Source organism: Streptomyces sp. NPDC004629, assembly GCF_042873595.1.
Classification (GTDB): Bacteria; Actinomycetota; Actinomycetes; order Streptomycetales; family Streptomycetaceae; genus Streptomyces.
This window is the reverse complement of sequence record NZ_JBIALO010000004.1, coordinates 174,555-229,055: the sequence shown is the minus strand read 5'-3', so window position 1 is coordinate 229,055 and position 54,501 is coordinate 174,555. Positions and strand designations below refer to the sequence as shown.

The window sequence follows — 54,501 nt, the reverse complement described above, 5'->3', positions numbered from 1 at the left end:
GCTGCTCCAGGCGGTCGGGGTCAGCCAGACCCGGCTCGTCGGACAGGGCGTGGGCCCGGTCGCGCTGGAGACCAGAATCCGCTATCTGCGCGAGCTGCTCGCCGGTGACGAGGTCGATGTGACCTGCGCGTTCGAGTGGAGCGGTGGCAAGACGTTCCGGATCCTGCAGACGATACGCAAGACCGACGGCACCGTGGCCGCCGAGATCAGCGCGGTCGGCGGGATCCTCGACCTGAAGCTGCGGAAGCTGGTCGCCGATCCACGGGAGGTCTTCAAGGAGCTGGCGACGGACCTCGGCCCACTCGGACTGTAGCGAACTCACGCCGCGCGGCGGGCCCGTGCGCGGCCTACGCGTCGAGCAGTTCCGGTCGGTGCTCGGCGTCGTAGGCCGCCCGCGCCTGCGCGATGTGGCCGCGGTGGCGCTCGGCCCAGTCCGTCAGCTGTTGCAGCGTCTCGTGCAACTCGCGGGCGACCGGCGTCAGTCGGTACTCCACCTTTGGCGGCACCGTCGGATGCACGGTCCGGGTGACCAGGCCGTCGCGCTCCAGGTTGCGCAGGGTGAGGGTGAGCATGCGGCGGCTGATGCCTTCGATGGAGCGTTCCAGTTCAGTGAACCGGATGGGCCCGTGCGCCGCCGCGACGAGGATCTGCACGCTCCATTTCCCGGCGACCCTGTCAAGAGCAGGACCGCGGCGACGCGGCCGCGTCGAGATGTCCGGGCGCGCGGGTTCGGCCGTGTACCCCGAGGACGGCTCGCCGCGTACCCGGCGGGCCTGCCGCTGCCGCTCCGCGAGCAGCCCGTCCGCCGGGTAGGCTGCCGCCGGGGTCCACGACGGCCGGCCGGGAGCCGTCCCTCCCGGCCGGCGCTTCGCCCGGTCAGCCCTGCGCGGCAAGCCGTGCCAGGCGCCGGGCCTCGGCCCGGGTGGACCGGGCGACGGCATCCTCGTCGACATGCAGCAGCCGCCCGTTCTGCACGATCTGCCGGCCGTTCACGAAGGAGGCGGTGACCGGGGCCGCCGCGCCGAAGACCAGCGCGGTCACCGGGTCGGCGATGGAGGCGTGGGCGAGGGTGTCCATCCTCCACAGCACCAGGTCGGCCAGCCTGCCCGGCTCCAGCGAGCCGATCTGGTCGGCGCGGCCCAGCACCTGGGCGCCGCCGTACGTACCGAGCCGCAGCGCCTGGCGGGCGTTCAGCGCGGCCTCGCGATGGACGCCGAGGCGGTTGATCAGCAGGGCGTTGCGCAGCTCGGTGTGGAGTTCGCCGGACTCGTTGGAGGCCGTACCGTCGACACCGAGGCCGACCGGGACGCCGGCGGCGAGCAGGTCGGGGACGCGGGCGATGCCGGCGGCGAGGCGGGCGTTGGAGGACGGGCAGTGCGCGACGCCGGTCCGTGTCCGGGCGAAGGCCGCGATGTCGGAGTCGTTCATGTGGACGCAGTGCGCCATCCACACGTCCTCGCCGAGCCAGCCCGTGGACTCCAGGTAGTCGGTCGGGCCCATGCCGAACTGTTCGTGGCAGAACTTCTCCTCCTCGACCGTCTCCGAGCCGTGGGTGTGCAGGCGCACGCCGAGCCGGCGGGCCAGTTCGGCGCCCTGCTTGAGGAGTTCGGTGGAGACGGAGAAGGGCGAGCAGGGCGCGACGGCGACCTGGGTCATGGCGTCGAAGGAGGCGTCGTGGTGCAGGCGGACGGTCTCCTCGGTCGCGGTGAGGGCGTCCTGGAGGGTCTCGACGGCGAAGTCCGGCGGCAGCCCGCCGTCCTTCTGGCCGCGGTCCATCGAGCCGCGGGCGAGGGTGAACCGGACGCCCGTCTCGCGGGCGGCACGGATGATCGCCCCGGACAGGTCGCCGGAGCCCTGCGGGTAGACGTAGTGGTGGTCCATCGCGGTGGTCACACCGCCGCGGGCCATCATCGCCAGCGAGCCCTGGGCCGCCGCGTACACCATCGGCTCGTCGATGCGCGCCCAGGTCGGGTACAGCGCGACCAGCCAGTCGAACAGGTTGTGGTCCGTGGCCAGGCCGCGGGTGATCCACTGGTAGAAGTGGTGGTGGGTGTTGACCAGGCCCGGGGTCACGAGGTGGCCGCCGGCGTCGATGCGGCGCACCACGTCCGGCAGGCCCTCGGGGGCCCGGCCCGCGCCGACCGCCTCGATACGGTGGCCGGCGATGACCACGTGCCCGTCCGCGTACTCGGTGTCGTGCGCGTCGACGGTCGCGATCGCGGCGTTCTCGATGACGATGCGCCCGGATGCCATGCTTCGTCCTCTCAGTCGCGTCACAGGTTGGTGAGGTCCACCGGGATCCGCGCCTCGCACCCGTCCCGCAGCACGGTGGCCTCGATCAGGCCGTACGGGCGGTCGGCGGCGAAGTAAACGGCTCCGTCGGCTCCGTCGGCGGTGTCGTTCTTCAGCCCGAACGGCTCCAGGTCGACCAGGAAGTGGTGCTTGTTGGGGAGCGAGAAGCGGACCTCGTCGATCTCGCCGCGGTGGTCGATGATGCGGGCGCCCATCTGGTACAGCGTCTGTTGCAGGGAGCGGGAGTAGGTCTCGGCGAAGGCCTGGAGCAGGTGTTTCCTCGTCTCCCGGTAGGAGGTCTCCCAGTCGGGCGTCTCCTGGTCGTCGTGGCTCCAGTTGAACCGCCAGCGCCCGCGGACCTCGGTGGCCAGGATGCGGTCGTAGGCCTCCGGGAGCGTCGTGTACTTGTCCTTGACGTAGCCCCAGAACTCGGAGTCGGTCGAGTTCATCACCGTCAGGTCCTTCAGACCGGAGACGACCTCCCAGCGGGAGCCGTCGTAGGTGATCTGGGTCAGCCGGGTCTCCTGGCCGGTGCGGACGAACGAGTGCGCGCCCTTCCCGGAGTGCTCGATGCGCTCCCAGGCGTACTCCTCGATGCGGACGCGGGCCCGGTGGATCGGCTCCTGCGAGGTCACGAAGTGCCGGGCGAGGCGGATGCCGAACTGCTCGGCGGAGTCGATGCCGTACTCCTTGGCGAACGCGTACACCGTGTTCTTGGTGGTGTCGGTCGGCAGGACGTTGGCGTTGGAGCCGGAGTAGTGGACCTCGTCCATGTCGCCGCTCAGCGACACCGACACGTTGAGGTCCTTGATGTGGTGCGTCGCGCCGTCCCGCGTGACGCGTACGACCCGGTTCTCGGCCTTGCCGTACTGGTTCTGTCCAAGGATGGGCATCTGTGCTAGCTCCCTCGGTAAACGGAGTAGCCGAACGGGGCGAGCAGCAGCGGTACGTGGTAGTGCTCCCCGGGCTGCACGGCGAAGGTGATCGCCACCTCCGGGAAGAACACACCGGCTCCGCCGTCCCGATTCGCGGGGGCGTCCTGCTGCGCATCGGCTTGCTTCTTCGCGCTGTTCGCGCTGTTCGCGCTGTTTTCGAAGTACGCCTCGACCTCGAAGTCGAGCCGTACATGGGTGGTTCCCTCCGGCAGCGCCGGCAGGTCCCTGCACCGGCCGGCCGCGTCGGTCACGGAGCCGCCGAGCGGCCGCCAGTCCGCGTGGCGTCCGGCGCGGGCGGCCAGCCGGACGGCGACGCCCTCGGCGGGGCGGCCGATGCCGGTGTCCAGAATGTGTGTGGACACCGGGCCTCGCGGTGCGGCGGCGGTGCTCGTGGTCATGCTCAGGCGTCCTCTTCGACGAGTCGGGACAGTCGGATGCGGTTGATCTTTCCCAGTTCGGTGCGGACGATCTCACGCTCCTGCTCGGGCGTGTTGCCGATCCGCTCCTTGACCGCGTCCCTCATCTGTTCGGCCGTCTTCCCCGTGGCGCAGATGAGGAACACATGGCCGAACCGGTCCTGGTAGGCCAGGTTCAGTTCGAACATCTCGGCCTTCAGTTCCGCGGCGGCGCCCGCCATGGCGCGCTGCTCCCGGACGGAGGTCGCATCGCCCGGCGTGGGCCGGCCGATCGGCGGGTGCCCGGCCATCGCCTCCGCCAGATCCCCGGCGCTCAGCGCGGCCGTGGCGGCGTCGCCGGCGGCGCGGAGGTCGTCGACGGTGGCGTAGGGCCGGTGGGCGAGCAGTTGTCCGACCCATGCCTCGCTGGCGCACACCTCGTGCAGGGCGGCGCGGGCCGTGCGCTCCTCCAGGATGTTGAACCGGGCCAGACCCGGGGGCGTGTCGGTCGACGTCACGGGAGCCTCCGTGGGCCGCGAGCGGCCTTCGTGCGGATCGGGCTGCGGCCAGCTAACGCCCTGCGCCACACCGCGTCAACACTTTGTTGAAAATTCGGAGGGACGAAGAGTCACCTCCCGATCACCGGACGGGGGCCGCCCCGCTTCCCGCGGCCGGAACCCGGCCCGCGGCCTGGATCAAGGCCCTGATCAGGTATTTTTCTCGCGATTGAGGTAGTTGTAGACGGTGAAGCGGCTGACGCCCAGGGCGCCGGCGACGGTCTCCACCCCGTGCCGCACCGAGAAGGCGCCGCGCGCCTCCAGTACCCGTACGACCTCCTGCTTGGCCTTGCGGTCCAGGTCGGCCAGCGGCCTGCCCTGCTTGCGTTCCATCGCGGCGAGAATGTGATCCAGGGAGTCGGCGAGCTGCGGCAGGCGTACGGCCACCACGTCCACGCCCTGCCAGGAGAGCACGACGTCGTCGGGACCCGCCAGGTCCGGCGGCACCATCTGCCCGCCCATGGCGTCGACCAGCGGCTTCACCGCCGCGACGAACGGGTCGTCCCCGGTCAATTGCCGCCCTCCCTCATCACGTTGACCTGGAGCGAGATCCGCGTGGCACCGGCGTCGAGCGACTTGCGCAGCAGGGCGTCCACGGCACCGAGCACGGCGTCGGCCGCACCCTCCGCCGTGTTGCCGAACGGGCCGACGTCCACCGCGTCCAGTTCGGCCGTCTCGATGACCTCGCGGGCCACGACCGCGTGCGCCGGGACCTCGTCGAGGTCGAAGGGTTCCGTCGTGAACTCGACTCGCAATCGCACTGTGCCCCCATGGCATCGCTCGCCCCGTCCCTGTGGGACGACCCTAACGGACACCCGGACCGACGGCCCCCGGCCTTGACAAGCACCCACCACGGGGAGCAGCCTTCCATAAAGAAGAAATAAACTTCCGCAATATGAAATCAAGGGAAGGTGGCGCGGCCCCGATGGGATTCGCAGACCAGCGCTTCACCGTCAACCTGTCGATCCTCTTCACGGACCTCCCGCTCCTGGAGCGTCCCACGGCCGCCGCCGCGGCCGGCTTCTGCGAGGTCGAGCTGTGGTGGCCCTGGGTCGACTCCGCCACCCCCGGGCCCGCCGCGCTCGACGGGCTGCGCAAGGCGATCGAGGACGCGGGTGTCCGGCTCACCGGCCTGAACTTCTACGCCGGCCGGCTCCCCGGACCCGACCGCGGCGCGCTGTCCGTCCCCGGCGAGGAGTCCGACAGGTTCCGCGCCAACATCGACGTGGCCGCCGGTTTCGCCGCGTCCCTGGGCTGCACGGCGCTCAACGCCCTGTACGGCAACCGGATCGCGGGCGTGGACCCGGCCGAGCAGGACGCACTGGCCCTGGAGAACCTGGCGCTCGCGGCCCGCGCGGCCGACCGGATCGGCGCGATCCTGCTGATCGAGGCGCTGAACCGGACCGAGTCGCCGCGGTATCCACTGGTCTCGGCGCCGGCCGCGGTCGACGTCGTCGACCGGGTCAACGCGGCGACGGGCCTCGGCAACGCCCGGTTCCTCATGGACCTGTACCACCTGTCCATGAACGGCGAGGACCTGCCCGCTGTCATCGAGCGCTACACGGCACGGACCGGCCATGTGCAGATCGCCGACAACCCGGGCCGCGGCGCCCCGGGCACCGGCTCGCTCCCCCTGGCGGACCTCCTCGACCAGCTGGGGAAGGCCGGCTACGAGGGCCGGGTCGGCCTGGAGTACAAGCCGGGCGACCGCCCGAGCGCCGAGGCGTTCGAGTGGCTCCCGCGCGCAGCGCGCTGAACCCCCGACACGCACCGCCGTCAGAGAGGCACCCTCACCATGAGCACCCTTGCGGATTCCGCCCCCGCCGCCCGTGCAGAGTCCACCCGTGCGGCCTCCGCCCGTCCGGCGGTCGCCTGGATCGGCCTCGGCATCATGGGGTCGCCCATGTCCGAGAACCTGCTCAAGGCGGGGTACCGGGTCACCGGCTACACGCTGGAGCCGGAGAAGCTGGACCGGCTCGCCGCCGCCGGCGGCACCGCGGCCCGCTCGGTCGCGGAGGCGGTGCGGGACGCGGACGTGGTCATCACGATGGTGCCCGCCTCCCCGCAGGTCGAGGCGGTCGCCTACGGCCCGGACGGCATCCTGGAGAACGCGCGGCCGGGCACACTCCTGATCGACATGTCCTCGATCACCCCGCAGACCTCGATCGACCTGGCGAAGGCGGCGCGGGACCGGGGCATCCGCGTCCTGGACGCCCCGGTCTCCGGCGGCGAGGCCGGCGCGGTCGAGGCCGTGCTGTCCATCATGGTCGGCGGCGAGCAGGCGGACTTCGAGGCCGCCAAGCCGGTCTTCGAAGCGCTGGGCCGGACCATCGTGCGGTGCGGCCCGCACGGCTCGGGCCAGACCGTGAAGGCCGCCAACCAGCTGATAGTCGCCGTGAACATCGAGGCGTGCGCCGAGGCCGTCGTCTTCCTGGAGAAGTCGGGCGTGGACCTCGGGGCCGCGCTGGACGTCCTGGGCGGCGGGCTCGCGGGCTCCACCGTGCTGGCACGCAAGAAGGACGCCTTCCTGAACCGCGACTTCAAGCCGGGCTTCCGCATCGATCTGCACCACAAGGACATGGGCATCGTCACGGACGCGGCCCGAGCCGTCGGCGCGGTCCTGCCGGTCGGCGCCGTGGTCGCCCAACTCGTCGCCGGCCTGCGCGCCCAGGGCGACGGCGGCCTGGACCACTCGGCCCTGCTGCGGGGCGTGGAGCGACTGTCGGGCGCCCGGCTCTGAGCCGGATCCCCGCCTCCGGGGGCGCCGCCGGCCCCTGTCCTGTCGCGTCCGGCCGCGCGCCGTCGGTGGGGCGGGGTGCTCGGGGGTGCGGATCCGGTCGGCGCGCAGGAGGCTGAAGTCATGACGCAACCACCGACCGAGCATCCGCGCATCGTGGTGCACCCTCCGGCGCTGGACGGCTCCCGGCGGGTCACCGAGGACGAGGTGACGCTGGGTGTCGCCTCGCACCTGGACGACGTGATCGAGATCCTGCGCATGGCCGACCTGGACCGGATCGAGGTCGAGGACAGCAACCTCGTCGAGTGGCTGGGCGGCGGACCGGAGGACTGGCCGGGGCTGTCGGAGCCCGAGCCGTAACCCGGCGGCACGCAGCACCCGGGACGGCGCGGCACCTACCGCCCCCGGCGTACCCGGGCTACGCCAACCTCAAATCAACCTCTGAACAGCGCCGCACGATGCTTCGACCACCCCCGCCTGCGGGCACCTTCCAGGCACGCGGGGCCCGCCGGCACGGGGGCGGCGGGCCCGCCCGCACGGGGGGTGCGATGGACAGGAACACCACGACGACGCCGGAGCCGCACGAGATCGCACGGATACGCGGCGGACGCCGAGCCGCCGTGACGGTCGCCGTGCTCGATCTGCATCTGCGGGGCGCGGTCGGCGCGGGCCGGGCCGGCACCATGCAGGCGTCGGGGACGGCCGACGGCCGGATCACGGTGCCGCTCACCAAAGCGGTGCACGCCGCGCTGTACCGGCCCGCGGGCATACGGCAGTTGCTGGACCGGCAGGGGGTGCGCACGGCCCTGACCGAGTTGGGCGGTGACCTCACCGCCGCCGGTCTCCTCCGGGCCTTCCCGCCCGGTCGCACCCGCGCCGCGCGCCGCCTGATGAAGGAGCTGCGCGCCCGGCACCCCCTGCCGACCCGCAGGTCGGGCCTGTCGGCCGAGGACAAGCTGCTGCTGGTCGCGGTGCACGGCGACGCGGCCCTGACCAAGCTGGCGCCCCGGTTCGCACGGGAGGCGGGCCTAGTCGGCCGTGCCGGCACCACAGAACGCGAGCTGCGCCAGTCCTGGGGCAGCGGCGGAGGCGGCTTCAGCTGCGGCTCAGCATGACCCCACAGCAGAAGCCCGCTGCGGCACGGGCAGTCGGGCCACCCCAAAGGGGCGCGGGGAACTGCGCGCCCAGCCACAACACACCCGCACCCGGCAACCGCCTACGACACAACGGTGAACAGCCGCCCCCGCCAAAGCCGCACGACGCCAAGGATTCAACGCGAGGACACCACCCCAAAGGGGCGCGGGGAACTGCGCGCCCAGCCACAACACACCCGCACCCGGCAACCGCCTACGACACAACGGTGAGTAGCCGCCCCCGCCGAAGCCGCACCGCGCCCGTCACACCTTCAGCGTCCGGATAGACGTAGGCGCATGCCCCGGCTCGGTAGCGATCTCCTCGAACTCGACGACGTCGCCGATGTCGTTGGTGACCGACATGGAGATGTTGGTGACGCGCTCCAGGATCGCCTCGACCACAACCGGCACCCGGTGCTCGGCGGCGAGCTTCTTGGCCGACTCGAACGCCGCACCCAGCTCGTTCGGGTCGGTGACCCGGATCGCCTTGCAGCCCAGGCCCTCGGCGACCTTGACGTGGTCGACGCCGTAGACTCCCAACTCGGGCGAGTTGATGTTCTCGAACTCCAGCCTGACCTCGAAGTCGATGTCGAACGCGCGCTGCGCCTGGCGGATCAGTCCCAGGTAGGAGTTGTTCACCAGGACATGAACGTACGGGATCTTGTGCTGGGCACCGACGGCCAGTTCCTCGATCATGAACTGGAAGTCATAGTCCCCGGAGAGGGCGACGACGCACGCCTCCGGGTCGGCCCGCGCGACGCCGAGCGCCGCCGGCACCGTCCAGCCCAGCGGGCCCGCCTGACCGCAGTTGATCCAGTGCCGCGGCCGGAACACATGCAGCATCTGGGCGCCGGCGATCTGCGAGAGGCCGATCGTGGAGACGTACCGGGTCTCCGGCCCGAAGGCCCTGTTCATCTCCTCGTAGACGCGCTGCGGTTTGATCGGGATGTCGTCGAAGTGCGTACGGCGCTGGAGCCTGGCCCGCCTCTCCTGCGCGGCGGCGGCCCAGTCGGAGCGGTCGGGCAGCCGGCCGGCCGCCTTCAGCTCCCCGGCGACCTCCACGAACAGGGTGAGGGCCGCCTTCGCGTCGGAGGCGATGCCGTAGTCCGGTGCGAAGATCCTGCCGAGCTGGGTGGGTTCGATGTCGACGTGGACGAACCTCCGCCCGGCCGTGTAGACGTCCAGCTTTCCGGTGTGACGGTTGGCCCACCGGTTGCCGATGCCGAGGACGAAGTCCGACTCCAGGAAGGTCGCGTTGCCGTAGCGGTGTGAGGTCTGGAGGCCGACCATGCCGGCGTTCAGCTCGTGGTCGTCGGGGATGACGCCCCAGCCCATGAGCGTGGGCACCACCGGGATGCCGGTCAACTCGGCGAATTCGACGAGGAGTTCGCAGGCGTCCGCGGTGATGACACCGCCGCCGGCGACGATCAGGGGCCGCTCGGACTCGTTGAGCAGCGCGAGGGCCCTCTCGATCTGGGCGCGGGTCGCGGCCGGTTTGTAGACCGGCAGCGGCTCGTACGTCTCCGGGTCGAACTCGATCTCGGTGAGCTGGACATCGACCGGCAGATCGATCAGGACCGGGCCGGGGCGGCCGGAACGCATCAGGTGGAAGGCCTGCTGGAAGACGCCCGGGACCTGGGCGGCCGCCGGCACCGTGACGGCCATCTTGGTGACCGGCCCGGCGATCGAGGCGATGTCGACGGCCTGGAAGTCCTCCTTGTGGATCACCGCGGTCGGGGCCTGGCCGGTGATGCACAGGATCGGGACCGAGTCGCCGATGGCCGAGTACAGGCCGGTGATCATGTCGGTGCCGGCCGGGCCCGAAGTGCCGATGCAGACACCGATGTTGCCGGCGTTGGTGCGGGTGTATCCCTCGGCCATGTGCGAGGCGCCCTCGACATGGCGGGCGAGGGTGTGGGCGATGCCGCCCGCGGACTTCAGCGCCGCGTAGAAGGGGTTGATCGCCGCGCCCGGCACGCCGAAGGCGTCGGTGACGCCCTCGCGCTTGAGGACCTCAACTGCCGCGCGGGCAGCGGTCATACGAGCCATCGAGTACTCCTGCTTCGGCTGTCGGATGCGTACTCCCGTCGCGCCCCCGGCGAGCGCACTCACTTTCTTCCGAATGACGGAAAATAAATTCTACGATCTGAAATCAATGTAGGCGGGGGGTCAAAGGTCGTCAAGCGACGGACAACGCGGGCCCGGCGGGAGCAGGATGGGACGGCTGCCTCGACACGACGCCTTGGAGAAGGTGGGAGAGGGTCATGCCCGAGAGCCTGCCGGTGCGCTGCCCGGCCTGCCGGCGCGAGCACATCTACGTCGCCCCGCCGTACCCCTGCACCTGTGGCGCCCCGGTCGCCCCCGCGCTGGATCCGGACGGCGCACCGACGGTGATCGCACACCGGGCCTGGGACGACGACTGGATCACCGTGCGCTGCCCGGCCTGCGGGCGCGCCAACCAGTGGCCGCAACCGGAACTGGGGTGCCCGTGCGGGGCGGTGCTGCGGATCCCGGCGGCGGGCGGTCCGGCGGCGGCCGGTCCCGGGCCCCGGGCGGCCTTCCGGGCCATGACCATCCGCACCGCGCGCGACGCGGTCACCAACGCCGTGCTCTATCTGCGCTGGCTGGGCTACCGGGACATCCGCCGCGCCGGCCAGCGACCGCCGTCGGGCATCGGGCTCACCGCACGCGGCCTGCTGGCCCAGGTCGACCCGACGGCCGGACCGGTCTCCCTGCGCGCCGTCGAGTGCCTGTGGCTGACCGCCATGGCGGAGTCGGCGGAGTGCGTCTACTTCTCCCTGACCGGCTACACCGCCGAGGCCCGCGACCGCGCCGACACCCTCGGCATCCCCCTGTTCGTCCTACCCCCCACAGGCACCCCCCACCCCGTCAACCCTTCCGCCACCAACCTGCCCCCAACAGACAACAGCTAGACCAGCGCCCCAAAGGGGCGCGGGGAACTGCGCGCCCAGCCCAAACGAACCCGCACCCGACAGACAACCCCACCACCCCGCCCCACAGCCCCAACGCACCCACAGGCAAACGACGACCCACCCGGCCTCACCCAGCGGAGCGCCACGCGCTGCCGAACATCTCCCGCAACTCAACCTTCCGCACCTTCCCCGACACCGTCATCGGAAAGGCATCGAGGATCTCCACCCGGCTCGGGATCTTGTAGTGCGCGAGCCGGCCCTCGCAGAAGGCCCGCAGATCCGCCAGGCTCGGCGGCCCGGCCGGGTCCCGCGGGACCACGCAGGCCAGCACCTCCTCGCCGTACTTCTCGTGCGGCACCCCGATGACCTGGACGTCCTTGATCTGCGGGTGGGCGTACAGGAACTCCTCGATCTCGCGCGGGTAGACGTTCTCGCCGCCCCGGATGATCATGTCCTTGATCCGCCCGACGATCTCGACGTACCCGTCCTCCCGCATCACCGCGAGATCCCCGGTGTGCATCCAGCGGCCCGCGTCGACGACCTCGGCGGTCCGCTCGGGTTCGTTCCAGTAGCCGAGCATCACGCTGTAGCCACGCGTGCACAGTTCGCCCGCCGCGCCGCGCGGCCGGGTCACGCCGGTCACCGGGTCCACGACCTTCACCTCCAGGTGCGGCAGCACCCGGCCGACCGTGCCCGTGCGGTGCTCCAGGTCGTCGTCGATCCGGGTCTGCAGGGAGACCGGGGAAGTCTCGGTCATGCCGTAGCAGATGGAGACCTCCGCCATGTGCATCTCGGAGACCACCCGCCGCATCACCTCGACCGGGCAGGGCGAGCCCGCCATGATGCCGGTGCGCAGCGTGGACAGGTCGTACCCGGCGAAGTCGGGCAGGTTCAGTTCCGCGATGAACATGGTCGGCACCCCGTACAGCGAGGTGCACCGCTCGTCCTGGACCGCGGTCAGCGTCGCCGCCGGGTCGAAGGACGGCGCCGGGATGACCATGCACGCCCCGTGCGAGGTGGCCGCCAGATTGCCCATCACCATGCCGAAGCAGTGGTAGTAGGGGACCGGGATGCAGATCCGGTCCTGCTCGTCGTAGGCGATCGACTCGCCCACGAAATAACCGTTGTTGAGGATGTTGTGGTGGGAGAGCGTGGCGCCCTTCGGAAAGCCCGTGGTGCCCGAGGTGTACTGGATGTTGATGGCGTCGTCGCAGGACAACTCGGCTGCACGGGCGGCCAGTTCGGCGCGCTGACCGGCTCCCGCGCGCGCGGTGAACGCCGCCCAGCTCGGGTCGCCGATGTAGACGGTCTCCCGCAGCTCGGGGCAGGCGCCGCGCACGTCCTCGACCATGGCCCGGTAGTCGCTGGTCTTGTGCCGCAGAGACGCGAACAGCAGGGAGACGCCGGCCTGTTGCAGCACGTACCCGACCTCGTGCGTGCGATAGGCGGGGTTGATGTTCACCATGATCGCGCCGATCCGGGCGGTGGCGTACTGGACCAGCACCCACTCGGCGCAGTTGACCGCCCAGATGCCCACCCGGTCGCCCTTGGCGACGCCGCTCGCCAGCAGCGCGCAGCCCAGTGCGTCGACGTCGGCGGCGAATTCGTTGTACGTCCAGCGGCGCCCGGACGGCACGTCGACCAGCGCCTCGCGGTCCCCGAACGCGGCGACCGCCCGGTCCAGATCAGCGCCGATGGTGTCGCCGAGCAGCGCGGTGCCGCTCGTGCCGTGCGCGTAGGACCACTCGCTCACCGGACGTCCTCCTCGCGGTACTCGTCGGCCGAGCCCGCGGGCGTGGCCTCGCGCGGTTCGATCCGGCGGACCGTGCCGGATACGGCCTTGGCCAGGTCGCCGAACTCCGCGCACACCCCGCACGGGCCTGGTGAAGCACGGCGTCAAGTGTGGCCCGAGGATCCCGGCCGTGTCGACCGAAGGCACCGTTTTCTTCCGGGACGGCGGGCCGCCAGAGGGGACGGCCCGCCGCACTCATGGGGTCAGCCGATTCATCACACCGGGTCGATCACCCAGCGGGATGCCGTTCCGATGGTGGGCTGGAAGACGACCTGGGCCCCGACCGTTCCGTTCGCGTCCAAGTACTTGCCGCTCTGGTTGTGCCTGATGGACTTCGGACTGCCGGACGTGGTCGTCCACTTCTGATACGCGCCACCGTTGCACGGGTATGTGTAGACATCCGCGCCGTTTCCGTCGAGGCAGTGGCCTGATGCCGGGTTCCTGAAGATGCCGCCGCTGATCTGCCACACCTGCTTCGCGCTCCGGTCACAGTTGCCGAGGACTAGGTTTCCCTTGCCTCCCGAGATGTTCACCTGGAGGCAGGAGTTGCTGCTGTTGCCGTTGATCACCTGGTAGTTCACCGGCGCCGCCTGCGCCGAGGTTGCGCCGCCGACCAGCAGCGTCGAGCCGAATGCGATTGCCGCGCCGGCACCGGCGAGTCGAACGAGGTTTCCCTTGAGTTCCATGCTTGATCCCCTTGGGTTCGGATGATTGGCGCGCAGCCTGTGGCGCCGCCCGGTCATTCAGGTTCTCGGATATGCGTTCGCCACTGCCTGCAACGGCGACCGAGGCGCGTGGGAAGACGTGAGCATTTCTCCTTCGATAGCCGGGACGTGCTGCGGCATTGGTGCCCCCGTCTACGTTGAGGGGTGGCGCCGCTCGGGTGCGGCGGTCTCGGAGGAGCCCGGATCCGCTGGGCTCCCCCGCTGGATGGGCTACGTTTCTGGACTCCGAAGTCCGGACGATTCCAGAGAGCGAGACGAGGGAAAGCGGGGTGTATGGGGTCGAGGAAAGCGGGGTATATGGGGTCGAGTTCACCACAAAGCTGGTTCGTCAGCCGGTTGCAGCGCTTGCGCATGTCCTCGGGATCACCCACCCAGGCGCAGCTGCTGGCCTACGACGAGAACAAGGTCCTCACTCGGTCGTCGCTGTCGGACCTGCTGGCAGGCAAGTTCACAAAACCGCCCCCCATGACCACAGTGGTGGCGGACCGGATCGCTGAGCATCTGGGTGACCTGCCGCTGGCGCTGGAGCAGGCGGCCGGGTACATGGACTACAACCACACTGCGCCTGAGGAGTACCTGGCTCTGCTGACGTCGCGGCTGGAGGACATGATCGCGCTGGGCGAGCCGGCGGACCGGCCGGCGGTAGTGGTCGCGACCCTGTGGCAGCTCAGCGTGCGAAAGCTGGAGACCGAGCGGCCGCAAGCGATGCGGCTACTGGAGCTGTGTGCCCTGCTGGCGCCGGAACCGATCCCGCTGGACCTGTTCCGTGGCAGCACGGAGACACTGATTGCGGCCGCGGCCGACCCGGTGGCGTTGTCCTGTCTGCCGGCGGACAGTCCCGCCATCGCCACGGACTTGGCCACCCTGGCGCGCATCCGACACCTCCTCGGTGATCATGCGGCTGCGGCGCCCTTGGCCGAGCGGGCGCTGCGGATCCGCGAGGCCAGTTACGCGCCGGATCACCTGTACATCGGGTATGCCCTGCCTTCGCTCTGGCCAACTGTCTGCTCACGGGCACGCATCACTATGTGATGGGAAAATCGAAATAGGTGTCCGGGTAGGGTTCGCCTTTCAGTGTGTAATGCCACCACTCGCACTCGTACGAGCCGAAACCGCAGGCATCCATGATGGAGCAGAGATATTGACGGTTTGCCGCTTCGACTTGCGTGATCCCTTTTGCCCCATGATGTGAGATTGGATCCATCAGGTCATGGTCACCGCCCATGGGAGCAAGGTCTCCGGTAGCCAGGTGATACAGCGTCAAGTCGACGGTACTGCCTCGGCTGTGGCCCGACTCGGCGGCCACGTATCCCCTGTCGAACATCTCGGCTCTGTCGATGTTCGGGTAGTGCCGTGGCTTCGTCCGGCCGTCCTCCGGCTGTTGTGACCAGCGCAGAAAGCAGTCCACGGCGCGTTGCGGGCGATAACCGTCCCAGAGAAGCAGGCCGAAGCCGAGGGATTCGGCCTTTTCTTGCGCCCTGTCCAGAGCCGCACACAAAGCCCTCGTGCCGACGATTCGATTTGCCAGGTACCCGTCCACGGGTTTGCCGGTGAAGTTGTCCCAGGTGGCGTACTTGGCATCCCAACGTATGCCGGATACCAGCTCGTCCACGAAGACGAAATCCTCTTTCATCGGCTTTTCTCCGTCAATGCAAGCGACACCATCCGGTCGATCACTTCGGCAAGCGGCAGATCTGCGGCCGCCATCATCCTCGGATAACGGCTGTACGAGGTCATACCGGGCAGCGTGTTGACCTCGTTGAGGACTACTTCTCCATCGCCCTTGAGGAACATGTCAACCCGGGAGAGTCCCCTGCATCCCAAGGCGCGGTATACGGCCATTGCTGTCTTCTGGACGAGCGATCGCGACTCTGCCGGAATGTCGGCGGGAACGATTGCCGTCGAGTTTTCGGAGCCGCTTTCAGGCTCTTTCTCCTGATGGATTCGGAAGAAGCCGTGCGAGAGAGCGATTTGATCCACCTCACCCGCGACCACATCCGGATCGTTCCCCAGGATGGCGCATCCGATCTCGCGGCCGACGACGGCCTCTTCGATCAGCACCTTCGAGTCGTACTGCCTCGCGGTTTCCACCGCGCTCAGCAGTTCCTCTTTTCGGGACACCTTGCTGACACCGAAGGATGACCCCGAACGGGCCGGCTTCACGAAGACGGGGTAGGTGAGCCGGTCGGGATCGATGTTCTCGTTCGCCGTGACGGTCCGGAAATTCGGCGTGGCGATTCCCGCGCTTCTGGCGACGATGTAGGCAAGGGATTTGTCCATGCAGAGTGCGGAGCTTTGGACATCGCAGCCCACGTAGGGGATGCCGGATAGCTCCAGCAGGCCCTGCATCGCACCGTCCTCACCGAGTTTGCCGTGCAGAACGGGCACCACGACGTCCAAACGAATCGCGCGGTATCGCCCCTGCTCCAGGACGAGCAATCCGTGTACGCTCCTGTCCGGCGACAGCACGACCGGACGGCAACTGCTGTTCTCCCCATTCGGCTCGGGGCCGTCACAGAGCTGCCATGCGCCGCTCTTCGTGATCCCGATATAGAACGGTTCATACTTCTCGATGTCGAGGTTCCGGGCGACCTCTTGCGCAGACTTGACGGAGACGGGGTGTTCTTCGGAACAGCCCCCGAATATGATCCCGACCCTCAACCTAGCCATGCTGGTACCTGCTTTCGAATGTCAGGCAGTTGGTGATGGAGTTTTCGACCGTGTCGCTCAGGGCGTGGTCTGTGTAATAGGCGGTGTGCGGACTGATGAACACATTCGACAGCTCTTGCAGTCGCAACAACGGTTTGCTGCCGATGGGTTTGTTTCTACAGTCGGCGTAGAATATTCCTTCCTCTCCTTCGAGGACATCCAACGCCGCACCGCCCAACCTGCCGCTTTCCAGTGCCGGAACAAGGGCCTCGGTGTCGAGCAGCGGACCGCGTCCGGTATTGATGATGAACGCGCCGTGCTTCATTCGCTCGATACGTTGACGATTGAGGAGATGGTGCGTATCCGCGTTAAGCGGTGCATGGAGCGTCACGATGTCGCTCAGCCGCAGCAAATCATCGATGGGAAGGTAATCGACAGCGATCTTGGGGCGATTGTCATGGGCCAGTATTCGACAGCCGAAACCCCGCAGACGTTCCACTACTGCTGCGCCGATGCGTCCTGTTCCGATGACCCCGACGGTCAGGTCGCGTAGTTCTTTCCCGCGCGCATCGTTCAACCTGTAATCGTGCATGTCCGAGCGGCGGACAGTGGATTTTGCATTCCGCACCGCCATCAGCATCAACATCAACGTATAGTCGGCCACGCTGTCGGGCGAGTAGGAGACATTTTCGACGGAAATGCCGACACTGTCCGCATATTCCACATCGATGTGGTTGTAACCGATGCTCCTTGTGGAGATATACCTGATGCCGGCCTGGCCGAGTGCGAGAAGAGTGGAATTTGCGATCCGGGTCTTATGGCTTACGCTGACGCACCGGTTCCCGAAGGCCAGTTCAATATTGGCTTCGGACACCGCCGCCTCGGTGATGATTGGTATCACGCCGAAGCGGGGTGCCATCTCCCGGAACAGAACGGCCTCGTCCTGCTCGCAGCCGTAGATCGTGATTCCCGTTGCCGGGACGGCCGAGGCAGAAGAAGTCACCGGCGAACGGGTGCGGCGGGCCGCTGTTCGGGCTGGTTCGCTATAGGTCATACGTCAATTCAACGGGGCATGGTGTTGCCGGCACGTATGCGGTTTTCGATATGCCGACGATATATAACCGTCCGCTGACCTCAAAAGGCATGCGCCGCCCAGCAGGAGATCCGGGCTCATCGCCCGCGGCGCTTCATGTAGAGGTCGAAGGCCCGGTAGACCATCGGCCGCAGTGGCAGGTCCCATTCACCGACGTACCGCACCGCCTGACCCCCGGTGCCGACCTTGAACTGGATCAGCCCGACGTGCGGGTCGTCGGCGTCGAGGGTGGGGGTGATGCCGCGCAGGTCATAGACGTCGCAGCCGGCCGCCAGCGCATCGCGGATCATCGCCCACTGGCAGGCGTTGGACCCGCGCACCTCGCGCTTCTCGGTGGAGGAGGCGCCGTAGGCGTACCACGCGTGGGCGCCGACGCGCACCAGGACGGTGGCGGCGACCAGGTCGCCCTGGTGGCGTGCCAGGTAGAGCCTGATCCGTTCGGGGTCCTCGGCGCTGAGCGCCGCGAACATGGTCTCGAAGTAGCGCAGCGGCCGGGGCGTGAAGCGGTCCCGCTCGGCGGTGTGGACGTAGAGGTCGTGGAACGCCTTCAGGTCCTCACCGACCGTGACCTCGACTCCCTCCTTGGTCGCCTTCTTGATGTTGCGGCGCCAGAGCTGGTTCATGTCCTTGAGCAGGTCGTCCTCAGTCCTGCCGGCCAGCGGAATCTCGTACTTGAACTGCGGATGCCCGACCCCGAAGCCGTCCTCCGGGCTCTGCGGCAGCCAGCCCGCGTCCCTGAGCCGGCTGGTCACGCGGGCGCCGACCGGGTCGGCCCACTGGCCGGACAGTTCGGTGAGCCGCCGGCTGCCCGGGTCGGAGATGCCCTCCTTGACCTGTGCGGCGCTCCAGGTGTTCGTGCGCACCGGCGGGCCGAGCCGGATCGCGAACGCGCCGTGTGCCTTGAGGTGGGCCGCCAGCGGGTCGAGCCACGCGTCGATCTCGCCGCTCCAGTCGATGACCGGGCCCTCGGGCAGATAGGCCAGCGTGAAGCGCTCGAACCGCGGCACCGGGCGGTGCAGGACGAGCCCGGCGCCGACCAGGTGCCGGCCGTCGTACCAGCCGAGGGACTCGCTGCGCCACTCGGTCTTGACATGGGCCCATGCCGGGGTCTGCAGGAAGCTGACCGACCGCTGTGCCCGCACGAACGCCAGGTGCTCGGCGGCGCTGATCGGTCCGACGGTCAGCCGCACGCCCGCGGCCCCGGCCCCTCCGTGGTGCGCGGTTCGGCTCATCGGTCCGCCATCCGCACGTCGTCGTTCTCGGACGGCGCGCTGATGCACCCCGGGTGCCACCGGCACTGGGCCGCTGTTCGGCATGGTTCGCTGTAGGCCATGCCGCCAGTCAAGGGGGCGAGGTGTTGCCGGCACGTATGCGGTTTTCGATACGCCGACGATATGTGCCGGGCCGGCTCTTCACGAGGCGTCGACGACCTGGGGCCCGATGGGACGGATCCGGCGGCTTCGCGCGGTGTTCACCAGCTGATTCCGGCCGCCACCGGCAGGTGGTCGCTGCCGGTGGCCGGCAGCACCCACGAACTCTGCGGCTTCACACCGCGGACCAGGATCTGGTCGATCCGTGCCACCGGGAACTTCGCCGGCCAGCTGAAGCCGAAGCCGTCCCCGGCCGCGTCCTGGACCGAGTGCAGCTGCGAGGTGATGCCGGCGAACGCGCGGTCGTCCATGGTGCCGTTCAGGTCGCCGAGCAGCACCACCCGCTCGTTCGGCTCGGCGGCGACGGCCTCGGCGAGCGCCTTCGCACCGCGGTCCCGGCTGTCCGTCCAGAAACCGTTCCTGGGAAACACACGTACGGAGCCCAGGTGGGCCACATACACCGCCAGCGGACCCTGATCCGTGGCCACCGTGGTGCGTAGCGCCCGGGTGTAGACCATCTTGACGTCGACCGGCTTGGTGTCCGACAGCGGCCCGTAGTCCATCTTGATGTCGACCGGCCGGGTGTCCGACAGCGGCAGCTTGCTCCACAGGCCGACCGTGCCCTGCACCGTGTGGTACGGGTACGCCTTCGCCAGACCCTTCTCGTACAGCGGCTTCGCCCGCGGGGTGATCTCCTCAAGCGCCAGCACGTCCGCCTTGGAGACGGCCAGGTCACGGGCGGTGCCGGCCGGGTCCGGGTTGTCGGCGTCGACGTTGTGGCTAGCCACGGTGAGGTCGCTGGCCGGGTGGGACCTGTCGCCGAGCAGTCCGCCGAAGAGGCTCAGCCACACCGTGACCGGCAGCAGCAGCGCGGCCACCACGGAGGCGGAGCGGCGCCAGAGCGCCCCGGCCAGCAGCACCGGAACGAACAGGCCGAACCACGGCAGGAAGGTCTCCACCAGGCTGCCGAGGCCCCAGCGGTCCGTGATCTGCGCGTGCAGCAGCATGAGCAGGCCCAGCAGCAGCGCCAGCACCGCAAGCACCAGGCCGCGCCTCCAGGGCCCCGGCCGGGTGGCGATGCGAAACGCCCGGCGGATGCGCGCACGCCGGATACCGAAGCCGGTGTCGCGGCGGCCGGCGCCTTCCTGTCCGGTCTCCGCCGAGTCCCCCTGCGTCATCGTCTGTCCTCGTTCACTGCCGGTCACTGCTGCATCCTCGGGTCCTGAGTGGGGTCGACACCGTCGGCCGCGGAGGGCGAGGAGGCCGAGGCGGCCAAGTTCGATGCATGCCGCCAGTCAAGGCGACGCCGTGTTACCGGCACGTATGCGGTTTTCGATACGCCGACGATATGCGCCGGCTCGTAGCCTTGCTGGCATGCGTGTGCTGATCGTCGAGGACGAGCCATATCTGGCGGAAGCCATCCGCGACGGCCTGCGCCTGGAGGCGATCGCGGCCGACATCGCAGGTGACGGTGACACCGCTCTGGAACTGCTCAGCGTCAACACCTACGACATCGCCGTCCTCGACCGCGACATCCCCGGACCGTCCGGTGACGAGATCGCCCAACGCATCGTCGCCTCCGGCAGCGGCATGCCGATCCTCATGCTCACCGCGGCCGACCGTCTCGACGACAAGGCATCCGGGTTCGAACTCGGTGCCGACGACTACCTCACGAAACCTTTCGAACTCCAAGAACTCGCGCTCAGGCTCAGAGCGCTCGACCGCAGACGCGCCCACAGCAGGCCCCCCGTACGAGAGATCGCGGGTCTGCGCCTTGACCCGTTCCGCAGAGAGGTCTACCGGGACGGCCGCTACGTCGCACTGACCAGGAAGCAGTTCGCCGTGCTCGAAGTCCTCGTCGCCGCCGAAGGCGGTGTCGTCAGCGCCGAAGAACTCCTGGAACGCGCGTGGGACGAGAACGCCGACCCGTTCACCAACGCCGTACGCATCACCGTCTCGGCGCTGCGCAAGCGGCTCGGCGAGCCATGGATCATCGCCACCGTGCCGGGCGTCGGCTACCGCATCGACGCGCCACCAGCGGCCGGGCACGAGGGAGGCGAGTGTGGATAGAGCACCCGGGTTGAGCGTCCGCCTCAAACTCACCCTCAGCTACGCCGGATTCCTCATGCTCGCGGGTGCCCTGCTGCTCGTCGCCGTGGGAGTGTTCCTCCTGCGACAGGGGTGGTTGCAAACCAACGAGTCGGGGGCCGTGCGAGTGACTCCGGGCACCCTCTTCGTGCGCGGTTTCGCCCCAACGGCAGCCGCAGTAATGGTGTTCCTCCTGGTGTTCGGCCTTCTGGGAGGATGGATCCTCGCCGGACGCATGCTCGCCCCCCTGGACCGAATCACCCAAGCCACCCGCACGGCCGCGAGCGGATCGCTCTCCCACCGCATCTGGCTACCGGGCCGCCAGGACGAGTTCCGCGAACTCGCCGACGCCTTCGACATGATGCTCGCGCAACTCGAAGCGCACGTCGCCGAACAGCAGCGATTCGCGGCCAACGCCTCACATGAGCTGCGCACCCCACTGGCCGTCTCGAAGACACTCATCGACCTGGCCCGCACCGACCCGGACCACGACACCGGCGAGGTCATCGACCGCCTCCACGTCGTCAACACCCGAGCGATCGACCTCACCGAGGCACTGCTCCTGCTCAGCCGCGCCGACCGGCGGTCCTTCACCCGGCAACCCGTCGACCTGTCCCTCATGGCGGAAGAAGCCACCGAAACACTCCTGCCCCTCGCGGAAAAGCACGGTGTGGCCATCGAGACCAGCGGCGACATCACCCCCACGAGCGGATCGCAGGCGCTCCTGCTGCAACTGACCATGAACCTCGTGCACAACGCGATCGTCCACAACCTGCCCGCACAGGGCGCCGTGTGGGTCCATACCGGCGTCCGCCCCGAGACGGTGGTGCTCACCGTCGAAAACACCGGCGAGCAGGTCACCCCCGATCTGGCCTCGACACTCACCGAACCCTTCCAGCGCGGCACCGAGCGCATCCACACCGACCACGCGGGCGTCGGCCTCGGCCTGGCCATCGTCAAAACCATCACCCACGCACATGACGGCACCCTCACGCTCACCCCGCGCCCCGCCGGCGGGCTCCGCATCACCGTGGAGCTACCCGCGGCATCCCCACACACCGACAGGTGAAGTCACCGATACCCGGTCGCGTCCGCCGGCTTGCCGCCGTCGTCGACCTCGACCAGGTAGCGCCAGCAGTCCGGGCGCGAGCCGTCGAGGTCGGTGAAGTCGTATTCCTGTGCGAGTTGCCCACTGGACAGGGACTTTCCGTTCCAGCGGGCGACGTCGGCGTCGCCCGCCAGTGCCGCGACCGCGCGTCCGACGTACGCCGGGCTCTCCGAGATGCAGAAGTGCGGCACCGTGGTCAGCGCGTCGCGCCAGTTCTCCTCGGCGACGCCGAATGTGTCGAGCATCATCTCCGAACGCAGCCAGCCCGGGGTGAGCGCCACCGCCGTTCCGCCGTGCGGCTTCAGCTCGTGTGCGAGCACGAACGCCATGCGCAGCACGCTGTTCTTGACCAGATCGTAGAAGTACGAGTTGCGATAGTTCGTTGCGTTGTACGTGGCCGTGCCGTCGGTCATCTCGACCACGAGACCGCCGGGTCGCCGCACCAGCAGGGGAAGCAGGAAGTGACTGCTGATCGCGTGGGTCTCCACACCGAGCCGGAGCAGCCGCAGTCCGTTGTCGAGGTCGTGCTCCCACACGGGCTTCTCGAACTCGAACAGCCGCTCGCCGCCCCAGACATTGTTGACCAGCAGGTCGAGCCGCCCCTGTTCGGCGTCGATGCGCTCGGCCAGCGCACGTACCTGCTCGGGCACCAGGTGGTCGGTCGGCACCGCGATGCCGGTTCCGCCCGCGGCGGTGACGAGTTCCGCGGTCTCCTCGATCGTCTCGGGCCGGTCATACTCCGAGCGTCGTTCCGGAGTCGTGCGGCCAGTGACGTAGACCGTCGCACCCGCCGCGCCGAGTTGGACGGCGATGCCGCGCCCGGCGCCCCGTGTGGCCCCTGCGACCAGCGCGATCTTTCCGTGCAGGTCCGGTGTCGATGTGTCGGGCAGCAATCCCATGAACGTCCTTTTCTGTCTGTACGGCCTGGTCCACGTCCGTCGTCGACGCCAACCGGTGACACCCATGCTCGACCCAAAACCCGACAGCTTATGTCGTATTTCTTATGCCGTATCTACAGTGATCGGGTGACCGAAACGTGGAACGCCACTGACCCCGGTGTGCTGCGGCTTCCCTCCGGGCGTCTGGTTCGTGGCCGCGGGCTTCGCCGACCGGTTCCGGCTGGTCCGACACCTGCCTACGCCGTCTATCTGCTCGGCAAACAGCCTCCCGAGGCACCCTGGGAAGTCAGGTGGCTGCGCTGGCCCGACTTCTGGCTGCCCAGCAGCCACACCCAGGCCCAAGCCGTCCTTGGCGAGGCATGGGCTCGTGCCGAGGTCGAACGCGTCGAGATCGCCTGCGGCGGTGGCCGAGGCCGCACCGGCACGGCCCTGGCCTGTCTCGCCGTCCTGGACGGAGTTCCGGCCGGCCAGGCGGTGGACTTCGTACGCCGGCACTACGACCACCGAGCCGTCGAAACCCCCTGGCAGAAGCGCTACGTCCGCCGCTTCACCGCCTGATCTCTGCGGGACGCAACGGCTGCGCGGCATTGAGCAAGTGTTCGGCCTTTGAGCCGCCCATGGTTCAAGGCTTTCCCAAGGTTCCCTCATGGTCGCATCGACACCGTGGGACGCGCCCCACACGCGGGCTCATCACTCCACGACGCACCACGGCTCACAGAGGGAACCGCATGAAGAGAACGAGATTACTGTCGGTGCTGTTGGGCGCGGCGCTGGCGCTGACCGGCGCCATCGTCCCGACCTCCGTCGCCGCCGCCAAGACAGCTCCGCAGGCCGCCGCCTGTCCGGAAGACGACTCGGGCACGAAGAGAGTCCAGGCCCTCTACGTGCGTTCGCCCGCAGGTGCCGACCGCTACGCCGAAATGGCGCCCGAAATAAGGAAGATGGCCAACCGGATAAGCGGCAGCATCAACCAGTCGGCGTTGAAGACGGGCGGAGCCCTCGCGGTCCGGTACGTCCGTAACGCAGACTGCACGATCGACGTCGCCGACGTGACCCTCTCGTCCACCACCAACATCATGGACTTCGACGCCGTGATGCAGGACCTGAAATCGACTGGGTACAGCAGGACCGACCGCAAGTACCTGGCCTTTGTGCAGACGGCCGCCTTCTGCGGCCTGGCAGGCGAGGGAACGCTCAACTCCGGCCCCTCGTACGCCATGGCCGGCTCGGGCTGCTGGTCCTGGAACGCGGCCGGACACGAACTCCTGCACACGCTGGGCGCCGTCAGCCCGAACGCACCCCATGGCACACCTGGCGGCCACTGCTGGGACGACCCGGACATCATGTGCTACGACGAGGACGACAAGCCCGGCACGTATCCGCTCCAGGAGCTGTGCCCCAAGGGCTTCGCGGACGACGTGGACTGCAACAACGACGATTACTTCAGCACCGATCCGCCGGCCGGGACCTGGCTGGCCAACCACCCCGAGGCAAACGTCGCCAAGAGTCCGTTCCTGACCACCAACGCGCTGTTCCCCGTGGTGTATACGGGCAACAAGGCCGTCACCACCGCGCGGGCCGGGGCAACCGCGTATGTGACCAAGTACCAGTCGGACATCGGCTGGACCGCGAAGGCGAAGATCGTGACGAACTCAAGCAGCCCGTTCTACTCGTCCGTGCTCGCGGTGCGCACCTCGGCCGGCGTCCGGTACGTTCCCCCGGCCGGCGTTCCTCGCGGTGAATCGGCCCACGTCACCGTCGACCTGGACGCGGTGCTCGATGTCAAACTCTGCGAGGGCAACGCCACCGCCAAGAGCGGCTGCACCGCCACTTGGTGGTAACCGCGCCGACTCGGGCGACGGCTGCAGACTCGGGGCCGCAATGAACCCACGCCGGGAGCTGGGAGAAACACCGTGGGCCGCCGACAGTGTCGGCGGCCCACGGCATCAGACGGACGTCAGTCCCAGCGAAGCCGTCCGGCGATACCGACCGCCTCTCACGGAGATTCAGCATGATTCAGGCGCGATCTTCGGACGCGACGTAGTCGAAGGTCGGGGCTGCGGCGAAGCCGCCGTCGTAAGGTCACATCACCGCGCTGCTTGGCCATGTGGGTGAGGGCGGCGCTCATGTTGCCGCCGACGGAGTCACCGGCGACGACCAGACGGGTACCGTCCAGGCCCTCTTCGGAGCCCTTGGTGGTGACTCACTGGGCGGTGGCGTACGCCTGCTCGATGGCGACGGGGTACTTAGCCGCCGGGTAGCGGTCGTACTCGACGAAGACCAGGGCCGCCTTCGCGCCCACGGCCAGTTCACGTCCCCGCCCAGGTCGGCGACGTGCGGGTGTAGCAGCTTGCGCGCACCCTCGACACCGAGTTCGTACAGCAGTGGCGGCTTGGCGGCCGCGTCGGCGCATTCCCGCGCGGCGGGTTCGAGAACGATGTCACTCACGGCCTGCTCCTTGAGAGGTGGTGGGTTCGGGAAGGCTTTCCACCCAGTGAGACCGGGCCGGGAGCCGATGTGTGACGCGCCGGGGAAAACGGCACGGACGAGCGCCCCTGACGCACCATCGGCCGGCTGCCCGCCCGAGGAAGCCTCTGACCGGGCCAGTTGGCGACACGCTGGTGGAGTACTAGTCAGCGGCCACCCGGGTGGGATCGGTGGGCCTCGGCAGCAGGAAGCCGTCGACGTACAGATCGACACGCTCGTTGTAGAACGCGGTCAGCCCGGCGATGCGGTGGGCGTGGATGGTCGGGAAGTCGTACATCCAGGCGATGTCCTCGTGGGAGGCGGTGTCGCTGTCGAACGACCAGTAACTGCTCGTCGTCCCCTTGTACGGGCATCGGGTCACCGTGTCCGAGTGCCGCAACCGGGTCCAGTCGATGTGCGTGCGGTCGAGGTAGTAGCGCGTCGGCAGGCCGGTCTCGAACAGCTTCACGCAATGGGGGGCGTCCGCCAGCACGACACCGTCCAACTCGACTCGGACGCTGCTGCTGGAACGCAGGGCGTCCACGCGGGAGTAAGGGCTCCGGGGATGAACGAAGACCGGCTCGTCCTCCTCGAACCAGGAGTCCAGCGCCTCCCACTCGAAACGCACGGTGTCACGCAGCGGCCCCGGGGCGCCCTCCCCCCAGACCCACGCCGCCCCCGCACGGACCTCCGGACCGACCTGCAAGGTGTGACGGTGCGCAGGGCCGGCACCGAGTTGCTCCGTGTGCTTGTCGTCGTGGAGCACGCCGTCCACCAGGTCCTCCACGGGGATGCTGAACTGGGGGTATGCCTGCCGCTCCCACACGTACAGCGCGCGGCGGGTGTCGAAGGCGACACGGCCGGCGATCATTCCCCGGATGCGGCGGGGAACGGGCTCGACATGCCCGGTCGGGACGATGAGACTCGGGTGCAGGACGCTTTCGGTCGCCATGGTGATCACCTTGTGTTCGCTGATGGTGCGCTTGCGGTGCCCGGTGTCCGCGGGCCCAGGACGATCGCGCCGACTCGGGCCGACGGCCCTCACCCACTCGTTCGACGCTATCGGCTGTGCCCGGCGGCCCCGGAGGCGGGGCGCGAACACAGGTCGTCTTCACACGGTGTTCCAGGTCGCCGTGTAGCGCCGATCCGGACCGGGGCCTGGTCCGACGAGACGTACATCGATGACCACGATGTCACAAATCCCGGGGGCTCCCGGTCAGTGAGCTGTAACTGTTCCGCACCCGAGGAGATCCATCATGGATGCACGCATCAACTACTTCGGCAACGCCCTTGCCGGCAAGGTCATGAAGCACCTGAACTCGACCGGCGCGGCGGTGCAGGGGGCCCTCCCCGTCGCCACTCAGGAGTTGGTGAAGATCCGCGCCAGCCAGATCAACGGCTGCGGTTTCTGCACCGACATGCACACCAAGGACGCCGTCGCCGCGGGTGAGGAACAGCAGCGTCTGAACCTGGTGGCCGTGTGGCGCGAGGCCACGGTCTTCACCGACGCCGAGCGTGCGGCGCTGGAGCTCACCGAGCAGGGCACGCGCATCGCTGACGGCGCGGGCGGCGTGTCGGACGAAGCCTGGGCGAACGCCGCGAAGCACTACGACGAGGACCAGCTCGCCGCGCTGATCTCGTTGATCGCCGTCATCAACGCCTACAACCGCATCAACGTCATCAACCGGCAGCCCGCCGGCGGCTACAAGCCCGGCATGTTCGGCTGAGTCAGCCGCTCCGGCCCGGCCGGACGCGGACCGTTCCCCCGCCTGGTCGCCCACCCCTCGATCAGGCGGGGACGGGCCCCGCCCCACCCGGAATCCGGTGGACCCTCATGTCGCTGCACCTGCAGATCGTCGTCGGATACTCGGCGCTGGCAGCCGGTGCGGCCATGCCGCTGTGCGCGGGCCTGCCGGCCGTCGGTGCGTCGATCGCCTTCGGCACGCTGCGGCAGACCGCCGCGGCCTCTCGACCGCCGCACGGGCGGACACACGGCTGGCTGATGGAGCCGCCGCTGGTGTCCCGCTTCACCCGTCACCAACCCGTCGAACGACACCCGGCCGGGGTCGCCGGCCGTCACACCGGCGAAAGCCCGCCGGTCTCGCATTCGAGCAGATGGCACAGCCGGCGCACGCTTCGGAGGAGGAGCGTGCCGCGTACTTCGGCAAGCACGACGCGTCCTTCGTGGAGCAGGGGCAGGAGCCGCCGACAGGTGGGGCCCCGCGCCCGTGACTGCCGTCGTCGCCGGGGTGTCACGGGCACTGGGACCCACCGTGTCACGGGCACGGGGCCCCACCGCGAGGGTCAGGCGGTGGGTCGTGGGGCGCGCAGGTGGGCGCGTTCCTTCAGTTCCTCCTCGTCGACCAGTTCGAGCATGGGCTTGCCGGGGGCGCACATCATGGTGACGACGAACTCGGTCCTTTCGTCGGAGAGGGCGTTGCCGTCCTGGTAGTGGATGGAGTCGCCGCCCGGCTCCCAGAAGGTGCCGCCGGCCTCGATGACGCGCTCGGCTCGCCCTCCAGTTCGAAGCGAACCGCGCCCTTGACGACGTAGCCGAACGCCGGGCCGGAGTGGCGGTGCGGTGGGGTGCCGGGGTCACCGGGCTCCCACTGGACGTGGATGGTCATCGACGGGCACGAGTTCTCGCCCATCTACGCGACCACTGTGACCGTCCACGGCGGTGTGGCCTCCCATGGGCGGGCCTCCGGCCGGGCACGCTCGTCCGACGGCGCCCTGGAACTCGATCTGCGCATGCCCGCCGAACTGGGCGGTGACGGCCGGGGAACCAATCCCGAGCAGCTCTTCGCGGCCGGCTTCGCGGCGTGCTGCCACGGCGCGCTGAGCTGCTCCCCCGGGTCTACCAGACGCTCCTCGAACTGCAGATGCTCGACATCACCCGCGAACCCATCGAGGTGGCCCCCACGGCGCACTACTCGATGGGCGGCGTCTGGGTCCGTCCCGAGGACCACAGCACCGACGTCCGCGGCCTGTACGCCATCGGTGAGGCCTCCAGCGGTCTGCACGGCGCCAACCGCCTCGGCGGCCACAGTCTCATCGAACTCCTCGTCCACGGCCGCATCACCGGCCAGGCCGCCGCCTACTCCGCGTCACTGACCGCGCAGCCCCCGGTCCGCGGCCGCCGTGGCCCAGGCCCGCGCCGAAGTCGGCGAACTGCTCGCCGCCGACGGGCCGGAGAACGTCCGCGCCCTTCAGCGCGCCATCCGCAACACCATGACCGAACACGCCGGCGTCGTCCGTGACGAACAGGGTCTGCGCGCCGGCCTGGCGGAACTGGACACCATCGAGAAGCGCATGGAGAACGTCGGAGTCCACCCCGACATCGCCGGCTTCCAGGACCTGGCCCACGCCTTCGACCTCAACTCGGCCGCGCTGGCGGCCCGTGCCACTCTCGAAGCGGCGCTGGAACGCCCGGAGACCCGCGGTTGTCACAACCGCAGCGACTTCCCCGACACGGACCCCGCCTTCCGCGTCAACCTCGTCTGGTCCCCGACGACCGGAATCACCCACGAGAGCATTCCGCCTGTTGCGGAAGAGATCGCGTCCCTCATGGCAGATGTCTCCACCGAAGGAAAGCTCGTCGAATAACGGCCCGCCGGCCATGCTGATGCAACGCCCACCCGCGTCGGTGACACCCGCCGCGCGGTTCGGCGACCGGGACGACCGGCCGGCCGGCCGCGCTCAGGCGGCGGTCTCCGTCGCCGCCGGCTCGCGCGCCGCGCGCCGACGCAGGGCACGGCGCTCCCCTTCCGTCGTGCCGCCCCAGATCCCCTCGACCGGGCCCGCGTCGAGGGCCCACGCCAAGCACTGCTCCGTCACGGGGCAATGACGGCAGACGGCCTTCGCTTCGTCCGTCTGTACCGCCACCGGACCACTGTTGACGCTGCCGATCGGGAAGAAGAGATCAGGGTCTTCGCGTAGGCAGAGGCCCCGTACGCGCCAATCCATGAAACACCTCCTGCGTGAGAAACGGATACCGGTTCGGGGGTTGGCTCGTCGTGTCAGGGAGTGCACAGAAAGCGGTGGGTAATAACATCCCCGCTTCTCGCTTTAGGGGACCGAACGATCGGCGTGCGTGTGACATCGAGCCGACGGACCGGCCGCGTGACCGCAACACCCGGCCAGAACCCTCAGTGCGCCGGTCCGCCGCCCCGGCGGTCCTCGGCAAACGGCCACATGGTCCGCTCCGCGAAAACACCGGTGACAAAGAAACGGAGGCCAAAGGATCATGCATCCAGAGGCGCCCCCCGTGGAAGGCGACCTGAGCGAGGCCGTTTCCGTCTTCGTGGGTCTCCGGCCACGTCTCTTCGGCATCGCCTATCGCGTGTTGGGCAGTGCAGTGGTGGCCGAGGACGTCGTCCAGGAGGTGTGGCTGCGCTGGCAGTGGACCGACCGTGCCCTCGTGGTCAGCCCCGTGGCGTTCCTGTCGAGTACCACCACACGGCTGAGGCCCGCCCGCGTCATCGGTGTCCGCGGCGAAGGTCCTGGGGCGGGTGATCACCTATCGTGTGCGCATCGCTCATCCGGGCGGACCGGGCATCGGCTGGGAGTACCTGCGCATGCCCGGTCTCGAACGCCACCTGGCCATGGTCTGCGTCGAACCGGTCGGCACGGGCGACTCCGGACGGCTCGCCGCCCTCGTCCTGTACGACACATCGCCGGTCGCGGACGAACAGTTCTGGTCGGCGGCGGTCGCCGCCATGGAACGGTTCGTGAAGGACCACGTCAACGACCATCCGGAGGTGGCGGGTTACGTCGCCGCCCTCACCACCCGTCTCGACCGGCTCGACGACGAGGGCACCACTGCCGTGTTGCAGACGATGATGCCGGCCCATCTCTTCGACTACTGGGGCAGGGAGGAGGAGTTCGCGCCCGCCCGTCAGTCACTTCGGATGTACGCGGCCCCCACCCGGGGGCAGGGCGCTCCGTTCGACATCCGTGACGAACTGCCCGGTATCACCACTCCGGCACTCGTCCTGGCCGGCGAACAGGACTTCATCTGCGGACCGCGATGGGCCCGTCGCCGGCCGAGAATCAGTTGACGCCCCGGTCGCGGCCCGTCCAGTAGGGCTTGCGCAGCTTGAACTTCTGGATCTTTCCCGTCGCCGTGCGCGGGATCGCGTCCCGGAACTCGACCGAGGTGGGCGCCTTGTAGCCTGCCATGCGCTGCTTGCAGTACGCGATGATCTCCGCCTCGGACACTTCGGCGCCCTCGGCCGGCACCACCAACGCCTTGATCGTCTCACCCCACTTCGCGTTTGGCACCCCGATGACCGCCACCTCCGCCACCGCGGGATGACTGAAGATCGTGTCCTCCACCTCGATCGAGGAGACGTTCTCACCTCCGGTGATGATCACGTCCTTCCTCCGGTCGGAGATCGTCAGATGCCCGTCCGCCTCGTCGATCGACCCGCCGTCCCCGGTGCGGAACCACCCGCCCTCCAGCACCGCCGCCGTCTCCTCCGGCTTCTCCCAGTAGCCGTCCAGGACCACGTTCGACCGCGCCAGCACCTCGCCTGAATCCGCGACACGCAGCCTCACCCCCAGCGCCGGCAGCCCCGCCCGCGACAGCTTCCGCGCCCGCTCCCGCGCCGGCAGCCCGTCGTCCTGCGGCCGCGTCCGGTTGAACGTCAGCACCGGCGAGGTCTCCGTCAGCCCGTAGATCTGCGTGAACTCCCACCCCAGCTCCTCCTCCACCCGCTGGATCATCCGGCTGGGCGGCGGCGCCCCCGCACACACGATCCGCACCCGGTCCCAGCCCGGGACCTCCCCCTCCCAGCCCGCCGCCGCGTCCAGCACCGCGTTCCACACCGCCGGCGCACCGCACATCAACGTCACACCGTGCTCATCCACCCGCCGCAGGATCTCCGCCCCGTCCACCTTCCGCAGCACCACCTGCTTCACACCGAGCCCGGCCATCACGAACGGCATGCCCCAGCCGTTGCAGTGGAACATCGGCAGCGTGTGCATATACACGTCCCGCTCCCACGCCCGGGTGTGCAGACCGAAGGTCAGCCCGTTCACCCAGATATTGCGGTGTGTGAGCTGAACCCCTTTGGGGCGCGCGGTCGTTCCGGAGGTGTAGTTGATCGTCGCGGTGGCATCCTCGTCCGGATCCGACCAAGGGCGCGGCTCCACGCCGAACCGCATCAGCTCGCTCTCCGTCTGCTCCCCCAGCACAAACCGGTGGTCTGTCTTGATGTCCGCCACCGTGTCCCGGACCTCGGGATCGACCAGCAGCACCGAGGCACCGCTCTGCCGCACCACGTACTCGATCTCCTCCGCCTTCAGACGGAAGTTGACCGGTACGCAGATCCGCCCGCTCATCGGCACCGCGAACAACAGCTCCAGGAGACGGGCCGAGTTGTGGCTGACCACCGCCACCCGCTCGCCCTCCCCCACACCCAGCGCGTCCAGTCCCGCCCGCCACGCCCGGACGCGTTCGCCCAGCCGTCCGTACGTCGAGGCCGGCACCGGCGCCGCGGGCTGGTTCGGCTCGTCGATCACACCCGAACTGGCGGCGAAGCCCAGCTCCGCCCGGTCCAGGAAGTCCGCAATCGTCATCGGAACCCGCATCGCTCTCCTCCACTCCTTGCTGTCAAGCCTGCCGTCCCGCACACACCGCGATCCGCGTTCGAGAAGCGGTGACCCAGGGGACGTCGGGCTCGGGTACGGTCTCGGTCTGCCCGAAGCCGTCGCGAACGGTGACGCCCCGGGACCGGCGGGCCTGCTCGACGACCTCGGGGTTGAGCGGTTCACCGGTGAGCGTGGGCCCGTCCTGTGTGAAGTCCGCCGACCCGGCGTACGCGTCCTCGTACGGCTGCCGGCCCGCCGGGGCGCCGCCGACCGCGGCGCGCGTGCAGTCGCGGGGCATGTCGGCGAAGTCGGCGGTGCAGGCCGTACGGACGGGCATGTGCCGGGCCCGGCCGCGCTTGACGCGGTCGCGCGGGTCGGCGGGACCGAGCAGCGGGGTGGCCGGGATGACCACGGCGCGCGGCTCCACCGCGGTCGGCGCGGCCTCCCACAGTTCGGCCTGGTCGCCGAGCATGACCGGGACGCGGTTCCCTGCGGCGGCCCCGCACGAGCACGGCCACTTCGCGACCCGGTCGGACAGCTCGGCGAAGGGCAGCCGGGCCCCGGCGCCGTCCTCCTCGGCGATGTGCAGGGCGGTCCGGTCGTTGCCGTCCGCGACGACGTCGAACCGGTCCGGTGCCCGGTTGCCGTGCTCCGGGCACGGCCACTGGAAGCCCTCGTCGGCCGGGGCGTGGTCCTCGCGGTGTGCCGACAGGACGTCCCGTGCCCGGGGGAACAGCTCCGTCGCCGTCGTCATGTGTGCTCCCTGCTTCTCCGTGTCTCCAGTCGCTCGCCCGTGGGGCACGTCGGCCGAGACCGGCCGGCCTCTCCCGCTCACTCCCATCGGTGCCGGACCATTGCCGGACGGCTCCCTGGCATCGTGTACTCCGTGTTGCAGGTCTCACTACCCCCGAACGGGGGTGTGCAGCGCACGAAGGCCGCGACGAAGGGGCGAACAGGTGGCAGCGGACGTCGCGGGGGCGGTGGAGATCAGCGGTGCCCTGGCCCGGCTGCGGCGCGCCACCGGGCTGCCGGTCGCCTTCGGCGGCCTGGTGGAGCCCGGCCGGGCGAGGGTGCGCATCAGCGAACTGAGCGGCACGTCCACGCCGGCGCTGCGCGCGCTCGCGGTGACCTCGGGCAACGGCCTCGGCGGCAAGGCGGTGGCCCTCGCGCGGCCGTGCGCCGTGCCGGACTACTCCTCCTCGCGGCAGATCAGCCACGAGTACGACGTCCCGGTGGCCGCCGAGGGTCTGCGTTCGGTGCTCGCCGTGCCGGTGGTGGTGCGCCGGCGGGTGCGGGGCGTGCTGTACGGCGCGCTGCGCTCGGCGCAGCCGCTGGGCGACCGCACGCTGAGCGCGGCGGTGGCCGCGGCCCGGGACGTGGAGCAGGCGCTCGTGCTGCGCGACGAGGCGGGCGGGCTGCTGGCGGCGGCCCGCCCCGAGCGCCCGGCCGACGGCGGACGCGGCCCGTGCGGTCCCGGCTGGGAGCAGGTGCGCGAGGCCCACGCCGCACTGCGCACCCTGGCGCCGAAGATCGCCGACCCGGCGCTGCGGGCCGAACTGCTGGCCGCCTGCGGGTTGTTGACGGCGCCGGAGCCGGCGCGGGGCGCGCAGCTCGCACCGCGCGAACTGGACGTCCTCGCCTGGGTGGCCGCCGGCGCGACCAACGCGGCCGTGGCGGACCGCCTGGGCCTGCGCCCCGAGACGGTCAAGGGCTATCTGCGTTCGGCGATGCGCAAGCTGGGCACCCACACGCGTGGCGAGTCGGTGGCGGCGGCCCGCCGGGCGGGACTGCTGCCGTAGCCGGGAGCCCGTCCATTCCTTGGGACGGATCTTTGAATTCCCTGCGCGTGGCGGTTGTTGTTTCCCTCACCACGTCTTCCGTCCGAATTCCAATGATCATTGCCTAGAATTTGGCCCGGACACGACACGAGGGGAGCGGCGACCGTGCGACGGGACTTCCAGGAGCCTGCGAGATGCCGCCCCGACCTGGTCTTCGGCCGGGACGAACCGCTGGCCGCGGCCCGTGACCAGCTCACCTCGGGCGGCAGCGTCCTGCTGCACGGCCCCGCCGGAATAGGGAAATCGACCGTCCTGCGCGCATTGGCGGCGGAATACGCCGCTGCCGCCCGCACCGTGTTGCGCTGCTCCGCCACCGAGTCCGAATCCCACCTGCCCTTCCTCGCGCTGGCCGACCTCTTCGGACTGGTCCTGGACCAGGTCTCCGGACGGCTGCCCGCGGCACAGCGCACCGCCCTGGAGTCGGCCCTCACCGGCCGCGGCGAGTCCACCCTCCAGCGCGACGGCCTGGCCCTGCGCCTCGCGGTGCTGTCCGCGTTGCGGGCCCTCGCCGCCGAGGGCGGCGTCCTGATCGTCGCCGACGACCTGCAGTGGCTCGATCCGGCCAGCGCCGAACTCCTCGGCTTCGCGGCCCGCCGGCTCGGCGGCACCCCGGTACAACTGCTGTGCGCACTGCGTACCGACGGGCAGGAGTACGACCGGTATCTACGCGCGTCCCCGCCGGACACCGCCGCCGTACGCCTCGGCCCGCTCTCCCGCACCCAGGTGGCCACGCTGCTCGACCACCGCGGCCACCGCCTGTCCCGCTCCACGGTCCGCGAGATTCACCGCACCAGCGGCGGCAACCCGCTCTTCGCCCTGGAACTGGGCCGCGCCCTGGCCGAGAGCCCCACCCCGCCGCGGCCCGGCGAGCCGCTGCCCGTGCCCACCTCGCTGCGCGCCCTGGTGCTCAGCCGCCTCGACATGCTCTCGGTCGAGGCCCGCCGCACCCTGCTGGTGGCGAGCGCGGGCGCCCGTCCCACGCCCGCCCTGCTGCTCGCGGCCGGCCGCGACAACGCCGAGGCCGAATGCGCCCAGGCCGCCGAACTCGGTCTGCTGGCCACCGACCTGGACGGCCCCGCCGGGCCGGCCATCCGGTTCGCGCACCCGCTCATCTCGGCCGCCCTGTACGCGGAGGCGCCCGCGCCCGAGCGGCGGGCCGCGCACGCCGCGCTGTCCACCGCGGCCTGCGACCCGATCGAGCGGGCCCGCCACCTCGCCCTGGCCACCACCGGCACCGACCCGGAGGTCGCCGGCCGGCTCGCCGAGGCCGCCGGCGAGGCCCGGGACCGCGGGGCCCCCTCCGTGGCGGCGCAGCTCGGCCTGCTCGCCGCCCGGCACAGCCCCGCCGGCACCGTGCCGGGACCCGAGGAGCGCCGGCTGCAGGCCGCCGAGGACGCGATCACCGCGGGCGAGGTCGACCTCGCCCGGGACATCGCCCACGAGGTGCTGACCCGGACCACCGTGCCCGCCCACCGGGTACGGGCCTGGATCATCGTGATCGACACGGCCGGCCACACCATGAGCGAGGTCGACTCGGTCTTCCCGCAGGCCCTGGCCGACGCCGGGGACGACCCGCGGCTGCTCGCCCTGGTCCACTACCAGCTGGCCTGGCGCGGGCTGATCGTGCAGGGCGACTTCACCGAGGCCCGGGAGGCGGCCGCGCACGCGGCGGAGCTGGCCGCCCGCGGCGGCGACCGGCGCACCGAACTGCTCTCCCTCGCCTTCCAGGCCCAGACCGAGACCCTGATGGGCCATCCGAACGCGCCCGGCACCATCAAACGCGCCCTGAAGGAGCCTCAGGACCCCGCGGTGGCCTGCCATCACAACGGCGCGGGCAGCGCCCGGTTCCGCTGGCTGGTCATGAGCGACCAGCTCGCCGAGGCGCGGGCGACCGTCACCGCGCTGCTGCGCGAGGTCCGCCGGCGCGGATCGGTGGAGAGCGAGGTGCACTTCCTGCGCGGACTCGCCGAGACCGAACTGCGCTCCGGGCACTGCGGCCGGGCCCTCGACCTGGCCCGCGAAGGCCTCCGGCTGGCCCGGGACTCCGGCATCGGCGAGACCGCCTCCGCGATGCTCACCTCGCTCGCCGAAGCCTCCGGCGGAGACGTGGACCGGGCGCTCGCGCTCGCCCGGGAGGCGGTGCAGCACGCCCGGGAGGACGGCGACCAGATGTATCTGTCCCGGGCGCTCGGCGCACTCGGGTACGCCCAGTTGGTGGCCGGGGACCCGGCGGGCACGGTCCGCTCGCTGCGCCGGGTGCGCGAACTGGAGCTGGGGCTCGGCATCACCGACCCGGCGCGCGGCCGCTGGCACGGCGACCTCGCCGAGGCGCTGGTCCGGATCGGTGAACCCGACGAGGCGCAGGACGTCATCACCGTCACCCGGGAGCATGCGCTGCGGCTCGGCCGGGACAGCGTCCTCGCCGTCCTGGACCGGGCCGAGGCCCTGGTGCGTGCCGTCCGCGGCGAACGGGAGGCCGCCGTCTCCCAGCTGACCTCCGCTCAGGACCGGCTCGCCAAACTGGGCTACGGACTGGAGGAGGCACGGGCCGCCTTCGCGCTGGCCGCGCTGCGCACCCGACGGCCGGACCCGGACACCCCGGACGCGGCCCTCGGACGGCCGGCGGCGTACGACGAGGCCACCCGGCTCTTCCGCCGCTGCCGTGCGCTGCCCTGGCTGCGCCGGGTGGACGAGGCGCTGACCGCCCCGGATCCCCAGCCGCCCCTCGCCCCGGCCGCGCGCGACGGGCTCGAAGGGCTGGCCCCGACGGAGCGTCAAGTGGCCGCTCTCGTCATGGAGGGCGCGACCAACCGGGAGATCGCCGCGCGCCTGTTCGTCAGCGTCAAGACGGTCGAGGCGACCCTCACCCGGGTGTACCGCAAACTCGGGATCCGTTCGCGGGTCGATATCGTCCGATTGGCGGCAGGCCGCCGAGCGAAGTGAGAACACTGCCGGTTTACTGGGCCCGACCGAGGGTTTTCCCTGCCCTACTCCCTTAGGGGGTTCCCTCATTGGAGTCATGGGTCCCGGGTCCTAGCGTAAGGGCGTGCCGCTCGCCCGGGCACATGGGGGTCGGTCCCGTGGCCCTCATGCCCCCCAACCCGCGCGCCCCCACCGGCAACCCCCCACTGAGGAGACTCATGTTCGGGCTCACCCGCGCAAGAAGGACCGCCGCCGCCCTCGTGGCCACCGGCGCCGCCGCGACCGCGCTGCTCGCCGCCCCCACGGCGCTCGCGACCCCGCGGCCCGTCGTCGGCGGGACGACGACCACGACGACCGCGTACCCGTTCATGATGCAGATCACCGACGCCTCGCAGAACCAGTTCTGCGGCGGCACCCTGGTGTCCCCCACCAAGGTGGTCACGGCCGCGCACTGCATGGTCGGCGAAACCACCGGCAGCGTACGCGTGGTGGGCGGCCGGACCTACCTCAACGGCACCAACGGCACGGTCAGCCGGGTCAGCAGGATCTGGATCAACCCTGGCTACACCGACGCCACCAACGGCGACGACGTGGCCGTGCTGACCCTGTCGACGTCCATGCCGTACACCACGGCGTCGTACGTCTCCTCCTCCCAGACGGGTGTGTACGCGGCCGGCAGCACGGCCCGGGTCCTCGGCTGGGGCACCACCTCGGAGAGCGGAAGCTCCTCCAACCAGCTGCGGACCGCGACCGTGCCGGTCGTGTCCGACTCCAGCTGCGGTACCTCCTACGGTTCGGACTTCGTCCAGACCGACATGGTCTGCGCCGGATACACGTCCGGCGGCGTGGACACCTGCCAGGGCGACAGCGGCGGTCCCCTGCTCATCGGGGGCGTCCTGGCAGGGATCACTTCCTGGGGCGAGGGCTGCGCCCGCGCCGGTTACCCGGGTGTCTACACCCGGCTGACCACCTTCTCCGACCTGGTGACCGCGCAGGTCAACTCCTAGCCGGGCGGAAGCTCTCGCACCCGGAACGAACTCCTGAGTACCCCTCAGGTAGAGCCAGGGGGGCGTTGCGGGCCTCCACGAGCGGCCCGCACCGCCCCCCTGTCCATCTGCCCGCCTCCTCCGGTCCCCCTGTCCGCGTCCACTCCGTCTGCCCGCGTGCACCCGTCCTGCGGTGCGCGGGCCGACGGGCTCGCGCGGCCGTCTGGCGGCGCACGGCGGCGCCCTGTTTGAATGGGCGGCCCCGCAAGGAACGGGAAGGAACGGATCGGAGTGCCGGCCATGGTGTCCACGGAACGTCTCGTCGCCTTCGCGGCCATGTCACTGCTGGTCATCGTCATCCCGGGGCCGAGCGTGCTGTTCGTGATCGGCCGGGCCCTCGCGCACGGCCGGCGCACCGCCGTGGCGACCGCGATCGGCAACGTGTTCGGCTCGTATCTGCTCGTGGTGGCCGTGGCGGTCGGCGTCGGCTCGCTGGTGGAGCGGTCGGCCGCGCTGTACCTGACGGTGAAGCTGGCGGGCGCCGCCTATCTGGTGCACCTCGGCATCCAGGCCTTCCGGCACCGGGGCGAGCTGACGGCGTCGGCGATCCGGGCGAAGCCCGCGGCCCCGGCGCGCGGCGATCTGCGGACCGTGCTGGACGGCGCCCTGGTCGGCGTCACCAACCCCAAGGGCGTCGTGTTCTTCGCCGCCGTCCTGCCCCAGTTCGTGGACCACTCGGCGGGGCACGTACCGCTGCAGATGCTGCTGCTCGGCCTGGTCCCGATCGGCATCGGCCTGGTCACGGACACCCTGTGGGGCCTGACCGCGTCGGCGGCTCGCGCCTGGTTCGCCGGCTCGGACCGCCGGCTGTCGCTGATCGGGGGCGCGGGCGGGTTCACCATGATCGGCCTGGGCGTGACGGTGGCGGTGACGGGCCGCGCGGACTGAGCCGCGGGCCGCTCGGCCGAAGTTCCGGATTCACGGGGGCTCTCTCGGCCGGGGCGCGGCGCGGCCGGCCGTCAGCCGTCACTCATCGGGCGTCGACGACGGTGCTGAAGCGGATGTCGTACGGCTCCCCCGGATGCAGCGTGCCCAGCATCCGCTCCCCCTCGGCGGCCACCTCCGCCCGCTGAGCCCTGGTCAGCTCGCCGAACGCCTCGACCACCAGGGTGGTGCCGTCCGTCTTCCACAGCCCCGCGAGGAAACCGTCGACAAGGAGCGTGCGGTAGGCCTGGTTGCCCCGTGCGTTGCGGCCCCGGTGGGCGGGCGGCACGACGCGGGAGCGGTCGGCGTGGGCGAGCAGCAGGTTGTCGTACTCCGGCAGGAAACGCGGCGGGGCCGGGGTGTCCGCCTCGGGCCGCGGCGCGTCGGACAGGTCGAACAGTTCGACCCCGTCGGGGCCGCGGAAGCAGACGAGCCGTGGGCGGAGCCGTTCGAAGACCTCACCCATCCGGGTCGGTCCGGCCCAGGACTGGCGCTCCGCTGGGCGGGCCGCGATGGGCCGTCGGTTGTCTGCGGCACCGTCGTGGCTGGTCGCGCAGTTCCCCGCGCCCCTTCGGGGCGCTGTCCAACCGCGTGGACGGGTGCCGTCCCACGGTCCGTTTGCCCCGTATATCCTGATCGAGATCACGCCGTACCCAGGCTCGACGAGAGGCTGCCGCGATGTCCGAGCGACGCGCCCGCCCCGCCTCCAGGACCGCACGCTCCGGTCGGCGCCGCGCCCTGCCCCCGCGGCAGCCGCCGGCCGCCGAACCTCCCGCGAGCGCGGCGGGACCGGACCCCGCGGAGCCGGCCGGACCGGCCGGCGTGGTCGAGTCGGCCCTGTACCGCGACGGGGTACGTGTCTCCTCCCCGGCCACGCTCGCGCAGACCTACCGCGAACTGCGCGAGCAGCCGGCCGGCATGGCGTGGATCGGCCTCGCCCGGCCCACCGCGGACGAACTCCTTTCCCTGGCCGAGGAGTTCGACCTGCATCCGCTCGCGGTCGAGGACGCGATGGAGGCACACCAGCGGCCGAAGCTGGAACGGTACGGCGACACCCTGTTCGTCGTCCTGCGCGCCGCCCGCTATCTCGACGCGCCGGAGGAGGTCGACTTCGGCGAGTTGCATGTGTTCGTCGGCCAGGACTTCGTCATCACGGTGAGGCACGGCGCGGCCCCCGACCTCTCGGCGGTCCGCGCCCGCATGGAGGACGCCCCCGACCTGCTGAAGCTGGGCCCGGAGGCGGTCCTGTACGCGATACTCGACGCGGTCGTCGACGGGTACGTGCCCGTCGTGTCGGGTGTGCAGAACGACATCGACGAGATCGAGACCGAGGTGTTCCGCGGTGAACCCGAGGTATCCCGCCGCATCTACGAACTCTCCCGCGAGATGGTCGAGTTCCAGCGCGCCACCCGCCCCCTGGTCGGAATGCTGCACGGCCTCATCGCCGGCTTCGCCAAGTACGAGACACACGAGGAACTACAGCGCTACCTCCGGGATGTCGCCGACCACGTCACCCACACCAGCGAACGCGTCGACGGCTTCCGTCAGGCGCTCACCGAGATCCTCACCGTCAACGCGACCCTCGTCACCCAGCAGCAGAACGCGGAAATGCGGGCGTTGGCGGAAGCGGGCTTCGAACAGAACGAGGAGATCAAAAAGATCTCGTCCTGGGCGGCCATCCTGTTCGCCCCGACCCTGGTGGGCACGATCTACGGCATGAACTTCACACACATGCCGGAGTTGCACTGGGCACTCGGCTACCCCTTCGCGATCGTCCTGATGGGGATCGTATGCGCCAGTCTGTACGTCATCTTCAAGCGACGGGACTGGTTGTGAGTAAGCCGCTCCGAGGCATCGCTCTCCCTATGTGCCCGTGACAGGCTGGGCATTCCGATTGAGCAGAGGCGGGCGAAGGTGTCGGCGGCGGGTTCGACCTTCGCGTGCTGGTGGCCGGTTCCGGCCCACAGGTGGATCAGGCGTGTGTCGCCGACTGCGGTGGCGGCCTTGCGGAGCGGGCCGGTGAGGTGGTGCAGGGCTGGGTAGCCGAGCGGGGCGATGGGGTCGTAGTGGTCGGTGAAGTGGTTACGCAGGGCGCGGGCGGGTCGTCCGGTGAAGGCGCGGGTGACGCTGGTTGTGGGGAAGGCCGGGTCGGTCAGGGCGGCCTTGTGCGGGTCGGAGGCACCGCTCTCGTGGGTGCGCAGCAGGGCGGTGCCGATCATGGCGGCTTCGGCGCCCGCGGCCAGCGTGGCGGCTACGTCGGTGGCTGTGGTGATGCCGCCGGCGGCGATGACGGGCAGGGCCACGGCGCGGCGCACTGAGGTGATCAGATCGGTGAGGTGGATCGGCTGCGGTGGTTGTGCGGGGGTGAGGGTGGCCGAGTGTCCGCCGGCGGCGGATGCCTGGACGATGAGTGCGTCGACGCCGGCTGCGGCGGCCTGGCGTGCTTCGTCGGCCGAGGTGACGCACTGCAGCACGGTGCTCCCGGCCCGGCGCAGGGCGTTGATGACCGTGCGGTCGGGGATGCCGAAGGTGAAGGACACCCAGGGGACGGAGTCGGAGGTGAGTAGGTCGATCTTGTCCGTCCAGTGGTCGTCGTCCTCAAGCGGGTGCTCGGGCAGGGTGAGACCGTACCGGTCGGCCTCCCGCTGTACCGCCCGTGCGTAACTCCCGTACACCTCGGCGGAGATGGAGACCGGGTTCGGGGCGAACAGGTTGACGCCGAACGGGACGCTTTCGGCTCGGGTGGTGTGGATCTGCCCGGCGAGGGCCTGTGCTGTCTTGTATCCGCCGGCCAGGAAGCCAAGGCCGCCGGCTCGGGCGGCGGCGGTCACCAGTGCCGGGGTGCTCGGCCCGCCGGCCATGGGGGCCGCGAGGAGGGGAAGGTCTGCTCCGAGGTCGGACAGCAGGGCGGCGCTCATGTCGACTCCTTGTCTCAGACGGTGGAGGGCAGGGGGCTGAGGTGGTGCGGGAAGCGAACGCAGACCGCGGCGGACGCGGCCGCGGCGACGGCGACCATCGCGCTGCCGAGCAGAAGCGCCTGCTGGTAGCCGTGGTGGAGCAGCGGCGCGGCGAGCAGCGGGCCGAGGATCTGGCCGATGCTGTATCCGGCGGTCAACAGGGCCACGGCGCGCGGTACTTGAAGGTGGCTGCCGATGGACAGGGCGATGGTGCTCACCCCCATGAAGGTGGCGCCGAACAGGACGGCGGAGACGAGCGCGGGCGCGGCGCCGCCGAACAGGGCGGGCAGGGCGATACCGACGGCCTGGATGCCCAGCGAGGCGAGCAGGAGAGCGGGCCGGGACCAGCGGTGGGCGAGGCGGGTCCACAGGGCGCAGGAGGGCAGGGCGGCGAGGCCTACCACGATCCAGGATCCGCCGCCGAGCCAGCCGCCCACGTCCTGCTGGATGGCGGCGACCAGGAAGGTGCCGGCGATGATGTAGCCGATTCCCTCGAAGGTGTAGCTGGCGAGCAGGGCAAGGAACCAGCGGTGGGTACGGGGCCGTTCGGCCTGGGTCGTGGCCGCGGAGGTGGTGCTGTCGGGCTGCCGGGCGAGCGGCCAGGCGAGCACGGTAAGGAGGGCGGCGAGCGCTGCGCAGGTCCACCAGGCGGCCTGCCAGGCGGAGGCGGCCTGTACGGCGACGACCAGCAGGCCGGACAGGGCGATCCCGGCACCGACCCCGCCGAAGGCCCAGCCGACCAGGTGGTGGGCGTGGGTTTGCAGGCGCGAGAGCATCGCGCTGACGGCGATCACGAAGACCAGGGCGCTGGCGGCACCGGCCACCAGGCGCAGGACGAACCAGGCGGTGCCGTCGTGCGTGAGGGGCATCAGCGCCAGCGTCGCCACCATGACGACGAGCGAGCCCCGCAGCGCCAGCGCGGACCGTACGAGGGCGGGGGCGGCGATGCCGGCCAGGGCGCCGGCGAGGTAGCCGATGAAGTTCGCCGTGGCCAGGTTCGCCCCGAGCGCGGTGGAGAGTCCGGCCTGCTCGTGCATGAGGGGAAGGATCGGGGTGTAGACGAACCGGCCGACTCCCATGGCCGCGGCGAGGGCGGCCGCCGTCTGAGCGACGATCCACCAGGGCGACGGCGTTCTCGGGCCGGGCAGTGGGGCCGATGCCTTTCGGCTTGTCGGTGACTGCGCGGCTGCTGGCGGCTTCACGGCTGGGGCACCTTCCTGGCGGCGTTCACGGGAACGCTTTCCACGCTAGGCAGTGCACGTACGGCTGTGAAATACCGGTTACGCTGCCGCTATGCGCCACAGGCATGGATGAGTGAGAGGGGACGCCACGGATATGGATGTCGAACTGCGTCACCTGCGGGCCTTCACCTGTGTGGCCCGGCTTCGCTCGTTCTCGCGGGCCGCCGAGGAGCTTTTGATCACGCAGCCGGCGCTGAGCCGTACCATCGCGCAGCTGGAGGGCAAGCTGAACGTGCGGCTGCTGGAGCGTTCCTCGCGGCACGTCGAACTGACCGACACCGGCGCGGAGTTCCTCGTGCATGCCGAGCGGGTGCTCGCGGCGCTGGACGAGGCCCTCGCGGTGGTGAGCCACCGTGTCACCCTGCGGCTCGGCTTCAGCTGGCTGCTGCCCGACCCCTGGGCGCAGCGCACCGTCAGCCGGTTCGAGGAGAGCACGGGCGCGTCCGTCGCCCTGGCCCGGACCGACGACCCTCTCCAGGCACTGCGGCAGCACACGGTCGATGTCGCCCTCGTCCGCGGGGATGTCGACGTACCCAAGGGGGCGCGCGTCGTGCGCCTGGACGACGAGCCGCGCATCGCCGTGTGCTCCGAGCACTGCGCACTGGCCCGCCTCGGCCGTCTGGACTGGTCGGACGTGCGGTACTGGCCGCTGGTGGTGAACACGGTCAGCGGCACCACCGGCCCCTGGTCGTGGCCGGCCGACCAGCGCCCGGACCAGATCATCGAGACGGCCAACTACGACGAGTGGCTGGAGTCGGTGGCCGCCGATCGAGGCATCGGCATCGTCCCCGAGGTCGCGCAGCGCCGCACCCAGCACCCGGCCCTGCGTTTCGTGCCGCTGACCGGGGCGCCGCCGAGCCCGGTCAGCCTGGTCCACCTGGTCGATGCCCAGCGCGCGCTGATCCGCCGGTTCCTGGACGCCGCCGTTCGGACCGCGCCCTAGGTGCCGCTGAATCCCATGTATGCCCCGGACTGCTGAAGCAGCGGCGGCCCCGGTGCCTCGGTGCCCGCGAGGAGACGGTTGCAGCTGCCCGCGTCGGTGTGCCACGGCCATGCGGCCTGCTCGGCGGAGACGATGCGGACGGCCCCTGCGCGTAGTCGAGCAGGGTGGTGATGCTGACGCCGAGGGTGTGGCATCACCAGGGCCGCACAGGAACTGCAGGGGAGAAGGACTGGCCCCACGAGTACTCCGGGCGCGGCGCCCCTGACCAGCGCGCTCAGACCGTGATGTCGGGCTGCTGCGGGCTGAGAAAGTGCACCCGTGCTCGCTCGGCATGCGGCAGGAGCAGGGCGGCCAGTTCCTCAGCGGCGGCCTTGAGGAGCTGACCGTCGCGGGCGCCGTGGAGGGTTTCGAGGACGAAGGCGACGCGGCTGGAGTCCTCGGTGACACGGGTGCGGTGGGCGTCGCGGTGGTTCCAGTGGCGGGTCAGGACACCGGTGGTGTCGGTGTAGATGATCTCGCCGGGCTTGGGGTTCTCGATGGTCTCGGGCTCGCCGAGCGGGGTGAACTCCTCGCTGCCGTCGGCGTACGTGATGTCGACGTCGCCGGTGACGTGGTCGAGGTCGAAGGCGCCGGCGGGCAGGCCGTGGCGTACGGAAACGGAGTTGTAGGAGTCGACGGCCCGGTTGATGCGCGGCAGGGTGCCCTTCTTGGCCATACGGCGGCCCAGCGCATCGACGCTCGGGCGGATCCGGCGCGGATTGGTGCCGAAGGAGCGGTAGGCGGTGTGCCACGCCGCGATCCGCGGGTCGCTCTCGTCGGCGGGAGCCCAGGTGCCGTCGGCGAGCTGTTGTTCGAGGTCGGCGAGGACGGCGCTGGTGTCGGGCCAGGGCTCGTGGCCGCGCAGCCCGGTGGCGGCGACCACGGCGATCAGGGTGTCGGGGAAGGCATCGGCGACGGCAGGGGCGATACGGAAGGCGGTCATGGGTGGGGCTCCGTTTTGAGAAGGTGCGCGGTCGGGGTCAGGGTTTCCAGGGGCCGATGCGGTCCAGGCGGCGCCGCTGTTGGCGCGCCGTGGGTGCATCCAGCGCCTCGCCGCGGGCGGTGAGGCTATCGGCGACGGTGGCCCGGTGCTCGACGGGCTTGTGGTCGTCGTACTTGAACTTGGCCCGCACCTCGGTCACGTCAAGGACCAGGCCGCGGATGCCGGGCAGCATCCGCCCGTACGGCGGCTGGTCGGGCGCGACGTGGGCGTGGTCGCCGTCGGGCTGGAAGTGGGCCAGTTGCTGGCGCAGCAGTTCGGCCTTGGCCTCCGGATCGTCGACGATGCGGGCCTGGCAGACGAACTGGACAGCCGCGTAGTAGCTGGTGGGCACGCCGTCGGTGGGCGGGATGTCGGGCTTCGCGCGCCAGGGGCCGGGGACGAAGGCGTAGTCGCCGATCACGGTGAAGGTGACGTTCGGGTCGTACTCGATCGACTCCCAGACCGGATTCGGGCGGGCCAGATGGATCAGCAGCCGGTCGCCGTCGGGGACGAAGTGGGTGGGCACGGTGGTGGGCGCGTGGCCGGGCAGGCCGTTGACGCTGAGCAGTCCGAAGTCGTGACCGTCAGCGATCCAGGACCGCCACTCGGCCTCGTCCAGGGCCGCGTCCCAGGGCTGGATGAACATGCCGGGGCTCCTTGCGGTGGGAGGGGTGCGGGATCAGGTCAGGGCGAGGAGGCTGACCGCGACCGCGGCCGCTCCCAGACCCACGAGCTGACCCTTGTGGATGCGTTCGGCGAGCACGCTGCGGGCGAGCAGCACCGTTCCGGCCGGATACAGGGCGGTGATCACGGCGACGACGGTGAGATCACCGCTGCGCGCGGCGAGCAGGAACAGCAGGTTCGCCAGCGAGTCCAGCACACCGGCGGTGGCCGACAGGACATATGCGGGCTTCTCGGGGCCGAGCCTGCGGTGCAGCAGCCCGGCCGCCGTCAGGGTGACGGCCGAGGAGACCGCTCTGCCGATGACCAGCGGGGCCACGCCGCTGTCGGAGGGTGTCTGGTGCAGGAAGATCAGCTGCAGGGCGATCGCGGCGCCCGCGCCGAAGGCCAGCAGCAGTGCCGTACGCGACGGCCGCGAGGAGCCTGCGCCGTGCCCGGCGCTGACCAGCACCACAGCGACCAGCGCGAGCGGCAGACCCAGCAGCCCGGCGAGACCCAGGTGCTCGCCCTGCAGGAGGCCCACCGTGACCGGGAGCGCGGCGGAGACCAGCGCGGTCACCGGGGAGAGCACGTTCATCGGGCCGATGCCGAGGGTCTTGTAGAGCAGGGCGAAGGCGGCGGCCGACGCCACACCGGAGGCGGCGCCCCAGCCGAGCGCGGCAGGGCTGAAGGAGGCGCCGAGCACGGGCCACAGCAGCAGCTCGACCGCGAGGCTGGCCGGGGCGGCGACCGTCACGGTGCGCAGCACATGGGCCTTCCGGGCGCCCAGGCCGCCGAGGAAGTCGGCGCACCCGTAGGCCAGTGAGCTGCCCAGGGCCAGCAGCAGAGCTATCACGAGACGATCCCCTACGATTACAGTGGAACGACTAGACCGTACAACGAAACGACCACGGCGTGTCAACCGAACGACCGGGTGGCGCATTGCACTGACCGAATGGTGAGGATGGTGATCACGTGGCAGAGGCAGAGGCGGCCCTGCGCACGCTCGCCCACAACGTCCGCGCGGCCCGCACCCGCGCCGGTCTGTCCCTGGACGAGCTGGGGCGCCGCGCCAAGGTGAGCAAGGGGGCGCTGGTCGGCCTGGAGAAGGCCCAGGGCAACCCGAACTTCGCCACCCTGGTCCGCCTCGCCGACACGCTCGGCGTCTCGGTGTCCGCCCTGCTGGAGGGTGCGGCTCAGGAACGGGTCCGTGTGGTGTCCGAGGATGCCGTGATGCCGCTGTGGGCGGGAGAACAGGGCAGCGAGGCCCGCCTCATGCTGACGACCTCAGGCGCCGCCCCGGTCGAGGTGTGGCGCTGGCGGCTCAATCCGGGAGAGGAGTACGCCAGCCACCCCCACCAGGCCGGCGTCGTCGAAACCGTCAGTGTCACCTCGGGCCGGATGCTCCTCGTCGTCGACGGCGCGGAACATCCCGTTGACGTCGGCCAGACCGCCACCTTCGACGCCGACGCCCCCCACACCTACCGGGGGGCGGGTGACGAGACCTGCCACCTCGTCATGACGGTCCATCTGCCGCCGGGCCCGACACCCATGTCCTGATGACCGCCGACGCCGAACCCATGGCGGCCCAGGCGGACGATGAGGGCGTCGAGCCGGGCTCCTGCCGGCGTCGATGCCGGGCCAGATCGCCGTCGCACGCTCTCCACTGGTCGTTTGCTCACCTGGCCGAGTTCGACGCCGCGCATGTCGAAGCGGGTCGCGTCCTCAGGGACGTCGGCGGCTTCCGGCGTCTGTCGCAGGCGAGCGCCAGGGCGTTGCGACAGGCCTGGACCGTCGGATGACCCATGGCGTCCCTGTGAGTCGCCGTCATGATCTTCCGATACTGAGGGCCACCGGGGAAGTCGAGCAGAGTGATGCCCGGACCGCTCACGGGCCCGAGGAGGTCCGGAAGGACGGCGACGGCATGTCCGTCGGCGACCAACTGCCGCTGGACGAGCAGGTCGGCGGTGGTATAGCGGATGTCCGGTTCGAAACCGGCCTCCCGACAGGACATGTGTATCCACTCCCTCGACGCCGCCCCCGGGGGTCCGACCGCCCAGGGGCGCCCGGCCACGTGATCCCACACCGCGTCGGGGGTCACCTTCGCGTCGGCGGGCAGGGCGATCCGCAGCCGGTCCTTCATCAGCTCCTGGTAGTCGATACCCGGATCCTGGGAGAGCGGGTGGTGGGGGAACTCCTCGACGATCACGCGATCGAACTCGTGTGCCGTCATGCGCGGCAGTGCGCTCTGCGGCTCGTCCTGGACGACTTCGATCCGTAGCCGCGGATACGCCCTGCCCATGTCCGTGAGGAGGTCGGACACCAGGTCCAGGAAGGCTGTCTGGTAGGTCGCGATCCGTACGGTGCCCGTGAGTTCGGCCAAGGAGTGGGCGATGGCGGCCTCGGCCGCCTCCATCTGGCCGACGAGGATCAGATCGTTGAGGTGCTGTAACTGAGCGCCCGAGCGACCGCGCTCAGCGTTCCCCGGCGGTGCAGCTCCAACAGGAGCCTCAAGCGGTGCAGATCGTACAAGGCGGCCCAACCGTTCAGCATGATCGAACAGATTGACTCGATGATTGTCGCTTTGCGTTAAGGATGCGACATGTGAGCGTGCAGTGTATGCCGTCACTCACCGTCTCCGGGCGTTCCTGGTGGTCAAACCCATCAGCCGCCGACTGGAGCTGCCCGCCTCCCCCGTCGGGGGCCGCCGTGTTCCACCGTTCCCTGCCCGGCTACCGGGCCACGCCGTTGTCGGACGTCCCCTCACTCGCGGCGGAGTGGGGGGTGAGGCGGGTCGTCGTCAAGGACGAGTCGGCTCGTCTTGGCCTTCCCTCTTTCAAGGCACTCGGCGTGTACTACGCCGTCTACCGAGTCGTCCAGGACCTTCTCGGCGGCGCCGCCATCCAGCCCGACGTGGCGGCGCTGCGCACGGCGGCACAGCGCGTCCCGGGCCTGGTGCTCGTCACCGCGACCGACGGCAACCACGGCAGGGCCCTCGCCCATGTCGCGCGGATCCTGGGGGTGCCCGCGCGCATTTTCGTACCCGACGTCGTCTCCCCCGCCGCGATCGAGGCAGTGCGCCAAGAGGGCGCCGACGTCGTCGTGATACCGGAGAACTACGACGACACCGTCGCGCTGGCCGCGGTCGACAGCGCGTCCCGCCCCGGCGCCGTCCTGGTCCAGGACACCGCCTGGGAGGGGTACGAGACCATCCCGCAGTACATCGTCGACGGCTACTCGACGATGTTCGGCGAGATCGACGACCAGCTCGGTGCCGACGCGGCGTCCCTGGTCGTGACCCCGATGGGCGTCGGCTCCCTCGCCCAGGCCGTGGTCACCCACTACAAGAGCAGGCGCCGGCGGGTCGCGGTGCTGGGAGCCGAACCCGATTCGGCCGCCTGCGTGCTGACCAGTCTGCGCGCCGGCCGCCCGGTCAGCGTCTCCACCGGCGCCACCGTCATGGCCGGACTGAACTGCGGTACACCGTCCTCGCTCGCCTGGCCCCACCTGCGCGAGGGCCTGGACGCCACCGCCGTCGTGTCCGACGCCGAGGCGCTCGCCGCCGCCCGGCAGCTCGTGGACGCGGGCATCCCCGCGGGCCCCTGCGGAGCCGCTTGCGTGCCCGCCGTGCGGTCCGTGCTGGCCGACCCCGAGGGCCGGGCGGCCCTGGGGCTGACCTCCGAGTCCGTCGTGGTACTGCTCAGCACGGAGAGGTCCCGGGAGCACCCGGGCGAAGGCAAGGGATGATCATGGAAGGCTGCCCCGAGGTCGTCGAACTGCTCCGGGAACTGGTGGAGATCGACTCGGTCAACCCGGATCTGGCCCCGGACGGCGGCGGCGAGACCGCGATCGCCCGCCACATCCACGACTGGGCGGTCGCACAGCTAGTCGGCTCAGTCGGCTCACATCGCACCGGCCCTCGTTCAGGCTGGTTCGAGTTTGATGACGCGATCGGCGCTGACCACCGGCGCATGGGTTATGCGGCAGAATCCGTATTGCTGCTGCGCTTCATGTTTGCCGAGCGGCGCTACTTGATCAAGGTTCGCTGTTCGCGGGTGGAGGCGGCCTGTCGCTGAAAGCAGGGCTGTCCTCAGCTGCGCAAGGTGGCCCGCAGGCGCAAGCCGACAGTGGTGAGACCCCCGAAGGTGGCGAGCTGGTAGCTGGGCTCCGGTCCGGGCGGCTCGCTCAAGTGGTGGCAGCGGGCGGTCTGTGCAGTCAGGAGCGTCAGCATCGCCATGGCCAGGGCGGCTCCCTCGCAGCCATGCGGCCCGGTACCGAAGGAGAGGAAGACCCCGGGTTTCACCGGCGAGCCCGAATCATCGAGCCAGCGCTCGGGCTGGAACTGGTCCGGCTCAAAGTGTTCCCGTGCGTCGCGATGGGCGGTGTAGGGGCAGACGAGAACGGTGGACCCGGCGTCGATGGTGTAGTCGGCGAGCTGAGTCTGTCTCGTGGTGCGCCGGGTCAGTAGCCAGCTCGGGGGGTGCAGCCGGAGCACCTCGTGTACCAGTGCCTGGGTGTACTGCAGGCTGTCGAGGTGGGCGCTGGTCGTCGCGGCCGGGTCCGCGGGCAGCAAGGCGGCTTCGGCCGCGACGCGGCCGGCTGCCTGGGGGTGCCGGGCCAGGTGGAGCAGGATCCATCCGGCTGCCCGGGAAGGTGTCTCGAAGGTGGCGACGGTGATTCCGGGGAGAGTGTCGAGGATGGCCTCTTCCGGCACTAGGCCGTGTCGGGAGGAGGGCCGGAGCATCTGCCCCAGCACGTCGTCACCGAGTCGGCCCGATGAACGGCGCCGGCGGACGATGGGGCGCAGAGCGTTGGTGAAGGCGACTTGCTGCCGTGTGCGAAACCGCCGTGCCGGTGTCGGGATCCAGCGCGGCCATACCCAGCGCGAGGGGCGTTCGAGCATCTCCCGGGCCAAGAAGAGCTGTGCGGCAAAGGGCAGCAGGGTGGGAGCGTCTTCGGAGAAGAGGTAGCGCAGGCCGATCTCTGCCAGGGCGTCCCGGACCGCGGGCAGAACCTCGACGTCCTGCCCCGTGGGCCACTGGTCGGCAAATCGACCAGCCGCGGGCGCGATCTCACCGATCCGGGCTGCAACCGCCTGCGGGCGTAGTCCGCGCATGCGGGCGGCGTGCGCGTGGGCACGCTCCTCAGGCGTCGGTGCTCCGCTCGACCGTTTCAACGGCGGGAAGAGAGGCGAGGACGCCTTGGGGAAGTCCTGCGCGCGGTGCAGGACTTCTTCACACGGCGCGGCAGTAGCGGCTACGTAGACACCCGGCTCCAGCTGCCAGACGTCCCCGCACTCGTCGGCGCCACGGCGCGCCAGTGTCAGCCGGTCGCGGCTCCAGGCCGCGAAGCTGCCTTCGGGCAACCGCGGCGGCTGATTCATTCGGCCCATGAGATCGTCCCTGACTCTTGTACCCGTCCAGGTCGATATCGTCGGCAGCGTGGCCGGGAGCCGGCGGGCACCCGGGGGCGCCCGCCGGCAGTGCGGTCAGATCGAGTCGTCGCCGGCGTACGCATGCCAGTCGTGTTCCCCGTAAGCACCGTAGTGACGGGTGAAGGACAGCTTGCCGAGCAGCTTGGCGATCATGATGCACTCCTCTCACCGGTCTGAGCACTCGCAGCCGGGGGCTTGACGAAGAAGGTCCCCCAGCTGCAAACACCACACACTCCACCTTGCCACACATGCCACACATGTCGAACTCGGGGCATCCGTCGCACACATGGCTGCATGCGCCGCTGCTCCTCCACACCGACGGCGTCATGGAGGCCCGTGACACGAGACGCAGCTTCCACCCGCTGGAAGAGCGGGTCGCGCACTGGGCGAGGCGAGGTCCCGCGGCACTCGTCCAACACGTCCAGCGAGATCTCCTCGCCCACGTCCGCGGGGCACTCGGCGACGACGCGGCCGTCGTCGCCGTACAGTGCGTGCACGTCCCGTCACTCAGCGGGCTCCACCTCGGCGGTCTCCTGCACGGCGCCAGCCTGGTGCAGTGCAGCCCTGGTCCGCGGGCATGGTGCTTGCGGCACGGGAGACGGTGCATCACGTCGTCTTCGTGTGCGGCGCCCGCAGCCTGATCCTCCCGAGCCCCGTGGAGCCCATCCTGCGCTACCTGACGAGGTATCAACTCCACGACAACGACGATCACATGCCGGCTGGGCGAGGCACTGCCCGTGCCGGCCAAGACGCGTTCTCATCGCTCGCGCCCTCGCCCAGCAGCCGTCCCTCCTCGTCCTGGACGAACCCAACAACCACCTGGACATCCGCCACCAGTTGGAGGTCCTCGGCACCTTGCGGCGGCTGCCCGCGACGGTCCTGGTGGCCCTGCACGACCTCAACCTGGCCGCGTACTACTGCGACCGCCTCTACGTGCTGCGCGACGGCAAGGTCACCGCCTCCGGCCCGCCCGCCGACGTCCTCACACCCCAACTGCCGGCACGCCCGGTCATCTCCATCAGCTTCAGGGACGCTGCTCGCCACAGGCGGCGCACGGTCCAGCTGATGACCTGCAACATGTGGTCGAGGAAGGGGTCGCCCGGCGTTCCGGCAGCGGCTCCGGCGGGGTCTGGTGCGAGCCGCCGGTCCAGGCGTTCCGGCAAGGTGATCACGCGGGTTCGCTCCGCTTCACACGAGCAGGACGCACATCACCGCCATCCCCAGTGCCATCGCCGCATGGCAGCCGAGCGCCAGGGCACCGGCGACGCTGTCGCCCGGCGGCCTGGCCGTCGGGGCTGTCGGGGCCGGCCGGGCGGCCGGGTCCAAGGCTCGCGCCCGGTCGAGCGCACGGGCCAGCCAGACCAGGCCGATGCCGGCCAGGACGGCGGCGAGCACTCCCGCCACCAGTCTCGGTCCCGTACCGCTCAGGGTCATGGCGGCAAGCCCCGAGGCATCGGCCATGTGCATGTCGTGCATGCCGCCTGCGCCCGAGTGACCGGCCATCGCGCCGGAGGAGTTCATCGCCGCGACCATCCAGGCCATGGCTCCCATCATCACCACGTGCGGCCAGGCGGCGAGCACCGCCCCGCGCCGGGAACGGTCGCCGGCACGGAACGGGGCGGCGGAGAGGAACCACAACGCGCCCGCCGAGAACAGCACGACCTGGGGCTCGGCCGACAGGTCCATGCCCCACGGCCAGGCCATCGCCGCCATCAGCACACCCATCACCGCGTGCAGCGCGTGGTCCACCCGTTCGGCGACCCGCGTCCCGGGCAGGACGGCCCGCCACACCCCGTAGCCGACGGGTGCGGCGAACAGCAGGGTGAGAATCCAGCGCAGTCCGGTCGCCGCGATCACCCGGTCACCCCTGTCCGGCGTCGCCGTACCGCTCCCACGGCCACGTCCACCAGGACGAACAGGAGCAGCGGCAGACCGAAGAACGGCACGTAGTAGCCGATGACCGCGGCCAGCAGCATGATCGGCGCGAGAACCCGGCCGGGCACCCTGCGCCACGCCCCGTGCGCCGGGGCGCGTCCGACGGCGAAGGCTTCCGCGCGGGTCGGCCGGCGCAGCCACCACATGCGATAGCCCCACAGGGTCATCGCGATCACGGCGACGGCGAGCAGCGCCAGGACGATCTGGTTGGCGAGGCCGAACAGCAGCCCCATGTGCGCGTCGATGCCCCACGAGGTCAGCTTGGCGAGCAGCGGGAAGTCGTCGAAGTCCAGCTTCTGCGTCACCTTGCCGGTGGCCGGGTCGACCGCGACGGAGTCCTGCTGCTCGGGCCAGCTCCGGGTGTTCTCCTTCACGGTGTACGCGGAGTCCACGTCGGCGGGCGGGGTGATGACGAGCACGCCGACGAGGCCGGCGTCGCGGGCGGCGGCGACGACCGCGTCGATACCGACGTCCTTCGTCCCTCGTCCCGTGCCTCCGGCCGAGTCGTCGGTGGCGGGCAGGGCCGTGGTGACCGCGGGGGTGCTGCCGCCCAGGGCGTCCTGGATCTTCCCGATACTGGCGCCCGCATGGGCGGACCAGGTCAGACCGGTCGCGGACAGGGCGAGCAGGCCGACACAGGCCCACAGACCGACCGCGCCGTGCCAGGACAGCGTGCGGCTACGGCCCTTGGCGCCGCCGCGCGGCAGCAGCAGGTGGCGCAGGCGCCGACGGTTGCGCGGGGTGCCGGCCCACAGGGCGAGGCCCCCGAGCACCTCGACCCACAGCCAACTCGCGGCGATCTCACTGTAGTTGCGGCCGAGGCCAGCCAGGTGCAGGTTGCGGTGCAGGTCGTCGAGCCACGCCCGGGCCGGCAGCCACTGGCCGAACGTCTTCAGCTCCCCGAGCACCTTGTTGTCGTACGGGTCGACGAACGCGGTGAGCGTGTACCCCTCGGGCAGGTCGTCCTTGCTGAAGGTCACGCGGGTGGAGTCGGTGGGCCCGGCCCCCTTCGTGACCGACAGCACGGTAGCGTCGGGCACCGCTCGCTTCGCCGCGGCCACCTGACCGGCCAGCGGCTCGGCCGATCCCCGCGGAGTCACTTTCAGTTCGTGTTCGTACAGCATCGACTCGACCTGCGGCGTGACGGTATAGGCGAGTCCGGTCAGCGCGGCGACAAGAATGAACGGGCCGACGAGAATGCCGGCGTAGAAGTGCAGGCGCAGCAGCAGGGGCCGCAGGGCACTCCACAGGCCGGGCGTGGCGGGGGCAGGACCGGGAATCGACTCGCCGGTCGACTGCGGCGCCGGCGGTATGTCCGCGTCGGCTTCCGGGCTCACGGCCCGAGTCACCGGCGCGGCCTTCGCGTCCGGCGGTATCCGGCTTTCGGACATCTTGAACTCTTCTCTCCCCGGGTCCTGTGGTCGGCCTGACCGGCGGTCACAGCACAGGAGTCGGAGCGGAAGCGTAGGGAGTTCCCGACGTTCGGTGTGACCGAGGTCACTGCATCGGGGTCGGAGTCCGCGCGCCGGGAGGCACACTCTGAGCCAGGCCGTCAGCGGCAGGCGGTGGACGAACTCCGGTACGGCGTGCAGGGCGAGGGCCGAGGTCTTGATCGCCCGGCCGCCGAGGGACCCCTCGCTCAGCCCGGGCAGGGCACCCAGCGCGAGGGCGAGCGGGACGGGTGCCGCCGGCGCCGTGCCGGCCAGGACCGTCGGCGCCGCGGACGGGCTGACGATCTCCTGAGCGACAGGCGAGTCGGTGAACGGTGAGGCTTCGGCCGGTTGACAGAAGCTCGACCGGCCGAAGGCCAAGAG

At 70.3% G+C, this 54,501-nt stretch carries 52 protein-coding genes and 9 pseudogenes (1 of these 61 cut by a window edge); 27 read left to right on the top strand and 34 right to left on the bottom strand.

What is annotated here, in order from left to right; all coding sequences use genetic code 11:
* Nucleotides 1–313: the 3' portion of an acyl-CoA thioesterase gene (locus tag ACFYTE_RS08135; protein ID WP_388706458.1), read on the top strand. It extends 110 nt beyond the left edge of the window; 313 of the gene's 423 nt are visible here — the last part of the coding sequence; the start codon falls outside the window, past its left edge; it ends in the stop codon at nt 311–313.
* A gap of 34 nt (nt 314–347) precedes the next feature.
* Here the strand turns inward: ACFYTE_RS08135 and ACFYTE_RS08130 are convergent, their stop codons facing one another.
* From ACFYTE_RS08130 to ACFYTE_RS08100, 7 genes are all read right to left on the bottom strand, one after another.
* Nucleotides 348–713, bottom strand: coding sequence for a winged helix-turn-helix transcriptional regulator (locus ACFYTE_RS08130; RefSeq protein ID WP_388706799.1), 366 nt, complete (start codon nt 711–713; stop codon nt 348–350).
* 163 nt (nt 714–876) lie between these two features.
* The gene (locus ACFYTE_RS08125; RefSeq protein ID WP_388706456.1) at nt 877–2,253 is read right to left on the bottom strand and encodes an 8-oxoguanine deaminase; all 1,377 of its coding nucleotides are present in this window, start codon (nt 2,251–2,253) and stop codon (nt 877–879) included.
* Nucleotides 2,254–2,273: 20 nt separating this feature from the next.
* On the bottom strand, nt 2,274–3,185 hold the full coding sequence (gene pucL / locus ACFYTE_RS08120) for a factor-independent urate hydroxylase (RefSeq protein WP_388706452.1): 912 nt from the start codon (nt 3,183–3,185) through the stop codon (nt 2,274–2,276).
* 5 nt (nt 3,186–3,190) lie between these two features.
* On the bottom strand, nt 3,191–3,625 hold the full coding sequence (uraH, locus tag ACFYTE_RS08115; protein ID WP_388706449.1) for a hydroxyisourate hydrolase: 435 nt from the start codon (nt 3,623–3,625) through the stop codon (nt 3,191–3,193).
* Between the two features lie 2 nt (nt 3,626–3,627).
* Entirely contained in the window at nt 3,628–4,140 is a 513-nt protein-coding gene (gene uraD, locus ACFYTE_RS08110; RefSeq protein WP_388706446.1) for a 2-oxo-4-hydroxy-4-carboxy-5-ureidoimidazoline decarboxylase, read from the bottom strand.
* Between the two features lie 189 nt (nt 4,141–4,329).
* The gene (locus ACFYTE_RS08105; RefSeq protein WP_388706797.1) at nt 4,330–4,641 is read right to left on the bottom strand and encodes a helix-turn-helix domain-containing protein; all 312 of its coding nucleotides are present in this window, start codon (nt 4,639–4,641) and stop codon (nt 4,330–4,332) included.
* A 47-nt stretch (nt 4,642–4,688) separates the two neighbouring features.
* Nucleotides 4,689–4,940 (bottom strand): hypothetical protein, encoded by a 252-nt coding sequence (locus ACFYTE_RS08100; protein WP_388706443.1) that lies wholly within the window; start codon nt 4,938–4,940, stop codon nt 4,689–4,691.
* A gap of 164 nt (nt 4,941–5,104) precedes the next feature.
* On the opposite strand from ACFYTE_RS08100, the gene ACFYTE_RS08095 reads away from it, so the two are divergent.
* The 4 genes from ACFYTE_RS08095 (at nt 5,105) to ACFYTE_RS08080 (ending at nt 8,031) form a co-directional block, all read left to right on the top strand.
* Nucleotides 5,105–5,935, top strand: coding sequence for a TIM barrel protein (locus ACFYTE_RS08095; protein WP_388706440.1), 831 nt, complete (start codon nt 5,105–5,107; stop codon nt 5,933–5,935).
* Between the two features lie 39 nt (nt 5,936–5,974).
* Entirely contained in the window at nt 5,975–6,919 is a 945-nt protein-coding gene (locus ACFYTE_RS08090; protein WP_388706437.1) for a 2-hydroxy-3-oxopropionate reductase, read from the top strand.
* A 120-nt stretch (nt 6,920–7,039) separates the two neighbouring features.
* Entirely contained in the window at nt 7,040–7,276 is a 237-nt protein-coding gene (locus ACFYTE_RS08085) for a hypothetical protein (protein ID WP_388706435.1), read from the top strand.
* 188 nt (nt 7,277–7,464) lie between these two features.
* Nucleotides 7,465–8,031, top strand: coding sequence for a TIGR04222 domain-containing membrane protein (locus tag ACFYTE_RS08080; protein WP_388706429.1), 567 nt, complete (start codon nt 7,465–7,467; stop codon nt 8,029–8,031).
* 282 nt (nt 8,032–8,313) lie between these two features.
* On the opposite strand, the gene gcl is transcribed toward ACFYTE_RS08080, so the two are convergent.
* On the bottom strand, nt 8,314–10,098 hold the full coding sequence (gcl, locus tag ACFYTE_RS08075) for a glyoxylate carboligase (RefSeq protein WP_388706426.1): 1,785 nt from the start codon (nt 10,096–10,098) through the stop codon (nt 8,314–8,316).
* Nucleotides 10,099–10,313: 215 nt separating this feature from the next.
* Here gcl and ACFYTE_RS08070 point away from each other — a divergent pair, with 215 nt between their 5' ends.
* A complete protein-coding gene (locus tag ACFYTE_RS08070; RefSeq protein ID WP_388706423.1) occupies nt 10,314–10,982 on the top strand; it encodes a hypothetical protein in 669 nt (222 codons plus the stop codon).
* 127 nt (nt 10,983–11,109) lie between these two features.
* On the opposite strand, the gene ACFYTE_RS08065 is transcribed toward ACFYTE_RS08070, so the two are convergent.
* Nucleotides 11,110–12,735: an AMP-binding protein gene (locus ACFYTE_RS08065; RefSeq protein ID WP_388706420.1), complete on the bottom strand. Its 1,626-nt coding sequence runs from the start codon at nt 12,733–12,735 to the stop codon at nt 11,110–11,112.
* Between the two features lie 254 nt (nt 12,736–12,989).
* Nucleotides 12,990–13,460 carry a ricin-type beta-trefoil lectin domain protein gene (locus ACFYTE_RS08060; RefSeq protein WP_388706417.1) on the bottom strand — a complete coding sequence of 157 codons (471 nt, stop codon included), beginning with the start codon at nt 13,458–13,460 and terminating at the stop codon, nt 12,990–12,992.
* 336 nt (nt 13,461–13,796) lie between these two features.
* Here ACFYTE_RS08060 and ACFYTE_RS08055 point away from each other — a divergent pair, with 336 nt between their 5' ends.
* On the top strand, nt 13,797–14,531 hold the full coding sequence (locus tag ACFYTE_RS08055) for a hypothetical protein (RefSeq protein ID WP_388706414.1): 735 nt from the start codon (nt 13,797–13,799) through the stop codon (nt 14,529–14,531).
* Here the strand turns inward: ACFYTE_RS08055 and vanX are convergent.
* From vanX to ACFYTE_RS08030, 5 genes are all read right to left on the bottom strand, one after another.
* A complete protein-coding gene (gene vanX / locus ACFYTE_RS08050; protein ID WP_388706411.1) occupies nt 14,524–15,132 on the bottom strand; it encodes a D-Ala-D-Ala dipeptidase VanX in 609 nt (202 codons plus the stop codon). The two genes, ACFYTE_RS08055 and vanX, sit on opposite strands and share 8 nt — an antisense overlap.
* Complete coding sequence (gene vanA-Sc, locus ACFYTE_RS08045) at nt 15,129–16,169, bottom strand: D-alanine--(R)-lactate ligase VanA-Sc (protein WP_388706407.1); 1,041 nt, start codon at nt 16,167–16,169, stop codon at nt 15,129–15,131. The genes vanX and vanA-Sc overlap by 4 nt, the downstream gene beginning before the upstream one ends.
* Complete coding sequence (vanH, locus tag ACFYTE_RS08040) at nt 16,162–17,202, bottom strand: D-lactate dehydrogenase VanH (protein WP_388706404.1); 1,041 nt, start codon at nt 17,200–17,202, stop codon at nt 16,162–16,164. Before vanH ends, vanA-Sc begins: the two co-directional genes overlap by 8 nt.
* A 116-nt stretch (nt 17,203–17,318) precedes the next feature.
* Entirely contained in the window at nt 17,319–18,473 is a 1,155-nt protein-coding gene (locus ACFYTE_RS08035; protein WP_388706401.1) for a lipid II:glycine glycyltransferase FemX, read from the bottom strand.
* A gap of 239 nt (nt 18,474–18,712) precedes the next feature.
* A complete protein-coding gene (locus tag ACFYTE_RS08030) occupies nt 18,713–19,789 on the bottom strand; it encodes an endonuclease/exonuclease/phosphatase family protein (protein WP_388706398.1) in 1,077 nt (358 codons plus the stop codon).
* Between the two features lie 196 nt (nt 19,790–19,985).
* Here ACFYTE_RS08030 and ACFYTE_RS08025 point away from each other — a divergent pair, with 196 nt between their 5' ends.
* Both ACFYTE_RS08025 and ACFYTE_RS08020 read left to right on the top strand, forming a co-directional pair.
* Nucleotides 19,986–20,681 carry a response regulator transcription factor gene (locus ACFYTE_RS08025; RefSeq protein WP_388706395.1) on the top strand — a complete coding sequence of 232 codons (696 nt, stop codon included), beginning with the start codon at nt 19,986–19,988 and terminating at the stop codon, nt 20,679–20,681.
* Nucleotides 20,674–21,768, top strand: a complete 1,095-nt coding sequence (locus tag ACFYTE_RS08020) for a sensor histidine kinase (protein ID WP_388706393.1) — start codon at nt 20,674–20,676, stop codon at nt 21,766–21,768. Before ACFYTE_RS08025 ends, ACFYTE_RS08020 begins: the two co-directional genes overlap by 8 nt.
* Before the next feature lie 2 nt (nt 21,769–21,770).
* Here ACFYTE_RS08020 and ACFYTE_RS08015 read toward each other — a convergent pair whose 3' ends face one another.
* Complete coding sequence (locus ACFYTE_RS08015; protein ID WP_388706391.1) at nt 21,771–22,706, bottom strand: SDR family oxidoreductase; 936 nt, start codon at nt 22,704–22,706, stop codon at nt 21,771–21,773.
* A 126-nt stretch (nt 22,707–22,832) separates the two neighbouring features.
* Here ACFYTE_RS08015 and ACFYTE_RS08010 point away from each other — a divergent pair, with 126 nt between their 5' ends.
* Nucleotides 22,833–23,264: a protein phosphatase gene (locus tag ACFYTE_RS08010; RefSeq protein WP_388706389.1), complete on the top strand. Its 432-nt coding sequence runs from the start codon at nt 22,833–22,835 to the stop codon at nt 23,262–23,264.
* Between the two features lie 170 nt (nt 23,265–23,434).
* Nucleotides 23,435–24,547, top strand: a complete 1,113-nt coding sequence (locus ACFYTE_RS08005; RefSeq protein ID WP_388706386.1) for a hypothetical protein — start codon at nt 23,435–23,437, stop codon at nt 24,545–24,547.
* A gap of 239 nt (nt 24,548–24,786) precedes the next feature.
* On the opposite strand, the pseudogene ACFYTE_RS08000 reads toward ACFYTE_RS08005, so the two are convergent.
* Both ACFYTE_RS08000 and ACFYTE_RS07995 read right to left on the bottom strand, forming a co-directional pair.
* A pseudogene (locus tag ACFYTE_RS08000) lies at nt 24,787–25,154 on the bottom strand (alpha/beta hydrolase fold domain-containing protein); the annotation flags it as partial.
* Between the two features lie 181 nt (nt 25,155–25,335).
* Nucleotides 25,336–26,124 carry a DUF427 domain-containing protein gene (locus tag ACFYTE_RS07995; RefSeq protein ID WP_388706383.1) on the bottom strand — a complete coding sequence of 263 codons (789 nt, stop codon included), beginning with the start codon at nt 26,122–26,124 and terminating at the stop codon, nt 25,336–25,338.
* Between the two features lie 304 nt (nt 26,125–26,428).
* Here ACFYTE_RS07995 and ACFYTE_RS07990 point away from each other — a divergent pair, with 304 nt between their 5' ends.
* The gene (locus tag ACFYTE_RS07990) at nt 26,429–26,899 is read left to right on the top strand and encodes a carboxymuconolactone decarboxylase family protein (protein ID WP_388706381.1); all 471 of its coding nucleotides are present in this window, start codon (nt 26,429–26,431) and stop codon (nt 26,897–26,899) included.
* A 577-nt stretch (nt 26,900–27,476) separates the two neighbouring features.
* Here the strand turns inward: ACFYTE_RS07990 and ACFYTE_RS07985 are convergent.
* A pseudogene (locus ACFYTE_RS07985) lies at nt 27,477–27,802 on the bottom strand (cupin domain-containing protein); the annotation flags it as partial.
* Between ACFYTE_RS07985 and ACFYTE_RS07980 the strand changes: the two are divergent.
* Both ACFYTE_RS07980 and ACFYTE_RS07975 read left to right on the top strand, forming a co-directional pair.
* Nucleotides 27,792–28,016: pseudogene (locus ACFYTE_RS07980) on the top strand (peroxiredoxin); the annotation flags it as partial. The pseudogenes ACFYTE_RS07985 and ACFYTE_RS07980 overlap by 11 nt on opposite strands.
* Before the next feature lie 2 nt (nt 28,017–28,018).
* Nucleotides 28,019–28,778, top strand: a pseudogene (locus ACFYTE_RS07975) (FAD-binding protein); the annotation flags it as partial.
* A 93-nt stretch (nt 28,779–28,871) separates the two neighbouring features.
* Here the strand turns inward: ACFYTE_RS07975 and ACFYTE_RS07970 are convergent.
* On the bottom strand, nt 28,872–29,138 hold the full coding sequence (locus ACFYTE_RS07970; protein WP_388706378.1) for a WhiB family transcriptional regulator: 267 nt from the start codon (nt 29,136–29,138) through the stop codon (nt 28,872–28,874).
* A 280-nt stretch (nt 29,139–29,418) separates the two neighbouring features.
* Here ACFYTE_RS07970 and ACFYTE_RS07965 point away from each other — a divergent pair.
* Nucleotides 29,419–29,637 (top strand): annotated as a pseudogene (locus ACFYTE_RS07965) (sigma factor); the annotation flags it as partial.
* Between the two features lie 46 nt (nt 29,638–29,683).
* Nucleotides 29,684–30,232: a hypothetical protein gene (locus tag ACFYTE_RS07960; RefSeq protein WP_388706376.1), complete on the top strand. Its 549-nt coding sequence runs from the start codon at nt 29,684–29,686 to the stop codon at nt 30,230–30,232.
* Here ACFYTE_RS07960 and ACFYTE_RS07955 read toward each other — a convergent pair.
* Nucleotides 30,225–31,766, bottom strand: coding sequence for an AMP-binding protein (locus ACFYTE_RS07955; protein ID WP_388706373.1), 1,542 nt, complete (start codon nt 31,764–31,766; stop codon nt 30,225–30,227). The two genes, ACFYTE_RS07960 and ACFYTE_RS07955, sit on opposite strands and share 8 nt — an antisense overlap.
* Nucleotides 31,767–31,938: 172 nt before the next feature.
* Nucleotides 31,939–32,520, bottom strand: a pseudogene (locus ACFYTE_RS07950) (AMP-dependent synthetase); the annotation flags it as partial.
* A 202-nt stretch (nt 32,521–32,722) separates the two neighbouring features.
* Between ACFYTE_RS07950 and ACFYTE_RS07945 the strand changes: the two are divergent.
* From ACFYTE_RS07945 to ACFYTE_RS07930, 4 genes are all read left to right on the top strand, one after another.
* A complete protein-coding gene (locus tag ACFYTE_RS07945) occupies nt 32,723–33,565 on the top strand; it encodes a LuxR C-terminal-related transcriptional regulator (RefSeq protein WP_388706370.1) in 843 nt (280 codons plus the stop codon).
* A 144-nt stretch (nt 33,566–33,709) separates the two neighbouring features.
* Nucleotides 33,710–36,547, top strand: coding sequence for an ATP-binding protein (locus tag ACFYTE_RS07940; RefSeq protein ID WP_388706367.1), 2,838 nt, complete (start codon nt 33,710–33,712; stop codon nt 36,545–36,547).
* A gap of 197 nt (nt 36,548–36,744) precedes the next feature.
* On the top strand, nt 36,745–37,533 hold the full coding sequence (locus ACFYTE_RS07935; protein ID WP_388706364.1) for a S1 family peptidase: 789 nt from the start codon (nt 36,745–36,747) through the stop codon (nt 37,531–37,533).
* A 279-nt stretch (nt 37,534–37,812) separates the two neighbouring features.
* Nucleotides 37,813–38,460 (top strand): LysE family translocator, encoded by a 648-nt coding sequence (locus ACFYTE_RS07930; RefSeq protein WP_388706361.1) that lies wholly within the window; start codon nt 37,813–37,815, stop codon nt 38,458–38,460.
* 82 nt (nt 38,461–38,542) lie between these two features.
* Here the strand turns inward: ACFYTE_RS07930 and ACFYTE_RS07925 are convergent.
* Nucleotides 38,543–38,992 (bottom strand): annotated as a pseudogene (locus ACFYTE_RS07925) (DNA glycosylase AlkZ-like family protein); the annotation flags it as partial.
* A 182-nt stretch (nt 38,993–39,174) separates the two neighbouring features.
* Here ACFYTE_RS07925 and ACFYTE_RS07920 point away from each other — a divergent pair.
* A complete protein-coding gene (locus ACFYTE_RS07920) occupies nt 39,175–40,332 on the top strand; it encodes a magnesium and cobalt transport protein CorA (protein ID WP_388706359.1) in 1,158 nt (385 codons plus the stop codon).
* Here the strand turns inward: ACFYTE_RS07920 and ACFYTE_RS07915 are convergent.
* Entirely contained in the window at nt 40,254–41,414 is a 1,161-nt protein-coding gene (locus ACFYTE_RS07915) for a nitronate monooxygenase (protein ID WP_388706357.1), read from the bottom strand. The genes ACFYTE_RS07920 and ACFYTE_RS07915 overlap by 79 nt on opposite strands.
* Before the next feature lie 14 nt (nt 41,415–41,428).
* A complete protein-coding gene (locus tag ACFYTE_RS07910; protein ID WP_388706795.1) occupies nt 41,429–42,532 on the bottom strand; it encodes a YbfB/YjiJ family MFS transporter in 1,104 nt (367 codons plus the stop codon).
* 256 nt (nt 42,533–42,788) lie between these two features.
* Here ACFYTE_RS07910 and ACFYTE_RS07905 point away from each other — a divergent pair, with 256 nt between their 5' ends.
* Complete coding sequence (locus ACFYTE_RS07905) at nt 42,789–43,637, top strand: LysR family transcriptional regulator (protein ID WP_388706354.1); 849 nt, start codon at nt 42,789–42,791, stop codon at nt 43,635–43,637.
* Nucleotides 43,638–43,681: 44 nt separating this feature from the next.
* On the opposite strand, the pseudogene ACFYTE_RS07900 reads toward ACFYTE_RS07905, so the two are convergent.
* The 4 genes and pseudogenes from ACFYTE_RS07900 to ACFYTE_RS07885 form a co-directional block, all read right to left on the bottom strand.
* Nucleotides 43,682–43,821, bottom strand: a pseudogene (locus ACFYTE_RS07900) (transcriptional regulator); the annotation flags it as partial.
* A 90-nt stretch (nt 43,822–43,911) separates the two neighbouring features.
* Entirely contained in the window at nt 43,912–44,619 is a 708-nt protein-coding gene (locus tag ACFYTE_RS07895) for a B3/4 domain-containing protein (RefSeq protein WP_388706351.1), read from the bottom strand.
* A 37-nt stretch (nt 44,620–44,656) separates the two neighbouring features.
* Nucleotides 44,657–45,304: an FMN-binding negative transcriptional regulator gene (locus ACFYTE_RS07890; RefSeq protein WP_388706348.1), complete on the bottom strand. Its 648-nt coding sequence runs from the start codon at nt 45,302–45,304 to the stop codon at nt 44,657–44,659.
* A gap of 33 nt (nt 45,305–45,337) precedes the next feature.
* A complete protein-coding gene (locus ACFYTE_RS07885; RefSeq protein WP_388706345.1) occupies nt 45,338–46,174 on the bottom strand; it encodes an EamA family transporter in 837 nt (278 codons plus the stop codon).
* Between the two features lie 119 nt (nt 46,175–46,293).
* On the opposite strand from ACFYTE_RS07885, the gene ACFYTE_RS07880 reads away from it, so the two are divergent.
* Nucleotides 46,294–46,878 (top strand): helix-turn-helix domain-containing protein, encoded by a 585-nt coding sequence (locus tag ACFYTE_RS07880; protein WP_388706342.1) that lies wholly within the window; start codon nt 46,294–46,296, stop codon nt 46,876–46,878.
* Between the two features lie 118 nt (nt 46,879–46,996).
* Here the strand turns inward: ACFYTE_RS07880 and ACFYTE_RS07875 are convergent, their stop codons facing one another.
* The gene (locus ACFYTE_RS07875) at nt 46,997–47,734 is read right to left on the bottom strand and encodes a LysR substrate-binding domain-containing protein (RefSeq protein WP_388706339.1); all 738 of its coding nucleotides are present in this window, start codon (nt 47,732–47,734) and stop codon (nt 46,997–46,999) included.
* Between the two features lie 293 nt (nt 47,735–48,027).
* Between ACFYTE_RS07875 and ACFYTE_RS07870 the strand changes: the two genes are divergently transcribed.
* On the top strand, nt 48,028–49,065 hold the full coding sequence (locus ACFYTE_RS07870; RefSeq protein ID WP_388706336.1) for a diaminopropionate ammonia-lyase: 1,038 nt from the start codon (nt 48,028–48,030) through the stop codon (nt 49,063–49,065).
* Nucleotides 49,062–49,394, top strand: a complete 333-nt coding sequence (locus ACFYTE_RS07865; RefSeq protein WP_388706333.1) for a hypothetical protein — start codon at nt 49,062–49,064, stop codon at nt 49,392–49,394. Before ACFYTE_RS07870 ends, ACFYTE_RS07865 begins: the two co-directional genes overlap by 4 nt.
* Nucleotides 49,395–49,408: 14 nt before the next feature.
* Here the strand turns inward: ACFYTE_RS07865 and ACFYTE_RS07860 are convergent, their stop codons facing one another.
* The gene (locus tag ACFYTE_RS07860; protein ID WP_388706330.1) at nt 49,409–50,701 is read right to left on the bottom strand and encodes a cytochrome P450; all 1,293 of its coding nucleotides are present in this window, start codon (nt 50,699–50,701) and stop codon (nt 49,409–49,411) included.
* A 299-nt stretch (nt 50,702–51,000) separates the two neighbouring features.
* On the opposite strand from ACFYTE_RS07860, the gene ACFYTE_RS07855 reads away from it, so the two are divergent.
* Together ACFYTE_RS07855 and ACFYTE_RS07850 are read left to right on the top strand one after the other, a co-directional pair.
* Entirely contained in the window at nt 51,001–51,393 is a 393-nt protein-coding gene (locus tag ACFYTE_RS07855) for a SpoIIE family protein phosphatase (RefSeq protein ID WP_388706327.1), read from the top strand.
* A 106-nt stretch (nt 51,394–51,499) separates the two neighbouring features.
* Nucleotides 51,500–51,754 (top strand): annotated as a pseudogene (locus ACFYTE_RS07850) (histidinol phosphatase); the annotation flags it as partial.
* Here the strand turns inward: ACFYTE_RS07850 and ACFYTE_RS07845 are convergent.
* Genes ACFYTE_RS07845 through ACFYTE_RS07835 form a run of 3 tightly spaced genes read right to left on the bottom strand, consistent with a single transcriptional unit; the run spans nt 51,682 to nt 54,078 of the window.
* On the bottom strand, nt 51,682–51,924 hold the full coding sequence (locus tag ACFYTE_RS07845) for a hypothetical protein (protein ID WP_388706324.1): 243 nt from the start codon (nt 51,922–51,924) through the stop codon (nt 51,682–51,684). The pseudogene ACFYTE_RS07850 and the gene ACFYTE_RS07845 overlap by 73 nt on opposite strands.
* Nucleotides 51,925–51,940: 16 nt before the next feature.
* Complete coding sequence (locus tag ACFYTE_RS07840) at nt 51,941–52,609, bottom strand: DUF5134 domain-containing protein (protein ID WP_388706321.1); 669 nt, start codon at nt 52,607–52,609, stop codon at nt 51,941–51,943.
* A complete protein-coding gene (locus ACFYTE_RS07835) occupies nt 52,606–54,078 on the bottom strand; it encodes a PepSY-associated TM helix domain-containing protein (RefSeq protein ID WP_388706318.1) in 1,473 nt (490 codons plus the stop codon). Before ACFYTE_RS07835 ends, ACFYTE_RS07840 begins: the two co-directional genes overlap by 4 nt.
* Between the last annotated feature and the right edge of the window lie 423 nt (nt 54,079–54,501).

Excerpts from the sequence above, each read along its gene's own strand:
- ACFYTE_RS08125 (WP_388706456.1), bottom strand. The coding sequence starts at position 2,253 with ATGGCATCCGGGCGCATCGTCATCGAGAACGCCGCGATCGCGACCGTC.
- pucL (WP_388706452.1), bottom strand. The coding sequence starts at position 3,185 with ATGCCCATCCTTGGACAGAACCAGTACGGCAAGGCCGAGAACCGGGTC.
- uraH (WP_388706449.1), bottom strand. The coding sequence starts at position 3,625 with ATGACCACGAGCACCGCCGCCGCACCGCGAGGCCCGGTGTCCACACAC.
- ACFYTE_RS08105 (WP_388706797.1), bottom strand. The coding sequence starts at position 4,641 with ATGGGCGGGCAGATGGTGCCGCCGGACCTGGCGGGTCCCGACGACGTC.
- ACFYTE_RS08095 (WP_388706440.1), top strand. The coding sequence starts at position 5,105 with ATGGGATTCGCAGACCAGCGCTTCACCGTCAACCTGTCGATCCTCTTC.
- ACFYTE_RS08090 (WP_388706437.1), top strand. The coding sequence starts at position 5,975 with ATGAGCACCCTTGCGGATTCCGCCCCCGCCGCCCGTGCAGAGTCCACC.
- ACFYTE_RS08085 (WP_388706435.1), top strand. The coding sequence starts at position 7,040 with ATGACGCAACCACCGACCGAGCATCCGCGCATCGTGGTGCACCCTCCG.
- ACFYTE_RS08080 (WP_388706429.1), top strand. The coding sequence starts at position 7,465 with ATGGACAGGAACACCACGACGACGCCGGAGCCGCACGAGATCGCACGG.
- gcl (WP_388706426.1), bottom strand. The coding sequence starts at position 10,098 with ATGGCTCGTATGACCGCTGCCCGCGCGGCAGTTGAGGTCCTCAAGCGC.
- ACFYTE_RS08070 (WP_388706423.1), top strand. The coding sequence starts at position 10,314 with ATGCCCGAGAGCCTGCCGGTGCGCTGCCCGGCCTGCCGGCGCGAGCAC.
- ACFYTE_RS08060 (WP_388706417.1), bottom strand. The coding sequence starts at position 13,460 with ATGGAACTCAAGGGAAACCTCGTTCGACTCGCCGGTGCCGGCGCGGCA.
- ACFYTE_RS08055 (WP_388706414.1), top strand. The coding sequence starts at position 13,797 with ATGGGGTCGAGTTCACCACAAAGCTGGTTCGTCAGCCGGTTGCAGCGC.
- vanX (WP_388706411.1), bottom strand. The coding sequence starts at position 15,132 with ATGAAAGAGGATTTCGTCTTCGTGGACGAGCTGGTATCCGGCATACGT.
- vanA-Sc (WP_388706407.1), bottom strand. The coding sequence starts at position 16,169 with ATGGCTAGGTTGAGGGTCGGGATCATATTCGGGGGCTGTTCCGAAGAA.
- vanH (WP_388706404.1), bottom strand. The coding sequence starts at position 17,202 with ATGACCTATAGCGAACCAGCCCGAACAGCGGCCCGCCGCACCCGTTCG.
- ACFYTE_RS08035 (WP_388706401.1), bottom strand. The coding sequence starts at position 18,473 with ATGAGCCGAACCGCGCACCACGGAGGGGCCGGGGCCGCGGGCGTGCGG.
- ACFYTE_RS08030 (WP_388706398.1), bottom strand. The coding sequence starts at position 19,789 with ATGACGCAGGGGGACTCGGCGGAGACCGGACAGGAAGGCGCCGGCCGC.
- ACFYTE_RS08025 (WP_388706395.1), top strand. The coding sequence starts at position 19,986 with ATGCGTGTGCTGATCGTCGAGGACGAGCCATATCTGGCGGAAGCCATC.
- ACFYTE_RS08015 (WP_388706391.1), bottom strand. The coding sequence starts at position 22,706 with ATGGGATTGCTGCCCGACACATCGACACCGGACCTGCACGGAAAGATC.
- ACFYTE_RS08005 (WP_388706386.1), top strand. The coding sequence starts at position 23,435 with ATGAAGAGAACGAGATTACTGTCGGTGCTGTTGGGCGCGGCGCTGGCG.
- ACFYTE_RS07995 (WP_388706383.1), bottom strand. The coding sequence starts at position 26,124 with ATGGCGACCGAAAGCGTCCTGCACCCGAGTCTCATCGTCCCGACCGGG.
- ACFYTE_RS07990 (WP_388706381.1), top strand. The coding sequence starts at position 26,429 with ATGGATGCACGCATCAACTACTTCGGCAACGCCCTTGCCGGCAAGGTC.
- ACFYTE_RS07970 (WP_388706378.1), bottom strand. The coding sequence starts at position 29,138 with ATGGATTGGCGCGTACGGGGCCTCTGCCTACGCGAAGACCCTGATCTC.
- ACFYTE_RS07955 (WP_388706373.1), bottom strand. The coding sequence starts at position 31,766 with ATGCGGGTTCCGATGACGATTGCGGACTTCCTGGACCGGGCGGAGCTG.
- ACFYTE_RS07935 (WP_388706364.1), top strand. The coding sequence starts at position 36,745 with ATGTTCGGGCTCACCCGCGCAAGAAGGACCGCCGCCGCCCTCGTGGCC.
- ACFYTE_RS07930 (WP_388706361.1), top strand. The coding sequence starts at position 37,813 with ATGGTGTCCACGGAACGTCTCGTCGCCTTCGCGGCCATGTCACTGCTG.
- ACFYTE_RS07920 (WP_388706359.1), top strand. The coding sequence starts at position 39,175 with ATGTCCGAGCGACGCGCCCGCCCCGCCTCCAGGACCGCACGCTCCGGT.
- ACFYTE_RS07915 (WP_388706357.1), bottom strand. The coding sequence starts at position 41,414 with ATGAGCGCCGCCCTGCTGTCCGACCTCGGAGCAGACCTTCCCCTCCTC.
- ACFYTE_RS07910 (WP_388706795.1), bottom strand. The coding sequence starts at position 42,532 with ATGGGAGTCGGCCGGTTCGTCTACACCCCGATCCTTCCCCTCATGCAC.
- ACFYTE_RS07905 (WP_388706354.1), top strand. The coding sequence starts at position 42,789 with ATGGATGTCGAACTGCGTCACCTGCGGGCCTTCACCTGTGTGGCCCGG.
- ACFYTE_RS07895 (WP_388706351.1), bottom strand. The coding sequence starts at position 44,619 with ATGACCGCCTTCCGTATCGCCCCTGCCGTCGCCGATGCCTTCCCCGAC.
- ACFYTE_RS07890 (WP_388706348.1), bottom strand. The coding sequence starts at position 45,304 with ATGTTCATCCAGCCCTGGGACGCGGCCCTGGACGAGGCCGAGTGGCGG.
- ACFYTE_RS07875 (WP_388706339.1), bottom strand. The coding sequence starts at position 47,734 with ATGGAGGCGGCCGAGGCCGCCATCGCCCACTCCTTGGCCGAACTCACG.
- ACFYTE_RS07865 (WP_388706333.1), top strand. The coding sequence starts at position 49,062 with ATGATCATGGAAGGCTGCCCCGAGGTCGTCGAACTGCTCCGGGAACTG.
- ACFYTE_RS07860 (WP_388706330.1), bottom strand. The coding sequence starts at position 50,701 with ATGAATCAGCCGCCGCGGTTGCCCGAAGGCAGCTTCGCGGCCTGGAGC.
- ACFYTE_RS07855 (WP_388706327.1), top strand. The coding sequence starts at position 51,001 with ATGCCACACATGTCGAACTCGGGGCATCCGTCGCACACATGGCTGCAT.
- ACFYTE_RS07835 (WP_388706318.1), bottom strand. The coding sequence starts at position 54,078 with ATGTCCGAAAGCCGGATACCGCCGGACGCGAAGGCCGCGCCGGTGACT.